Source organism: Neobacillus niacini (assembly GCF_000759675.1).
In the GTDB taxonomy this organism is placed as follows: Bacteria; Bacillota; Bacilli; order Bacillales; family Cytobacillaceae; genus Neobacillus; species Neobacillus niacini_A.
In genome coordinates, this window is the sequence record NZ_BAWM01000004.1 from 173,015 (window position 1) to 230,685 (window position 57,671).

Annotated in this window: 66 protein-coding genes (2 of these 66 running past the window's edge); 18 read left to right on the top strand and 48 right to left on the bottom strand. The window is 36.4% G+C overall.

Features of this window, described 5'->3' with window-relative positions; all coding sequences use genetic code 11:
• The 5 genes from TR08_RS01890 to TR08_RS01910 all read right to left on the bottom strand — a co-directional run.
• On the bottom strand, positions 1 to 344 hold the 5' portion of the coding sequence (locus TR08_RS01890; RefSeq protein ID WP_045515389.1) for a DUF3397 domain-containing protein. The gene continues 49 nt to the left of window position 1, outside the view; 344 of the gene's 393 nt are visible here — the first part of the coding sequence; its start codon is at positions 342 to 344; its stop codon lies off the left edge, out of view.
• Entirely contained in the window at positions 341 to 1,246 is a 906-nt protein-coding gene (locus TR08_RS01895; protein ID WP_045515390.1) for a 2-dehydropantoate 2-reductase, read from the bottom strand. The genes TR08_RS01890 and TR08_RS01895 overlap by 4 nt, the downstream gene beginning before the upstream one ends.
• A gap of 229 nt (positions 1,247 to 1,475) precedes the next feature.
• On the bottom strand, positions 1,476 to 3,017 hold the full coding sequence (locus TR08_RS01900) for an acyl-CoA carboxylase subunit beta (RefSeq protein ID WP_045515391.1): 1,542 nt from the start codon (positions 3,015 to 3,017) through the stop codon (positions 1,476 to 1,478).
• 19 nt (positions 3,018 to 3,036) lie between these two features.
• Positions 3,037 to 3,249: an acetyl-CoA carboxylase biotin carboxyl carrier protein subunit gene (locus tag TR08_RS01905; protein WP_045515392.1), complete on the bottom strand. Its 213-nt coding sequence runs from the start codon at positions 3,247 to 3,249 to the stop codon at positions 3,037 to 3,039.
• A 93-nt stretch (positions 3,250 to 3,342) separates the two neighbouring features.
• A complete protein-coding gene (locus tag TR08_RS01910; RefSeq protein WP_045515393.1) occupies positions 3,343 to 4,674 on the bottom strand; it encodes an acetyl-CoA carboxylase biotin carboxylase subunit in 1,332 nt (443 codons plus the stop codon).
• Positions 4,675 to 4,900: 226 nt separating this feature from the next.
• Between TR08_RS01910 and TR08_RS01915 the strand changes: the two genes are divergently transcribed.
• Positions 4,901 to 5,374 (top strand): N-acetyltransferase, encoded by a 474-nt coding sequence (locus tag TR08_RS01915; RefSeq protein WP_045515394.1) that lies wholly within the window; start codon positions 4,901 to 4,903, stop codon positions 5,372 to 5,374.
• A 34-nt stretch (positions 5,375 to 5,408) separates the two neighbouring features.
• On the opposite strand, the gene TR08_RS01920 is transcribed toward TR08_RS01915, so the two are convergent.
• The 4 genes from TR08_RS01920 to TR08_RS01935 all read right to left on the bottom strand — a co-directional run bounded on the left by TR08_RS01920 (position 5,409) and on the right by TR08_RS01935 (position 7,769).
• Positions 5,409 to 6,032 carry an RsfA family transcriptional regulator gene (locus TR08_RS01920; RefSeq protein ID WP_045515395.1) on the bottom strand — a complete coding sequence of 208 codons (624 nt, stop codon included), beginning with the start codon at positions 6,030 to 6,032 and terminating at the stop codon, positions 5,409 to 5,411.
• 80 nt (positions 6,033 to 6,112) lie between these two features.
• Positions 6,113 to 6,877, bottom strand: coding sequence for an enoyl-CoA hydratase/isomerase family protein (locus TR08_RS01925; protein ID WP_238579053.1), 765 nt, complete (start codon positions 6,875 to 6,877; stop codon positions 6,113 to 6,115).
• A gap of 108 nt (positions 6,878 to 6,985) precedes the next feature.
• A complete protein-coding gene (rpmF, locus tag TR08_RS01930) occupies positions 6,986 to 7,159 on the bottom strand; it encodes a 50S ribosomal protein L32 (RefSeq protein ID WP_045515396.1) in 174 nt (57 codons plus the stop codon).
• Positions 7,160 to 7,241: 82 nt separating this feature from the next.
• Positions 7,242 to 7,769 carry a YceD family protein gene (locus TR08_RS01935; protein ID WP_045515397.1) on the bottom strand — a complete coding sequence of 176 codons (528 nt, stop codon included), beginning with the start codon at positions 7,767 to 7,769 and terminating at the stop codon, positions 7,242 to 7,244.
• A 261-nt stretch (positions 7,770 to 8,030) separates the two neighbouring features.
• Between TR08_RS01935 and TR08_RS01940 the strand changes: the two genes are divergently transcribed.
• Positions 8,031 to 9,248 carry a nucleotidyltransferase gene (locus TR08_RS01940; RefSeq protein ID WP_370576250.1) on the top strand — a complete coding sequence of 406 codons (1,218 nt, stop codon included), beginning with the start codon at positions 8,031 to 8,033 and terminating at the stop codon, positions 9,246 to 9,248.
• A 30-nt stretch (positions 9,249 to 9,278) separates the two neighbouring features.
• Here TR08_RS01940 and TR08_RS01945 read toward each other — a convergent pair whose 3' ends face one another.
• The gene (locus tag TR08_RS01945; RefSeq protein WP_045515398.1) at positions 9,279 to 10,298 is read right to left on the bottom strand and encodes a SepM family pheromone-processing serine protease; all 1,020 of its coding nucleotides are present in this window, start codon (positions 10,296 to 10,298) and stop codon (positions 9,279 to 9,281) included.
• Positions 10,299 to 10,304: 6 nt separating this feature from the next.
• Complete coding sequence (locus TR08_RS01950; protein WP_045515399.1) at positions 10,305 to 11,084, bottom strand: patatin-like phospholipase family protein; 780 nt, start codon at positions 11,082 to 11,084, stop codon at positions 10,305 to 10,307.
• A gap of 211 nt (positions 11,085 to 11,295) precedes the next feature.
• Here TR08_RS01950 and ylbJ point away from each other — a divergent pair, with 211 nt between their 5' ends.
• Complete coding sequence (gene ylbJ, locus TR08_RS01955) at positions 11,296 to 12,522, top strand: sporulation integral membrane protein YlbJ (RefSeq protein ID WP_045515400.1); 1,227 nt, start codon at positions 11,296 to 11,298, stop codon at positions 12,520 to 12,522.
• Positions 12,523 to 12,543: 21 nt separating this feature from the next.
• On the opposite strand, the gene coaD is transcribed toward ylbJ, so the two are convergent.
• Positions 12,544 to 13,026 carry a pantetheine-phosphate adenylyltransferase gene (gene coaD / locus TR08_RS01960; protein WP_045515401.1) on the bottom strand — a complete coding sequence of 161 codons (483 nt, stop codon included), beginning with the start codon at positions 13,024 to 13,026 and terminating at the stop codon, positions 12,544 to 12,546.
• Between the two features lie 13 nt (positions 13,027 to 13,039).
• A complete protein-coding gene (gene rsmD, locus TR08_RS01965) occupies positions 13,040 to 13,600 on the bottom strand; it encodes a 16S rRNA (guanine(966)-N(2))-methyltransferase RsmD (RefSeq protein ID WP_045515402.1) in 561 nt (186 codons plus the stop codon).
• 363 nt (positions 13,601 to 13,963) lie between these two features.
• Between rsmD and TR08_RS01970 the strand changes: the two genes are divergently transcribed.
• Entirely contained in the window at positions 13,964 to 14,353 is a 390-nt protein-coding gene (locus TR08_RS01970; protein WP_045515403.1) for a DUF7147 family protein, read from the top strand.
• Positions 14,354 to 14,389: 36 nt separating this feature from the next.
• Here the strand turns inward: TR08_RS01970 and TR08_RS01975 are convergent, their stop codons facing one another.
• The 5 genes from TR08_RS01975 to TR08_RS02000 form a co-directional block, all read right to left on the bottom strand.
• A complete protein-coding gene (locus TR08_RS01975) occupies positions 14,390 to 14,665 on the bottom strand; it encodes a YlbG family protein (protein WP_045515404.1) in 276 nt (91 codons plus the stop codon).
• Between the two features lie 484 nt (positions 14,666 to 15,149).
• A complete protein-coding gene (locus tag TR08_RS01985; RefSeq protein ID WP_045515406.1) occupies positions 15,150 to 15,593 on the bottom strand; it encodes a YlbF family regulator in 444 nt (147 codons plus the stop codon).
• A gap of 58 nt (positions 15,594 to 15,651) precedes the next feature.
• Complete coding sequence (locus TR08_RS01990; protein WP_152597318.1) at positions 15,652 to 16,038, bottom strand: hypothetical protein; 387 nt, start codon at positions 16,036 to 16,038, stop codon at positions 15,652 to 15,654.
• A gap of 101 nt (positions 16,039 to 16,139) precedes the next feature.
• Positions 16,140 to 16,379: a YlbE-like family protein gene (locus TR08_RS01995; protein WP_045515407.1), complete on the bottom strand. Its 240-nt coding sequence runs from the start codon at positions 16,377 to 16,379 to the stop codon at positions 16,140 to 16,142.
• 17 nt (positions 16,380 to 16,396) lie between these two features.
• The gene (locus TR08_RS02000; protein ID WP_045515408.1) at positions 16,397 to 16,792 is read right to left on the bottom strand and encodes a YlbD family protein; all 396 of its coding nucleotides are present in this window, start codon (positions 16,790 to 16,792) and stop codon (positions 16,397 to 16,399) included.
• Positions 16,793 to 16,934: 142 nt separating this feature from the next.
• Between TR08_RS02000 and TR08_RS02005 the strand changes: the two genes are divergently transcribed.
• Together TR08_RS02005 and TR08_RS02010 are read left to right on the top strand one after the other, a co-directional pair.
• Positions 16,935 to 17,423, top strand: a complete 489-nt coding sequence (locus TR08_RS02005; RefSeq protein WP_045515409.1) for a PaaI family thioesterase — start codon at positions 16,935 to 16,937, stop codon at positions 17,421 to 17,423.
• 24 nt (positions 17,424 to 17,447) lie between these two features.
• Positions 17,448 to 17,816, top strand: a complete 369-nt coding sequence (locus TR08_RS02010) for a hypothetical protein (RefSeq protein ID WP_045515410.1) — start codon at positions 17,448 to 17,450, stop codon at positions 17,814 to 17,816.
• 33 nt (positions 17,817 to 17,849) lie between these two features.
• Here the strand turns inward: TR08_RS02010 and TR08_RS02015 are convergent, their stop codons facing one another.
• Entirely contained in the window at positions 17,850 to 18,881 is a 1,032-nt protein-coding gene (locus TR08_RS02015) for a CAP domain-containing protein (protein ID WP_193747658.1), read from the bottom strand.
• Between the two features lie 204 nt (positions 18,882 to 19,085).
• Positions 19,086 to 19,520: a CBS domain-containing protein gene (locus TR08_RS02020; protein ID WP_045515412.1), complete on the bottom strand. Its 435-nt coding sequence runs from the start codon at positions 19,518 to 19,520 to the stop codon at positions 19,086 to 19,088.
• Between the two features lie 190 nt (positions 19,521 to 19,710).
• Here TR08_RS02020 and TR08_RS02025 point away from each other — a divergent pair, with 190 nt between their 5' ends.
• Complete coding sequence (locus tag TR08_RS02025; protein ID WP_045515413.1) at positions 19,711 to 20,070, top strand: YugN family protein; 360 nt, start codon at positions 19,711 to 19,713, stop codon at positions 20,068 to 20,070.
• A 235-nt stretch (positions 20,071 to 20,305) separates the two neighbouring features.
• Here TR08_RS02025 and TR08_RS02030 read toward each other — a convergent pair whose 3' ends face one another.
• From TR08_RS02030 to cyoE, 8 genes are all read right to left on the bottom strand, one after another.
• Complete coding sequence (locus tag TR08_RS02030) at positions 20,306 to 21,484, bottom strand: GNAT family N-acetyltransferase (protein WP_238579054.1); 1,179 nt, start codon at positions 21,482 to 21,484, stop codon at positions 20,306 to 20,308.
• Positions 21,485 to 21,560: 76 nt separating this feature from the next.
• Entirely contained in the window at positions 21,561 to 22,025 is a 465-nt protein-coding gene (locus TR08_RS02035) for a DUF420 domain-containing protein (protein ID WP_045515414.1), read from the bottom strand.
• A gap of 95 nt (positions 22,026 to 22,120) precedes the next feature.
• Positions 22,121 to 23,026: a cytochrome c oxidase assembly factor CtaG gene (gene ctaG / locus TR08_RS02040; RefSeq protein ID WP_045515415.1), complete on the bottom strand. Its 906-nt coding sequence runs from the start codon at positions 23,024 to 23,026 to the stop codon at positions 22,121 to 22,123.
• Positions 23,027 to 23,153: 127 nt separating this feature from the next.
• Complete coding sequence (ctaF, locus tag TR08_RS02045) at positions 23,154 to 23,489, bottom strand: cytochrome c oxidase subunit IVB (protein ID WP_045515416.1); 336 nt, start codon at positions 23,487 to 23,489, stop codon at positions 23,154 to 23,156.
• A 4-nt stretch (positions 23,490 to 23,493) separates the two neighbouring features.
• Entirely contained in the window at positions 23,494 to 24,123 is a 630-nt protein-coding gene (locus tag TR08_RS02050) for a cytochrome c oxidase subunit 3 (protein WP_045515417.1), read from the bottom strand.
• Positions 24,123 to 25,994 (bottom strand): cytochrome c oxidase subunit I, encoded by a 1,872-nt coding sequence (ctaD, locus tag TR08_RS02055; protein WP_045515418.1) that lies wholly within the window; start codon positions 25,992 to 25,994, stop codon positions 24,123 to 24,125. Before ctaD ends, TR08_RS02050 begins: the two co-directional genes overlap by 1 nt.
• 31 nt (positions 25,995 to 26,025) lie before the next feature.
• The gene (coxB, locus tag TR08_RS02060) at positions 26,026 to 27,084 is read right to left on the bottom strand and encodes a cytochrome c oxidase subunit II (protein WP_045515419.1); all 1,059 of its coding nucleotides are present in this window, start codon (positions 27,082 to 27,084) and stop codon (positions 26,026 to 26,028) included.
• 184 nt (positions 27,085 to 27,268) lie between these two features.
• Positions 27,269 to 28,207, bottom strand: coding sequence for a heme o synthase (gene cyoE, locus TR08_RS02065; RefSeq protein ID WP_045515420.1), 939 nt, complete (start codon positions 28,205 to 28,207; stop codon positions 27,269 to 27,271).
• Between the two features lie 586 nt (positions 28,208 to 28,793).
• On the opposite strand from cyoE, the gene TR08_RS02070 reads away from it, so the two are divergent.
• Positions 28,794 to 29,699, top strand: a complete 906-nt coding sequence (locus TR08_RS02070) for a COX15/CtaA family protein (protein WP_045515421.1) — start codon at positions 28,794 to 28,796, stop codon at positions 29,697 to 29,699.
• 46 nt (positions 29,700 to 29,745) lie between these two features.
• Here TR08_RS02070 and pyc read toward each other — a convergent pair whose 3' ends face one another.
• The 3 genes from pyc to TR08_RS02085 form a co-directional block, all read right to left on the bottom strand.
• A complete protein-coding gene (gene pyc / locus TR08_RS02075) occupies positions 29,746 to 33,186 on the bottom strand; it encodes a pyruvate carboxylase (protein WP_045515422.1) in 3,441 nt (1,146 codons plus the stop codon).
• A 60-nt stretch (positions 33,187 to 33,246) separates the two neighbouring features.
• On the bottom strand, positions 33,247 to 34,452 hold the full coding sequence (locus TR08_RS02080; RefSeq protein ID WP_045515423.1) for an FtsW/RodA/SpoVE family cell cycle protein: 1,206 nt from the start codon (positions 34,450 to 34,452) through the stop codon (positions 33,247 to 33,249).
• A 172-nt stretch (positions 34,453 to 34,624) separates the two neighbouring features.
• Positions 34,625 to 34,906, bottom strand: a complete 282-nt coding sequence (locus TR08_RS02085) for a YlaN family protein (RefSeq protein ID WP_045515525.1) — start codon at positions 34,904 to 34,906, stop codon at positions 34,625 to 34,627.
• A 174-nt stretch (positions 34,907 to 35,080) separates the two neighbouring features.
• Here TR08_RS02085 and TR08_RS02090 point away from each other — a divergent pair, with 174 nt between their 5' ends.
• Positions 35,081 to 35,578, top strand: a complete 498-nt coding sequence (locus TR08_RS02090) for a hypothetical protein (RefSeq protein WP_045515424.1) — start codon at positions 35,081 to 35,083, stop codon at positions 35,576 to 35,578.
• A gap of 62 nt (positions 35,579 to 35,640) precedes the next feature.
• Here TR08_RS02090 and TR08_RS02095 read toward each other — a convergent pair whose 3' ends face one another.
• The gene (locus TR08_RS02095; RefSeq protein WP_045515425.1) at positions 35,641 to 36,969 is read right to left on the bottom strand and encodes a PhoH family protein; all 1,329 of its coding nucleotides are present in this window, start codon (positions 36,967 to 36,969) and stop codon (positions 35,641 to 35,643) included.
• A 201-nt stretch (positions 36,970 to 37,170) separates the two neighbouring features.
• Here TR08_RS02095 and TR08_RS02100 point away from each other — a divergent pair, with 201 nt between their 5' ends.
• Positions 37,171 to 37,758, top strand: a complete 588-nt coding sequence (locus TR08_RS02100; protein ID WP_045515426.1) for a YhcN/YlaJ family sporulation lipoprotein — start codon at positions 37,171 to 37,173, stop codon at positions 37,756 to 37,758.
• Positions 37,759 to 37,776: 18 nt separating this feature from the next.
• On the opposite strand, the gene TR08_RS02105 is transcribed toward TR08_RS02100, so the two are convergent.
• A complete protein-coding gene (locus TR08_RS02105) occupies positions 37,777 to 38,232 on the bottom strand; it encodes a pyridoxamine 5'-phosphate oxidase family protein (protein WP_045515427.1) in 456 nt (151 codons plus the stop codon).
• Between the two features lie 184 nt (positions 38,233 to 38,416).
• Between TR08_RS02105 and TR08_RS30665 the strand changes: the two genes are divergently transcribed.
• On the top strand, positions 38,417 to 38,617 hold the full coding sequence (locus TR08_RS30665) for a YlaI family protein (RefSeq protein WP_081954315.1): 201 nt from the start codon (positions 38,417 to 38,419) through the stop codon (positions 38,615 to 38,617).
• Between the two features lie 33 nt (positions 38,618 to 38,650).
• On the opposite strand, the gene TR08_RS02110 is transcribed toward TR08_RS30665, so the two are convergent.
• Genes TR08_RS02110 through typA form a run of 3 tightly spaced genes read right to left on the bottom strand, consistent with a single transcriptional unit; the run spans position 38,651 to position 41,137 of the window.
• Positions 38,651 to 38,944, bottom strand: coding sequence for a hypothetical protein (locus TR08_RS02110; protein ID WP_045515428.1), 294 nt, complete (start codon positions 38,942 to 38,944; stop codon positions 38,651 to 38,653).
• A 14-nt stretch (positions 38,945 to 38,958) separates the two neighbouring features.
• Positions 38,959 to 39,273 carry a YlaH-like family protein gene (locus tag TR08_RS02115; RefSeq protein WP_045515429.1) on the bottom strand — a complete coding sequence of 105 codons (315 nt, stop codon included), beginning with the start codon at positions 39,271 to 39,273 and terminating at the stop codon, positions 38,959 to 38,961.
• Positions 39,274 to 39,298: 25 nt separating this feature from the next.
• Positions 39,299 to 41,137, bottom strand: coding sequence for a translational GTPase TypA (typA, locus tag TR08_RS02120; RefSeq protein WP_045515430.1), 1,839 nt, complete (start codon positions 41,135 to 41,137; stop codon positions 39,299 to 39,301).
• 178 nt (positions 41,138 to 41,315) lie between these two features.
• Here typA and TR08_RS02125 point away from each other — a divergent pair, with 178 nt between their 5' ends.
• The gene (locus TR08_RS02125) at positions 41,316 to 41,501 is read left to right on the top strand and encodes a YlaF family protein (protein WP_045515431.1); all 186 of its coding nucleotides are present in this window, start codon (positions 41,316 to 41,318) and stop codon (positions 41,499 to 41,501) included.
• 52 nt (positions 41,502 to 41,553) lie between these two features.
• Here the strand turns inward: TR08_RS02125 and TR08_RS02130 are convergent, their stop codons facing one another.
• Positions 41,554 to 42,351: an inositol monophosphatase family protein gene (locus tag TR08_RS02130; protein ID WP_045515432.1), complete on the bottom strand. Its 798-nt coding sequence runs from the start codon at positions 42,349 to 42,351 to the stop codon at positions 41,554 to 41,556.
• Between the two features lie 208 nt (positions 42,352 to 42,559).
• The gene (locus TR08_RS02135) at positions 42,560 to 42,754 is read right to left on the bottom strand and encodes a hypothetical protein (protein ID WP_045515433.1); all 195 of its coding nucleotides are present in this window, start codon (positions 42,752 to 42,754) and stop codon (positions 42,560 to 42,562) included.
• A 179-nt stretch (positions 42,755 to 42,933) separates the two neighbouring features.
• Here TR08_RS02135 and TR08_RS02140 point away from each other — a divergent pair, with 179 nt between their 5' ends.
• On the top strand, positions 42,934 to 43,566 hold the full coding sequence (locus TR08_RS02140) for a YktB family protein (protein WP_045515434.1): 633 nt from the start codon (positions 42,934 to 42,936) through the stop codon (positions 43,564 to 43,566).
• Between the two features lie 35 nt (positions 43,567 to 43,601).
• On the opposite strand, the gene TR08_RS02145 is transcribed toward TR08_RS02140, so the two are convergent.
• Both TR08_RS02145 and TR08_RS02150 read right to left on the bottom strand, forming a co-directional pair.
• Complete coding sequence (locus TR08_RS02145; protein ID WP_045515435.1) at positions 43,602 to 43,874, bottom strand: UPF0223 family protein; 273 nt, start codon at positions 43,872 to 43,874, stop codon at positions 43,602 to 43,604.
• A 45-nt stretch (positions 43,875 to 43,919) separates the two neighbouring features.
• On the bottom strand, positions 43,920 to 44,879 hold the full coding sequence (locus TR08_RS02150) for an NAD(P)H-dependent flavin oxidoreductase (protein ID WP_045515436.1): 960 nt from the start codon (positions 44,877 to 44,879) through the stop codon (positions 43,920 to 43,922).
• Positions 44,880 to 45,083: 204 nt separating this feature from the next.
• Here TR08_RS02150 and TR08_RS02155 point away from each other — a divergent pair, with 204 nt between their 5' ends.
• A complete protein-coding gene (locus TR08_RS02155; RefSeq protein WP_045515437.1) occupies positions 45,084 to 46,556 on the top strand; it encodes an aminotransferase class I/II-fold pyridoxal phosphate-dependent enzyme in 1,473 nt (490 codons plus the stop codon).
• 48 nt (positions 46,557 to 46,604) lie between these two features.
• Here the strand turns inward: TR08_RS02155 and TR08_RS30670 are convergent, their stop codons facing one another.
• Positions 46,605 to 46,727 carry a GapA-binding peptide SR1P gene (locus TR08_RS30670; protein WP_081954316.1) on the bottom strand — a complete coding sequence of 41 codons (123 nt, stop codon included), beginning with the start codon at positions 46,725 to 46,727 and terminating at the stop codon, positions 46,605 to 46,607.
• 167 nt (positions 46,728 to 46,894) lie between these two features.
• Positions 46,895 to 47,194, bottom strand: a complete 300-nt coding sequence (locus tag TR08_RS02160) for a DUF3055 domain-containing protein (protein WP_045515438.1) — start codon at positions 47,192 to 47,194, stop codon at positions 46,895 to 46,897.
• A 155-nt stretch (positions 47,195 to 47,349) separates the two neighbouring features.
• Between TR08_RS02160 and TR08_RS02165 the strand changes: the two genes are divergently transcribed.
• Entirely contained in the window at positions 47,350 to 47,784 is a 435-nt protein-coding gene (locus tag TR08_RS02165) for a DUF1885 family protein (protein WP_193747659.1), read from the top strand.
• Between the two features lie 417 nt (positions 47,785 to 48,201).
• Here TR08_RS02165 and lpdA read toward each other — a convergent pair whose 3' ends face one another.
• From lpdA to TR08_RS02190, 5 genes are all read right to left on the bottom strand, one after another.
• Positions 48,202 to 49,617: a dihydrolipoyl dehydrogenase gene (gene lpdA, locus TR08_RS02170; RefSeq protein ID WP_045515440.1), complete on the bottom strand. Its 1,416-nt coding sequence runs from the start codon at positions 49,615 to 49,617 to the stop codon at positions 48,202 to 48,204.
• 3 nt (positions 49,618 to 49,620) lie between these two features.
• A complete protein-coding gene (locus TR08_RS02175; protein WP_045515527.1) occupies positions 49,621 to 50,943 on the bottom strand; it encodes a dihydrolipoamide acetyltransferase family protein in 1,323 nt (440 codons plus the stop codon).
• A gap of 121 nt (positions 50,944 to 51,064) precedes the next feature.
• Positions 51,065 to 52,042, bottom strand: coding sequence for an alpha-ketoacid dehydrogenase subunit beta (locus TR08_RS02180; protein ID WP_045515441.1), 978 nt, complete (start codon positions 52,040 to 52,042; stop codon positions 51,065 to 51,067).
• A gap of 3 nt (positions 52,043 to 52,045) precedes the next feature.
• Positions 52,046 to 53,161, bottom strand: a complete 1,116-nt coding sequence (gene pdhA / locus TR08_RS02185) for a pyruvate dehydrogenase (acetyl-transferring) E1 component subunit alpha (protein WP_045515442.1) — start codon at positions 53,159 to 53,161, stop codon at positions 52,046 to 52,048.
• A gap of 347 nt (positions 53,162 to 53,508) precedes the next feature.
• A complete protein-coding gene (locus tag TR08_RS02190; RefSeq protein ID WP_045515443.1) occupies positions 53,509 to 54,171 on the bottom strand; it encodes a YkyA family protein in 663 nt (220 codons plus the stop codon).
• Between the two features lie 183 nt (positions 54,172 to 54,354).
• Between TR08_RS02190 and def the strand changes: the two genes are divergently transcribed.
• Positions 54,355 to 54,909, top strand: a complete 555-nt coding sequence (gene def / locus TR08_RS02195) for a peptide deformylase (protein WP_045515444.1) — start codon at positions 54,355 to 54,357, stop codon at positions 54,907 to 54,909.
• 44 nt (positions 54,910 to 54,953) lie between these two features.
• Here the strand turns inward: def and TR08_RS02200 are convergent, their stop codons facing one another.
• Positions 54,954 to 55,724 carry a Cof-type HAD-IIB family hydrolase gene (locus TR08_RS02200; protein ID WP_045515445.1) on the bottom strand — a complete coding sequence of 257 codons (771 nt, stop codon included), beginning with the start codon at positions 55,722 to 55,724 and terminating at the stop codon, positions 54,954 to 54,956.
• Positions 55,725 to 56,254: 530 nt separating this feature from the next.
• Here TR08_RS02200 and TR08_RS02205 point away from each other — a divergent pair.
• Both TR08_RS02205 and rnjA read left to right on the top strand, forming a co-directional pair.
• Positions 56,255 to 56,464 carry a DNA-dependent RNA polymerase subunit epsilon gene (locus TR08_RS02205; protein WP_045515446.1) on the top strand — a complete coding sequence of 70 codons (210 nt, stop codon included), beginning with the start codon at positions 56,255 to 56,257 and terminating at the stop codon, positions 56,462 to 56,464.
• 6 nt (positions 56,465 to 56,470) lie between these two features.
• Positions 56,471 to 57,671, top strand: the 5' portion of a protein-coding gene (gene rnjA / locus TR08_RS02210) for a ribonuclease J1 (protein ID WP_045515447.1). The gene runs 467 nt beyond the window's last position; 1,201 of the gene's 1,668 nt are visible here — the first part of the coding sequence; its start codon is at positions 56,471 to 56,473; its stop codon lies beyond the right edge, outside the window.

Genomic DNA, 57,671 nt, shown 5'->3' on the forward strand with positions numbered 1-57,671 from the left:
AGGGATATATATGCTAAAAAAAAGACAAGAAAATTAAATCTCCAAAAGCCTTTAAAAACCTTAGTAAAGATAATTTCACCCTTTATCTTCCAATGTATTATTACAAAAACCATTGCAATGACAATTAAAATTAGCAGGATTAGCCCAAAAAACGATCTTCCCCAAATGGTCATTAATAAAAAATGAACAGCCAATATAAATAATATAGTCGAGTGGTCCAAAGCTTTATGAAAAGACTTTCGAGTATTTTTTGTAATCAGCTTATTTAATATATAAATAATGAAAAAACCGAAAAGAGGTACGGTTAAGAAAATGGTGATGATTGATGAGATGAATGAATTCAATTAACTCCCCTCCTGACTTGTTCTTTCCCTTTTATTAAATAATAATAACTTTCAATATTTATAGCTGTCTTTTGTTGTATCGCCGCTTCATCTAATAAAAAGCCGAGTATTGCGTCAATTTCTGTCCTTCTACCAGCCTCCAAATCCTTTAGCATAGATGACCGATTTTCGGCTGTTTTTCTACATATCCTAATGATGGTCCTAAACTTTCTAATAGGATTTTCTAGGTTTAATATATAAGAGATTTCAAGAAATAGTTTTTTTACAGCAGCAAAATAGAAAATGTTTGTAATTAGCTCACCATTTTTTACTTGAAGGATTGCCGTTAAAGGATTAATGACTGCATTCGCGACTAATTTATTTACTAACATATTATAATAATCGTCTTTAAGGGTAATGGGGTAATTGATCTTTGCGCAAACACTAGCAAACTCCTTTATGCTTCCATCCTCTCCTTTAAAAAGAGCCACATTGATAGCACCTTTGCCATTGTGAGAAACGGTATATGTATTAACTTTACTGGCCCCATGCTCAACGGATCCAACAAAAATATTAGCCGCAGGAATATTTTCAAGTAATTTTAAATGACCCATCCCATTTTGTAAAAATAATAGATTTTGAGGAATACACTCCAAATTAGTAAAATGATTAATGATGGAATCAAGTTGATATTGTTTTACAGCAATAATGGTTAATTCTTCTATACCAGTCCATTTTGAAACGGGAAATGCCCTAACTCTAACTCTACTTTGAGTAGAGCCCTCTTGTAGGATAATCCCCTTTTGATTAATCTCTTCTGCTTGTTCACTAGTTTTTGTATATAGCGTGATTGAAAAAGCCTTGCTTAAGTATGACGCAAATAATAATCCAATAGAACCAGCACCGATAATGCCAATTTTCATGCCATCCACCCATTTATATTCTATATTTTTTTAATTATTATTTTAGCAGAAGTAACACTAGTTTGTTAGTCTCTCCTTAAAAAGATGGCTTTGTTAAAATTGTCTGTTGATTTCCGCACCAGTCACTTCGCTCCAATCAACAGAGTGCCAAAATCAACAATTAGCTTTAACACAGCCAAAAAGAAAAACCCGTTTAGAATAAAATCGAAACGGGACTTTTATCACTTTTTTACACTGGATATACAGGGTGCTTTCTAACACTAAAATTCAATTCTTTTGTCTCATAAAAATCAAAACGCTGTATCAACACATTTCGGAGTTCAGAAGCTGCAACAATTTCATCGACAATCAGCTCAGAAGCCAATTTGTAAATATCAATATGCTCTTTATACTCCTGTTGCTTTGCTTGTACAAAGGCTATTCTTTCTTTAGGATCTTCAATTTCATTAATTTTGTTGGAGTAAACAGCATTGACCGCCGCTTCTGGACCCATCACCGCAATCTGGGCACTTGGTAATGCTATGCAGCAATCAGGTTCAAAAGCTGGTCCCGCCATCGCATATAAACCTGCACCATATGCTTTCCTGACGATAACGGATATTTTTGGTACGGATGCAGAGCTCATTGCTGCAATTAACTTGGCACCGTGTCGAATGATTCCGGCACGTTCTACTTTTGTACCAATCATAAACCCTGGCACATCAGCAAGGAATAACAATGGGATATGGTAAGCATCACATAACTGAATAAATTTCGCACCTTTATCCGCAGAATCGACAAAAAGAACCCCGCCTTTTGCTTTTGGCTGATTGGCAATGATTCCGATCACACGACCATCGATTCTAGCAAATCCGGTAATTAATTCAGGAGCAAATAATTTTTTTACTTCGTAAAAACTGTCTTTGTCAATTAAACGATCAATTGCTTCATACATATCAAACGGTGCATTTTGGTTTTGCGGGATAATCGCTTCTAATTCGCGCCCCTCCTTTGGAGCAGAACCACTGTACAATTTTGTTTTTTCCTTGAAACTAGAAGGGAAGTAGCTGATATACTTTTTCGCTGATTCAATTGCTTCTTCCTCACTATATGCAAGTACATCACCACAGCCGCTAACCGAACAATGCATCCGAGCGCCGCCCATTTCCTCTAATGTTACTTTTTCACCTATTACCTTTTCAGCCATACGTGGTGAACCTAGATACATGGAAGCATTTTGATCTACCATTATAACGACATCACAAAATGCTGGGATATACGCTCCCCCCGCAGCAGAAGGTCCAAACAAGATACACACCTGTGGAATCATGCCTGAAAGCTTCACTTGGTTATAAAAAATCCTACCCGCACCACGTCGATTAGGAAACATTTCCAACTGATCGGTTATTCTTGCCCCAGCAGAATCTACGAGATAAAACAATGGAACTTTCAGCTTTTCTGCTGTTTCTTGAATTCGGATAATCTTTTCAACTGTTCGTGCTCCCCATGAACCAGCTTTAATCGTAGAATCATTGGCCATTACACAAACGGTCATCCCGTTAACTTTTCCAATTGCCGTTACTACACCATCTGCTGGTAAATCACCTGCTTGAACATTGGCAAATTTCCCATCCTCTTCATATTTTCCATCATCAAATAATAAAGAAAGGCGGTCGCGTACAAATAGTTTATTTTGCTGTTTTAACTTTTCATGATATTTTGGATGCCCACCTGATTCAATAACCTTCCGTTTTTCAAACAATTGCTCATTTAGTGTATTGATAGTTGTCATAATGTCCCCCTTAAAGCACCTATTCTACTATAATCAAAACGTCGCCTTCATTTACAAAATCTCCGATCGATACCTTTAACTCCTTTATCAAGCCATTAATATCGCTTTCAATCGGAATCTCCATTTTCATGGACTCCAGCATTAGTACTTCCTGTCCTGAACTGACATTGTCTCCATTTGCTACAAGAACATTTAAGACGGTCCCGGCCATTGTTGCTGTAATTTCTTTCATTCTATTCTCGCTCCTTATTTCACTATTTTTTGATAAAAGCTATGTTTTGTGAATTCCGCTCCAATCAACATAGTTGCAATACAACAATGAGCTTTATCGCAACTTTGATAAAAAGTTTGTGGTATAGATTCCTTTTACGAATTCATCATTCACTAGAATATTTAAGAAAAGTGGTGCATTTGTTTTAATTCCATCAATTTGGAGATTTTCAAAAAAGCCTTCAGCAGCATTAATAACTTCTTTTCGTGTTTCACCATGAAAAATACATTTTGCGATCATCGGGTCATAATAAGGAGTAACCGTATCCCCCTCTTGAACCCCTGCATCAATCCTTATTCCAGTCGTCTCATTCCAAACAAGCTTGGTGATTTTTCCAGGTGATGGCAGAAAACGAACAGGATCTTCAGCATAGAGACGGAATTCCATCGCATGACCAGAGGATTTTATTTGTGATTGTTGCATAGGTAATGGCTCACCTTGAGCAATCAGAATCTGCCACTCGACTAAATCTACTCCTGTAATCATTTCCGTGACGGGATGTTCAACCTGGAGCCGAGTATTCATTTCTAAGAAAAAAAAGTTCTCTTTTTCATCAACAATGAATTCTATTGTTCCTGCATTTGTATATCCTACTGCTTTGGCTGCTTTTAAAGCTGTTTCATAAATTTTTCTACGGGTTCCTTCTGATAAAAAAGGTGATGGTGATTCTTCAATTACTTTTTGATGCCGTCTTTGAATGGAACAATCCCTTTCGAATAGATGAACGATATTACCTTCATGGTCACCAAAAATCTGAACCTCGACATGCCTAGCTTCCGCAATATATTTTTCGATGAACACCTCATCTGAACCAAAATAGGCGAGTGCCCTTGACTTTGTGGAGGCGAATGATTTGATGAGCGCTTGCTCATTTTCACAGAGCACCATTCCAATTCCACCGCCGCCACTACTTGCTTTCAGCATTACAGGATACTCAATCTGCGCCGATAGGATGCAAGCTTCCTCAATCGATTTTAGACCATAACCACTTCCAGGTACTACAGGGACACCTGCCTGCTCCATTGTTTTGCGTGAGACAATTTTATCTCCCATTAATTTAATTGTCTCGGCGTCGGGACCAATGAATATTATTCCTTCACTTTTAGTAGATTTTGCAAAATCTGCATTTTCTGAGAGGAATCCGTAACCTGGATGTATAGCATCTACCTGTTCACTTTTAGCTATTTCTAAAATTTTATCTGACTGCAAATACGATTTATTAACAGGTGGTTCCCCAACACACACTGCTTTAGAAGCTGCTTTTACATATGGCATTTCTATATCAGCCTTAGAATAAATAGCAACTGTTTCAATTCCCATTTGGTGACAAGTCTTAATAATCCTTAACGCAATTTCCCCTCTATTGGCAATTAGTATTTTTCGCACATGATTTCCCCTTTCATCCCCTCAGCTGTTACACTTCTACAACTTTCTCTATATTTCCTGCAAATCTAGAAAACGCTTTCTGGTGAATATTTAAAGAATTATTTGTATTTTTGTTATATAATAATATTAATTCATTTTGAATAATTTTTTAAGTTCATTTTCATATTATTCAGCAATAAATGAATATATACAATTGATACGATATCATTTCTTAGGGGGCTTATATATGGTGATGAAAGTTGAAAAATTAAAAGTAAATTTTAAAACACTTGAGGAATTTAAAAAATTCAAAGAATATGGAATTCAAGAGCTTTCCATGCTCGAGGATTTAGAAGCGAATATGGTTGAGGATGATAGTGACTCTCCTTTTTACGGAATCTATTTCGGAGACAAACTAGTTGCCCGTATGAGTCTATATCAAATAGACGCTAAGTTTGATCTTTATTTCTATCCACCACAAAATTATTTAGAATTATGGAAACTTGAGGTTTTACCAGAATATCAGAGTAAAGGCTATGGAAAAACACTTGTAGAGTTTGCAAAAAGCTTTGGTCTCCCAATTAAAACGAACCCAAGAGTACAATCAAGAAACTTTTGGGAGCATATGGATTTTAAAAATGTTGAATACGATATGGAGCGCGACAGAGGAGAAAATCCACTAGTCTGGTATCCTGAAGGTGTAGAAGCACAACAAAATTAATAAAGTAAAAAGCGGACATAATGTCCGCTTTTTACTATTTCTTCACTCTTTCGAGGTTTCCGTTTTTATCCATTTGGAATTTTACTTTTTGTTGTCTATCTTCTTCTTGTAGGACAACCATTTTTCGTGCTCTTTCCATAATTTCAATTAAAGAACGATAGTCCTCTTCAATAGCTTTTAAATTTTTTGTTAATCTTTCATTTTCAGCTATAAGCGAATAAGATTTCTTTTCAAGTTCTTTTATTTTTTGAAAAGACTTTTCCTTCGCTTCCTCGATGTTTGTCGCAGCAGCTGCTTTCTTTTGAAGGTTTTCTAGGAAGTGAATAACTGATTGAAATGATATTCCTTCACTGCTAGCTGAAACAGTGGATGACGTTTCTTCAATTTCAAACTCTTTTGTATGCTCTTTTTCTGTCGGAATACTTTGTTTTTTTAATTCTTTCCGCTGCTTTTTAGCGAGTTCGATTCCTGATTTATATTGCTTTCTTACAAATGAGTTCCAGCGGAATCCACAGGCAGCAGATGTTCGAGAAAGCTCTTTTCCAACTTCTTCAAATGCTTGAAGCTGTGTTCCACCTTCTCGAATATGTCTTAACACAACTTCAGCAAGCAATAAATCTTCATCTGGGGACCATGCATCTTGGCGAGTTGGTGACATCAGTAAATCCCTCCTAGTGTTTTTATTCATACATATGCTTCTACTAGAAAAGATAGACTGATAACAGATTGTCTTTATTCTTATTTCTGCGTTTTTTTACTAATAAAATTTTGGACATATTTAAGATGCGAATCACTTTCCCATAGGACACTACAATTCCTTACTTCTTTTTCTATTCTTTCTCTAAGCTTGCTTTCTTCCCACTTTTGAATCCAGATCATTTTATATGATTCTAATACCTCTAAATCAACTACTAAAAGCTTCTCCATATAGGCTTCGCATGCAGTGATGGGTTTATTTGAATAAATATGATCAATAAAGCCCACTTCTCTTAAATACTCCGCAGTTTGAATTTCAGCTTCCATTAAGAGCTTCATGCTACGCACAGTTGGTAGTTTTTCTGCTAAAATGGTCCCGCCGCCCCAACCTGTGGTAATCACTTGTTTACCTTGTACAAATCCAGCGCTTATCCCTTCTCTCGCTAAACGGAAATCACAAGCAGCAGCCAGTTCACAACCGCCGCCGATTGCTGTACCATTCAAAAGGGCAATTGTTGGTTTAGTCATTGTCAGAAGCGAATATAGAATCTGAGACATTTTTGAAAGCATTGCATAAGCTTCTTCCTTTGTTTGAAGGTGGTGAAAAACAGATAAGTCTCCTCCCGAACAAAAAGCTTGGTCCCCTTCTCCAGTTATGACAAGTGCATTAATAGCAGGATCATTTGCCAAAGAAATCGCCTCTGTTAATCCATGCATGACATCATAATTTATTGCATTTCTTTTTTCACTCCTGGTGATCGTAAATAACAAATAACCCATATCTCGTTTCTCAATAGAATATGACAAGCAGTTTCTCCTCCTTTTTGTACTGAATATATGTAGGTGATTAAAATTTCTTGAAAACGACAAAAGCACAAGGGCATACTGCTCCTTGTGCTTTTATCCTAATGGAAATTAGTCGTTAACAACGTCTTTCCCTTTGTAAGTACCGCAAGCTTTACATACGCGGTGAGCAAGTTTCATTTCACCACAGTTTGGGCAACTTACCATACCAGGTACGTTTAATTTAAAATGTGTACGACGTTTTCTTTTTACAGTTTTAGAAGTCCTTCTAAAAGGTACAGCCATTCTTCCCACCTCCTTAAAGAGTATTAAGAAAGTAATGAAGGCCAGGAATGCTGGTTCTTCACTTTGCTTCTTGTTTTGCTGATTATGATTCGGAAGAAGAATTGTTTTTGTCAAAAAACTTTGCAAGACCTGCTAGTCTTGGATCAATCTTTTTGGATTGATCTTCATCATTCAGAACTTCCCAGTCTTTACCGGATTGGGGTGCAGCATCTTCATGATTGACATCTTCACAGAACACTTGCATTGGAACTTCTAGTAAAAGGATTTCTCTAATGACTGGCATTAAATCAATTACTTCCCCTTTTACTTGATATACTTCCTCTTCAGTTTCATAAACTGAACCTTGTAAGAGGAAAGTTTCAGTTGTTTCGACATTAATCGGAAGTTTTACATCCACTAAAGTACGAGAACAAGGCAGGATTAAATGCCCTACTATTTTCAAATGAAATGTCACTTTCGTTGAGTCAATATCACCCCGACCAGTAATATGCATCGGAGAAACTACACGAATCGATGGATCCGTTTCTTTAATATCATCAACTCGAATGGTATCATCAATCAGAAAATCCTTGTTTCGATATTTTTGTAATTGGCTTAATGTCCATTTCAATTGAATCACCCCAAGGCAACAAAGGTAATTATAGCCTTCGATTAAATTTTTGTCAATGTTTTTTCTTTACACCTAAAAAGGTGATTTTCATTTTAATATTTTTTCACTAAAAACGTCTTCATGTTAGTTTACCCAGTTAAATCAGATTACAATCCTAGCTAATCATTATCGTAAACCATTATCTAATTATGGTAACTTTTGCTATAATACGATTACTGTAAAAATTACCATGATATAAAAAAACAAATAAGGAGATCTTTAATGATGAAAGCAGTTGGTGTAATTGTTGAATACAATCCTTTTCATAATGGGCATGCCTATCATCTACAAGCAGCAAAGGAAACAGCTCATGCTGATATTGCTGTAGCTGTTATGAGTGGGAATTTCCTTCAACGCGGTGAGCCTGCTCTTATTTCTAAATGGTATCGGACAAAAATGGCTCTTCTAAATGGCGTTGATATCGTCTTGGAACTTCCTTATCGATTTGCAACGCAAAAGGCAGAAACTTTCGCAAATGGTGCGATCTCGATTCTAGATGCAATTGGCTGCCATTCACTTTGCTTTGGCAGTGAAAGCGGGGATATTTCATCCTTCTTGCAGACCGTTGACTATTTGGATAGGCATAAAGATCGTTTTGATGAAAATATTAAGATGAATATCAAATCAGGTGTTAGTTACCCTAAAGCATTATCGTTGTCTTTTCAATCCTTGTCAAGCCCTGAAAATCTATTAAGTCTAGAAAAACCAAATAATATCCTTGGTTTTCATTATGTAAAAGCTTTAAACCGGCAAAATAGTTCAATCATTCCTCTGACAGTAAAAAGAAAAAATGCTGATTACCATGATGAACACTTTGCCACTGAGACAATCGCTAGTGCCACAAGCATAAGAAAAGCACTGTTCTCTGCAAAAGAAAAAAATAGCTCGATTGAACAATATGTTCCAGACGCTTCTAGTACACTTCTTAAAGAGTATCTAGCTGTATATGGTAATTTTCATGAATGGGAAAACTATTGGAGTTATTTACGCTATCGCTTATTGCATAACAGTCCTGAAGAGCTAAGAGAAATTTACGAGGTTGAAGAAGGAATTGAGCACCGATTAATTGCTGCGGCACTTGATTCCTCTAACTTCAAGGAATTTATGCAAAAGATAAAAACAAAACGATATACTTGGACTAGGCTTCAAAGGATATGTGTTCACATCTTAACCAATACAAAAAAAGCGGAAATGAAAAGCACACCAGAAAAGGCTGCCTATTTGCGCCTATTAGGTATGACAAAGAATGGTAAAGAGTATTTAAATAAATATAAATCCCAATTTAGTCTTCCACTCATTTCAAAACTTTCGGCATATAAAGGAAACGATATCTTTTTAGATATAAAGGCTTCCCGGGTTTATTCCTTTGGTTTAGAAAATCAAATTATGGACAACTTGTTACGTCAGGAATATAAACAACCACCTATTTATATAGAATAAGAAGATGGAGCCATGAAGGCACCATCTTCTTTATTTCATCGGTAATTTCTGCAAATAATTAATGGCATCATCAATGAAATCCACCGGAACAATCTTCATTTTTGAATCAATCTCGCGTGCTGTCTTTACAGCTAGATTGTAATTGGAATCTTTGCTCCCTTTTTCATTCGGGGCAAAAAAGATTTCTGCCCCCGCCTTGTCAGCAGCAACGATTTTTTGATCAATTCCCCCAATGGGTCCAACTCCTCCTTTTGAGTCGATCGTCCCTGTTCCTGCGATTTTGTAGCCTTTGGTATAGTCTTCTTCCATTAATTGATCATAGATTTCTAGTGAAAACATCAAGCCGGCAGAAGGTCCACCGATTTCATCCGTTTTAACCGTAACTTTTGGATCTACTATAATTTCCTTATCATCAACTAAAGAAATTCCGATACCAATTTTCTTTGGATCCTCTTTGAAGGGCTGAACCGTTACTTCGACTATTTTTGTTTTATCTTCCCTTTTTATCGTTAATACAACTTGATCGCCAGCATTTTTCTTGCCAACAAATTCAATAAAGTTTTCGGAAGATGCAAATTTCTGACCATCGACCTCAATGATACGATCGCCAGGAACTAGTTTTCCCTCTGCGGGCATATCTGGAACTACTTGGACAACGTATACCCCTTTGTATTCGTAATCAACTTGATAACCGGCTTTTTTATAAGCTACCTCAATTGCATTCAGCTTTGATCCCGCCATCATATGAAGCTGTCTAGCGTTATATTCATCTTGCGTTTCAGTTTCGTGTAAAATGGCCTCCAAAGGGTAGAGTTCAACATAATCAAAGAGCTTAGCCTCTACGTAAGAATAGATATTTGCTCTTCCCATCCTCACAGTTGTCAGCATAAAGCTTCCCTTTCCCTCAATGCCATCCTCAACTTGAATGATGGGAGCTAATTCTTTTGCTATACCTGGCTTTGAAACATAATAAGGTAATGAAAAAAATACGCCTGCAATCATCATCAATGCTATAACAATCGAAGAACCTAAAAATATTTTTCTTCTCATAGCATTTTACACCTTCCATCCGTCTATTACATTTTTTATTTGTTCTATTTGTTTTTTTGCTTCTTCTTCTCCAAGCGTGATGATTTCTTCAATGTTTGTAAATGCACGAGAGCTATAAACTTCAACAGGCGGTCGAATCATGATATCAGATTCGATTTCACGATTATTGATGATCTCTGTTTGCATTATATCAATACTTTGCATAATTACATCATAAATCGAAGTGATTTCTGCATTACGCTTTACTCTAGATACGTCAACGGCAATCACGATATCAGCTCCCATTTCTTTTGCAACGGATACTGGCACCCTATCTGACACCCCGCCATCAACTAAGATTCTCCCATTATATTTTTCAGGTACAAATATCCCAGGTATAGATATACTTGCTCTTACAGCCTCCGCCACCGGACCTTGTTTAAAAACAACTTTTTCACCTGTAAGTAAGTCGGTTGTTACGATTCCTAATGGAATGGATAAATCTTCGATATTTTTGCCATGAGTAAAAACTTTTATGAAATCCTTCACTCTTTTCCCGGCAATAAAGCCCATTTTCGGGACGGTAAAATCCAAAAAATATTTCCGTTTAAATGCAGTTGATAATTTATATAAACGGTCTATTTCAATACCTGCCCCATAAAAGCTCCCCACAAGTGCCCCCATACTGCTGCCGGCAATTATATGAATAGGAATCCCTGCTTCCTTCAAAACCTTAATGACCCCTAAATGGGCAAATCCCCGTGCCCCGCCAGAACCAAGCGCCAATCCTATTTTAGGACGCTCCATCTCGTTCCCTCCGTTTCATAAGCTTTACAAGCATTATGACTATACATTTGCTAGGAGAAATCTCGTTCAATCTTATGGTCTAATTTAGCTTTCTATGAGTATATTTGTGTTATATGGGGACAAGTCGAGACTATAAATCAGATGAATAATCCTTATTTTAACATTATTTATTTATACAGTATAACAAAACCCTAGGGAAGGAGGATATTCATTGTTTCGTTCAAAAATAAAAACCATTTTTTTATCTTTATCTGCCATCATTTTAGCAGGTTCCATGATATCCTATCCTAAGGAATCCTTTGAAGCCTCCATCCGTGGGCTTAATATGTGGTGGGAAATTGTTTTTCCATCCTTGTTACCGTTTTTTATCGTATCAGAAATGTTAATTGGTTTTGGGGTAGTCAAGTTTATTGGTGTGATATTAGAGCCACTCATGCGACCTCTATTTAGAGTTCCTGGTGTAGGCGGGTTTGTTTGGGCAATGGGTATGGCATCTGGATTTCCCGCTGGTGCAAAGTTGACTACAAGACTACGCCAGGAAGGTCAGTTGACACAAATCGAAGCAGAAAGGCTTGTTTCCTTCACAAACTCCTCAAACCCATTATTTATCTTCGGCGCCGTTGCAGTTGGTTTTTTCCATAACCCGCATTTAGGCGTCATTTTAGCATTGGCCCATTATTTAGGGAATATTTGTGTGGGTCTTATGATGCGGTTTTATGGCAGAGAAACTCCTGATAAAGAGAAGGACAAGCAAGGTGAATTTATACTAAAATCTGCTTTTTCAGCACTACATCAAACAAGAATAAACGACAAACGCCCCATCGGCAAACTTCTTGGCGATGCCGTAAATTCTTCGATTCAAACATTGCTAATGGTAGGTGGATTCATTATTTTATTTTCAGTAATTAACAAGCTTCTTTTTCATCTACATATCACTGCTACGCTTGCAAAAGGCTTTGATCTTGCCCTTTCATCACTTTCATTTCCTGATATGCTTAGCATTCCATTCATTTCAGGATTATTTGAAATTACAATGGGGAGTGATTTAACAAGTCGGGTTCAGGATGCTACTTTACTCCAGCAAGTGATTATTACAAGCTTTATCTTAGCTTTTAGCGGTTTTAGTGTTCAAGCACAGGTAGCAAGTATTTTAGCCCAGACTGATATTCGTTTTAAACCGTTCTTTTTTGCAAGAATTGCGCAAGGTATATTCGCTAGTCTTTTTGCTTTTATTTTGTGGAAACCAATCTATGTCCGATATTATCAAACTGAACAGCCATCTAATGCTATCCCTGTTGTTTTTTTTGAGGAAGGTACATTGCTGCATACTTTATTCCATAAATTAATAGAACTTGGTCCAATAATCACCATCTTTTCACTGGCAACATATGTTTTGCTTTTATATTTTCAATTAATAAGTAAATCAAAAAAGCCTTAGGTTTCCCCAAGGCTTTTTAAGTTATCTATTAAATTTTTTATCCAGCGCATTTTTTACAACAGGTGGGACAAGTTCTGAAATATTGCCATTGTACTTTGATACTTCCTTAACAATACTAGAGCTTAAGAATGAATATTGACTGTTTGTCATGATAAAGAAAGTTTCAATTTCATCATTTAGAACTCTGTTCATAGAGGTTATTTGCATTTCATATTCAAAGTCTGAGACGGCACGTAAGCCACGAATAATAGCATTCGCATTAACAGCTTTAGCATATTCCACAAGGAGCCCAGAATGTTCATCCACCTTTACATTTGGAAGATCTTTGGTTACTTCTTTTATTAGATTCATCCGCTCCTTTACAGTAAATAGCGGATTTTTTGATGAATTATTCATTACGCTCACATAGACCATATCAAATACCTTTGCGCCTCTTCTTATGATATCTAAATGCCCATACGTGATTGGATCAAAACTCCCCGGACAAACGGCAATACTAGCCACAAAAGACTCCCCCTTATTCCTCTCTAAATCGCGAATAAATTGTTATCGCAATGATTCCATACTTTTCATACTTATATTGTGTAAACTCCCCTACACTTTCAGGCAATTCAACATCATGACTGTGTTCGCAGATAATGTACCCGCCATTTGTTAATAGCGTGCGTTCCGATATTTTTTGCATTAAACTGATTAACTGCTGCATTTTATATGGCGGGTCTAAAAATATGTAATCAAAACGAATTTCCCTTTTTATTAGGGCTTTTAAAGCTCTGTCGGCATCATTTCGATAAACTTCTGCCTTATCCTCCATCTTACATGCTTTGATATTCTCATGGATCGTTTGAATTGCCTTTGCATCTCTGTCGACAAAAATGACTTTACCTAAACCTCTGCTTAATGCTTCCAATCCTAATCCACCACTGCCAGCGAAAAGGTCCAGCCCTAATCCACCATCAAAATATGGTCCAATCATATTAAATAAGGCTTCTTTTACTTTATCAGTTGTTGGTCTCGTTGTATTTCCTGGCACTGCTTTTAATGCTCTTCCTTTGCAAACACCTGAAACGACTCTCAATAGTTATCACCACAATTTTTCCAGTATTCTATTTTTATCATTATCCTATCACAATTGAATAAACTAGCCAACTTGTCGGATTATTTTGCGAAAAATTATTTTAGATACGTATAAGCTTGATAGTTGTGGAGATAATGTAACTAACAACATCAATTCGAGGATGTTGTTGCCAACCGCGGAGAAGACTTACGTTTCCCCATAAGTTCTTCCTCCGGTTTCTCCTCTCCCTTTGCCTTCTATCCTTTATGAGGATGTAGAAGGACCCTGCAGATTTATGTCTGCAGGGTTTTTTCTTTGATTAAAGATTTATATCCAAAAATATGATAAAGTTGGAATGAATTCTTAAACAAAGGGGAGTTATCTTTGATACAACGCTTTATTGAACTAGGTGAGGGTTATTCGGATATATATGAGTTACTTGAACTGGCAAAGGCTAATCAGCACCGTCTTCTTCATATGATGGCATTTCATACGGTAAAGAACGAGAAACAAGTGACATCATTAGCAGTAGTTTTACAGCTCACAGACCCTGGAAAATTCCAAGCCCTTTATATCTGCCGTGAAGGTATCCCTAATCCAAACTTTATTCCGAATAAAAGGTATGATTTGTTTCAACAGACAGCAGAGGAACTTGGAAAGCAAATTATTCAACTATCGGTCAAACCTTCCACTATTTTCCATGAAAAAGAATTATATTATCAACATTTAATCGCAATTTTAAGGCTAAATCACTATATTAAACCGTTGCATTAAAAAAGCTTCAGCGCCGGACGCTGAAGCTTTTTATTTCTATATACCCATTTTATAATCATATTCTTTTGCTTTATCTGGTGCAGCATTTTCAAATTCCATCTTCAGGAAAGGCTTATATGACGGTTCTACTTTCTTAACAAATGAAAAGGAATTAATTTTTTCCATTATCACTTCAAGTTCATCTTGATTACAATAAAGTACAACATATTTTAATTTTTTTGAAACGTAATGAACATTTCCAAAACGTCTTAACATTTTTGCTTGCTTTAAGGAATATAGCCAAATAACCAATCCTTGCCGTTGAACGAACATACTTATTTTCCCCTTCAATAAACCATCATTTTAATAAGTCTAGCATATTAAAACACTCTTTTTCAATTCAAACTTTACTGATGATTCCAAAAGTAAACCAAAACACCAAAGGATAATGGTGATTCATATGGATTTAGAGCCAATTTGGCAGCTATTTATTAAACAACTTACCTTGAATAAATGTATTACTAAGGTACATTGGAAAAAAATAACTGGCATTCCGTTTTTATTTATTAGCATAACCCCTGAAATATCTCAGCGTACTCTCGAGGAGATTATTAACAAGTGTTCTGTTATAGCCATGAAAGGTCATCGCTTACACAGCGAAACAATATTTGTCCGACATGATGACATGCTTTATGTTTTTCGTCACCGGTTTTATGTACCACAAGAAAAAATGTTTTGCTGTGGGAACCTATGTGTTGATTGTACACGGTTAAAAGGATAAGAAAAATCGGCTTAATATTTCTTTAAGCCGATTACTTTAAGCGGAGCAACTGCAGCTTCCACCACCGCCACAGCCTGAGCCGTGGGAACCTGTATCGAAAAATGGATTTCCTGATGGAACTTTTATATGTTGAGAAACTGCACCGCCGACAAATTTACTAATTTCATCTAGCAGACCTTGCAGGTCATTTTCAGCTAATTTGAACTCAGCTACATGTGGATCTAAGTCCATTTCCCGTTTATATTCGCGAATTTGGCTCATTACCCTTTTATAGTCTGGATGGTATTTACCAAAACGCTGCACCTCTTCATAAAGCTCTTTAAGGTTTACAAAACGGTTAATCTTTTCTTGTGTTTCCTTATTATTTTGCATTTTATATAAACAAATTTGATATTCTTCTACAATATCCGATTGTAATACCATTTGTGCTAATTGCTCAGCATATTCTAATAGCTCCACTCTTTCTGATGTAGCAAGCATGGACACCCACCTCCATTCACATTTTAACATGAATGTATGCAGAAAGTGAAATAAACTCTCACTTAGGGATATTTACCAAGAATTCCTTCGTTACTCCGTACGGTACGTTTTTTAAGTCTACAACCTCAAGCTTAATCATATGTTCCCCAGCGGGCAGCCCCTTAATAATAAAAGCGGCTGAGTTTACTTCTTTGGTTCTTTTCCCATCCAACCAAATAACCAGCTTCCCTGCTTTCAGTCCTTTTTCATTTGATTCCCGAAAGCTAATTCCAGATAATATACACTCTACAAACACATCATTGCCTTTGGTTTTGGATTGAACATATAAAGAGGGAGCCTTTTCTGATTGCTCACTATTCACCGGTAAAACTGTTGACTTCTGGAAGCCAGAAAGGATACCCACTAAGAATATAGACAAGATTGTTAATTCCATGTGCTTTTTCAAATCCATCACTCCTTTTAACTGTATTGTTCGCCTCCTTTATTTTTTTTACTCTATACTCTGTTCTACAACAAAAAAAAGACCACAAGCTAAGTGGTCCTTCGTCAATTTTGGTCTTTCATTGACTGTAGCATGTAAAACATCATGGAAGCCATTTGTACATTATTTGTAAATTTCTCTACCTGGTGTGGAATCGTTTTTTTATAGTAGTGAAGCGACTCGATTTCTAATCTTTGCAAATCATAGGGGTTCCTAGAGAGTTTACGATACCAAAGTGGCTGTTCCCTTATAAATTTCTTTAATTCTTTTTGGCTATTTAAGTATTCTAGTACATCTCTTCTCATGAAAACTTTCCCTTCTGTTAGTCTTTACGAAATGAAAAAGGATGTTTGTGTTCGATTCTTGGTGCTGCATGTTTAGGCTGACTACCTTGAAATTGAGATATAACCCCTTGAATAGCGCCCAACGCTTGACTTAAGTTATTTATATAATGCTGAATTTGATCCGGATCCATTTTTTGCACGGTCCCTAGGATTGTTGACATCCAATCTCCTTTTTTTTCATCTGTTTTTTCAGCACTAGGACTAGTTTTAACCCCATTTGTTTCCCAACGATTATCTTCTTCTCCAAGTAGATACCAATCCTCATATAACTCCTGCCAAGTTGAATTTCCATTCCGTACTTCCTTAATTAATGCCGGGTTATTTTTCACAAACTCTTTAAATTTAATCACGGAAGGATGTAAACTTTTTGACATACTGCTTCACCCCTGCCTAAATCCAATGTGCCTATTATACGATATGTTCTAAATTAAAAATTGTGAAAAACCTACTTGCTGTAAAAATTGGATTTATAATGGTAAGATGTCTTCAGAACTAGAAACGAGAGAGGGATTACAAATGAAAGACGCACTACAACAATTATTGAACAATTGTATTGAAAAAGGTTCAGAAGAGGATTTAAGTGCTCTTGCTTATTTATTAGAAGGATTTGAAAAGAAAATCGATAAAAAGTACGTGCAATATATTGATGGGCTGCTTCATATGGAGAGAAAAATAGATAAGGAAAAGAAGACCTGTGAAATCATAGTACCGTTAAATGCTATTTGGAATAATTCATTAGATATTGTACATGGCGGGATCACTGCTACTCTTCTTGATACAGCAATGGGGACAGCAATAAATGGCATCCTTCCTGAAGGTTATGGAGCAGTAACCAATCAATTGAATATTCATTACATAGCTCCAGGGTTAGGGGATACCCTCCGCTGTAAAGCTGCAATCATTCATCATGGAAGCAAGACGGTTGTGATTTCAGGAGAAGCTTTCCGTACAGATGGAAAAAAAATAGCCCATGCAACAGGTACATTTTTTATCATTCAAAAATAGGGCACATGAGGAGAAGGTACAAAAATGGTAACCGCGGTTGTTATACCGATAATTTGTCTTTACTTCTTTTGGATTACTAGAAAAGAAATGAAACTAAATGATATTAAATGGCTAGCTACTGCTGAAGTCAAAAAAGAAGCCGTCCTAACGGGTGAAATTAAAAGTATTAGCCAAGAGAAACAACGTTTTTATTATCATCGGTATATACTTGTACATGAACTAATGCTGCAAACAGAATCGAAATTAATAAAAGTTAAAAAAATTAGCCCAATTAAAAACAATATTGAGATAGATACCTTTTCGCCTGGCGAGGTAATACGGATATATGGATGCTGGGAAGGCAATCATTTTCACTTTAGCGAATACCAAATGGTTCATATGGACAAAAAATAAAAAGGTGACTATTTGTCACCTTTAATTTTATCGCTATTCTTCGGATTTCTGTATAAAGTTTTGTGTATAGTATTTTTGAAATACCCCCACCCCTAAGTGTGTGAAATCCTCATTTAATAATGACTCTCGATGACCTTTACTATTTAACCATCCTTCTGCCACTGCAGGTCCATCGGTATAATTAGCCGCAATATTCTCGCCTGCAGACTTATAGGCCACATTTGCTGCTTCTAGTCTATCTGAAAGACTGCCAAATTTCTTAGAAGTATGGGAAAAGTCATTGCTATCTGACATATCCTTACTATGACCAAAGGCTACTTCCGAGGTCTCTTCATCCCATATAAGTTTCTTTACATTATGCCTTAGTCGCATAATGTTGGTTATATCAAGTATTTGCTTCTCTGTCCCTGCTTCAATCAATCTCCACTTGTCTTCAGTTGGTTCTTCAAGCTCAATTAATTCCCCGGTATATCCTAGTTCGTAAGGCCGTTGTTTGATTAAAGTTACATCATTCAAAAAGCGGACACTTGATAAACTTCCAGTAAATTTATCAATATTTAATTGGACAAAAACATCACCCAATTTAATTAATGGACGAATATTTAAATCTGTATCATTTAATTCAAAACGATAAGAGTTACCCTTATATTCAATATCTATATTGGTATCAATGAACTGCGTATTAAAGATTTCTTCAATTGGCTGTCCAATTTTAAAGGGTGAAACGTCCACATTTTCCCCGATTGCAAATACTGTCACTACTTTGTTATTTTCTACCCCAACCTGTACATATCGAGCGTAGTCAGTATTATATATATACCATTGATAACCATATAATGATTCATCAATTCTTTGAGGTTCACCTAATTTATCTTTTAAATAAGCGAGATCTTGACCAATTAGTAAGCCCATACCACTTGTTGGCCGTTCAGCAGATGGTTTCTCTTGAATACTTTTTTCTTGATTTTGATATAATGATTCATTCATTTCTAACGTATGTTCATCAGTTATTAAAACTTCATTACCGTCTTTTTCATTTATACTTCCATAAAAACCAATTGTCACGAAAATAGACGCTAGGATGAGGATTCTGAAGAGAGTACGCAGATGTATTCACCCTCTCTTTTACTTTTTCTTTCATTTTATGTTTTGCTTTTGTTAATTATATCACCATTATCTTTGTTGGTAATAGTGAATATTAAAATCATCAGAAAAATAAAATATATAAAAAAACAGATACACCATTTGATGTATCTGTTTTTTCATTCATTAATGTTGGACACCATTATAATTTTGCTCTGAAATTTCAGTAAGTGCCTCTTTTGCTTGATCATCTGTCATTTTTCTTATTGCGAAATCACCTAGGGTAACAATTCCAATTAATTTATCCCCTTCCACTACTGGAAGTCGTCGGATTTGATGCCCAGCCATTAAGTTAGCTGCTTCGTTAGTTGACGCATCAGCAGAAATTGTAATAAGTTTGTCGCTCATTATATCCTCTACTTTTGTGGATCCCGGATGTTTTTCAGCTACTCCTCTTACAACAATATCGCGGTCGGTAATCATACCAACAAGCTTATCCTTATCGACAATAGGAATTGCGCCAACATTTAATTCTTTCATTTTTACTGCAACTTCAAAAACATTATCCAACAAAGTACAACACTCTACTTGATCTGTCATAATATCACGAATCTTTTCCAATTCTTCGCCCCCAATAGCAGATAAAATATTATTTAACATTTACTTATCTTTACCAATAAGGAATGATTTATTCGATGATGTATTCATTGCAAGTTTAAACATTTTCAACTATTATTAAATTGAATTAAATTGCTATCCTGTCATAAAAATAACAATAGGGGTAAGGCATTGTTTCTAGGAGGGACTATTTATGAAATTCGAGAATACCGGCTTTGAAAAAATGAAAGCTGATTTAAACCGTTTAGATGATGTAATGCTTGATTACGGTTTAGTTCGTGAAGGTCAGTGGGATTACGAGCGTGTTACATATGATCGTAAGTTTGAATTAAAAGAAGGGGTATTTTACTTACGTGTCCGCGGCTATGCAGTAGAAGGAGATGTTGATACCAATAAGGCTGTCATCCAGTTAATGACACCTCTATTAGGGAAACATTATTATCCTCATGGAGTAGAATATGGTGAAGGAGAAAACTTCCCAACTTCCCTTGTAAACCAATGTAAGAAAATTCTTGATGACGTTAAATCAGAGGTCGAAAAATTTGCTTTGTAAACAAACTGGCGCATGAATACAATTCATGCGCCGTTTTTATTTTTTTGCTCTGTTAAACTTGGCTGTTGATTTCCGCTCCAGGCACTTCGCTTTCCGCGGGCGTGACGGGGAGCCGCCTCGGCGCTTAAGCGCCTGTGGGGTCTTCCCAGCCTCGTACTCCCGCAGGAGTCTCGTGCCTTCCGCTCCAATCAACAAAGTCGTAAAATTCAATATTATCCCTTAACATAACCTATTTTTAAAAGAAATCATAAAAATATGGCTTGTTCATTGGAATTAGTTCTTCTAAAACAGCAATTTCTGCTTCATGACCCTTTATCCAGCCTAGTTCGAATAATTCAGAGGGCCGTTTGTAACCAAATACAATCGCAGTTAATGAATTAATATCTAATCTAACTCCTCTTTGAGGAGGCTGGGTACAATTGCTTCCAGTCTTTTCTTTATAGACCTTTACTTCTCCATTACTAATTAAATAACTTCCATTGTTCCACGTGGCATAGTCATCTTCAAGGTGCAGAAATACTTTTTTTGTACTAGCATTAAATTGATATCTTTGTAAACATTGCTCTGCATCGACTATTCTTCCCATAAAATATGGAGTAACTTCCATCTTTAATTTTGGCTGCTGAACAATAAATGGTAAGCCCTCATGGTTAGAAGTAAGAATGCTAACACTTTCAACCATAGAATCATGCTGACAAATAAAATTCCATAAACCAATCCTTGCCCCATGATTTAGCGGTACGAGCTCCTGAACGTCCATTTTTCGCTCTTTTACCTCATATACTATATATCCCATTGCCTCATTATTTTCATTATAATAAACGGCTATTTGCCCATCATCATAGATATTATTTTTCCACCACATAGTATCACGGACCAGCATACCCATATATTTTTTACTAAACTCCGCATAAACGGATTCAATATCAGGATGATGACTTTCCTTTGTAAACCTTTTAATAGCTCCTGGCTGATTAAGTAAGAATTTAAGATCCTTTTTCTCAATCAGAATCTTTTTATTTTCTGTAAAAACCTCCCAGCCAAATTTACGATAAAAGCCAATATCAAAAGGATGTAATAATGAGACGATTTGTGACTCCTCTTTCATCCGTTTTAATGCATCAATGATTAACCTCTTAACATAACCGTTTCTTCGATACTCTGGGTAGGCTGCAACTCCTGCTATACCACCCATTTTCCATTCATGTCCATTCATAAATATATGATGTGGAATAATATGCAGTTTGGCAGCCAGAATATTTTCATCCCAAACTCCTATTACTTTGTGTTGCTTTAACATCTCCATTCTTGCAGGAACATTTTCTTCAGGAATTTTATATTGAAAAGCATACATTGATAGATTCATTGATTCTAAATAATCTTTTTCATTAAGTTCCTTTATTTCCAATTCCATCACTCCCCTTCTAAAATATTTCTATCAAAGAACTAAAATTCCTTAAAAAAAAAAAAAGTGTCTATTGAAGACACCTTTAAAATCCTAGGATTGCTTTAATAACCGAGGTAGTTTCTCCTCCGTGATAAAAAACATAAAGTAATAAGTAAACCGCTACACCTGTGATAGCAGTGAAGAACCAAATAACACTTGTAATGGGTCCAATCTTCCTATGCTTGGTTAGATTATTTTTATAACCAGTATACAGCGTAACAATCCCGAAAACGGCACCTGTAGTTGCTAAAATGATATGGAAAACTAAAAACAGAGTGTAATATATTTTTAGATTCTCCGGACCTCCAAAGGCTGTGTTTCCTATAAATATAGTTCTAGAAGCATAGATGATAAAGAAAATAAGTGCAAAGATTGCAGCAGTGAACATAGTCTTTTTATGTGCTTCTATTCTTCTTTGTTTAATTTGCCACCAGCCTATTGCAACCGTAATGGCACTTAAAACAATAAAGGTCGTACTTATCGTTGGTAAAATCGGTAGGGAATTCATGGAATTAGCCTCACTTTTTATTTATTCTACAATAATTTTAGTTTAGTTCTCCCATTTTTTCAATAAAAAGAAAATCTCCCAGTACTATGGGAGATTTATTCAATCAGAGAAGGCTTTAGAGTCTGCTTCATTTCTTTTTCAGATTCTGCTTGATCTTTTCGGTACCATTCAAAGAAAACATGTCCTAAGATAACTCCATATACAATTTCCTGGATGATTTTCATTAATACTCCACCAAGCTGTTGATCATGTAATAACGACATCGAACTAAATAATTCTGGACCACTTATGCTTAAACCAGCAAATGTTGCCGGACCAACACAAAGACTCATTACTTGAGCCCAAACTTCTGGGTCAGAATAGGTAGCGTATATTGACGCAGGAGCAAAAATAATTAATGCGCATGCAGGGGTAATTAATATTCCGTCTGCAAAAATATAACCAACCTTTTTTAATCCACTTAACCTTTGATGCTCTGGTACAGGGTTAATGAGCGGCCACCACATGAATATCGCAACGATAAACAATAGAATGGAATATCCAGCATGTAACCAGAAGCTTTGCATGACTCGGTCAAAAATCATTGGCACATGGTAAAAAGAAAACAATCCGTTAAAAATGATTAAAGAAATGAGTGGTTTTGTAAAAAACTTAAATAGTGAATGAAACAAGTTTATCTTGAAAAGCTTTCTCCAGATCCAGACAGGGATACCAAATATAAAGATTGGTGGTATCACAAGAACTAAAAGCGCCATTGAAATCATATGGACGTAAAACATTAAATGAGCCATTAAATCCAGCGGAGAGCCCTTAATTGCATAAATTAGTGAAATCGAGAGTAAAAATAACCCAGCCTGTTTTTTAGTTAAAGGCTCACTATCTACAAACCTGCTGCGGAATGTAATTGTAATTAAAAAATATACAGCTGTAACTGCAAGTAAACATAGTAGAAAGTACGGGCTCCAAAGTGCCTTAAAGCCAAAAATATCTAATGTAAGCACCGCATATCACCTCTAAATAGTAGTTAAATCATAGTTCTATTATATACGTAAGCAAATTAAAGAAGCAAAGAAATGAATTAATTCCCTATAAAAAGAAAATCGGCATAAAGCCGATTTTCTAAAAAAATTACCACCAAATAATTGTTGAGAAAGCTAACACAGTCACTAGTCCAACAAGTAATCCTGAATAAAGAAACATTGATGGTGCTTCATGACCTTTATGGCTCATATGCATGAAATAGTAAAGCTGAAATATTACTTGTACGACAGCCAAGAGGAGAATAAACGGAACGATAAACCAAGCCGAAAATCCTTTAATGGCTACTGCTGCAAAAGCAATTAATGTTAAGAAAATCATCAAGGCGAAGGAAACGACTTGATGTCTCATTTCTTCAGCGCTTTTTTTTCGACGATATTCAATGTCAACTCTTGGGTTCCCTGAATTTAATTGTGAATTTGCCATCAGTTTATCCCACCATTCCCATTAAATAAACTACTGTAAAAATGAATACCCAAACTACGTCAATAAAATGCCAATACAAACTAGCAACGTAAAATTTAGGGGCATTATATAAATCCAAGCCGCGTTTGGTATTGCGGATGATTAACGTTGTAATCCACAATAGTCCAAATGCAACGTGAGCTCCATGGAACCCTACTAATGTGTAGAATGCAGATCCAAATGCACTGCTTCTAAACGTATGATGATACTCATGCACATAGTGATTGAATTCATAAATCTCTAATCCAAGGAAGGCAAGCCCTAATAATAGAGTTAGGACTAACCAAAGATTCATTTTTTTCGCATTAAAGTTTTTCATGTGATACATAGCATATACGCTTGTTAAAGAGCTTGTTAATAACAGCATTGTAGCTACAAATGTCAATGGCAAGTCATATAAATCTTTCGCTAATGTATGCGTTGAATCAGGTACTTTGTCCTTCAAAGCTAAGTAGGTAGCAAAGAGAGAGGCAAAAAGCACCGTCTCTCCACCTAGGAAGAACCAAAAGCCTAAAAATTTATTCTTTGCTTCAAGGGTTGACTTTTCAGGCTCAGCAGGCCATGTTTCATACGTTAATTTATCTTCTGCGTGCATTATGCCTTAACCCCCTTATCCTCGTCATCAATCAATTCTTCTTTATGAATATGGAAACCATGGTCATCCTTAACAGAACGTAAGAACATAGCTCCAAAGGTAATCAATAAACCAATGATAAGGACTGGAACAGACCATGCTTTATCATCCATATTAAACAATGCACCGAACGCAGCTACAAACAACCCAAATGCGATCACAAATGGCAGGATGGATGAATTAGGCATGTGAATATCTCCTAGTGGTTCAGCAGGAGTCATTCCTTTTTTTCCATCCATCTTTTCTAACCAGTAAGCATCCAATCCACGTACAAGCGGAAGCTGTTTAAAGTTATAGAATGGCGGTGGTGAAGGAAGTGACCACTCGAGTGTTCTTCCATCTCCCCATGGATCATTTCCAACTTTAACATTTTTAACTGAGGTCATGATTATGTTATACAGCAAAACGATAACCGCTAAAGACATAAATGCAGCCCCAATAGAGCTAATTAGGTTTGAAGTTTCAAATCCTTGACCTGGTAAATATGTGAATACACGACGCGGCATTCCCCAAAGACCAAGAAAATGCTGAATAAAGAATGTCATATGGAAACCGATGAAAAACAACCAGAAGGTAATCTTACCTAATGTTTCACTTAACATCGTTCCAAACATTTTCGGCCAATATAGGTGTGTACCAGCAAAGATTGCAAAGACAACTCCGCCAACAATTACGTAGTGGAAGTGTGCTACAACGAAATAAGTATCATGGTACTGATAGTCCGCTGCTGCTGCTGCAAGCATTACTCCAGTTACCCCACCAGCAAGAAACGAAGGAATAAATGCCAAGGCCCAATGCATTGGAGTAGTAAATTTAACACTGCCTCCCCAAATGGTTAATAGCCAGTTGAAAATTTTAATACCAGTTGGAACACCAATTGCCATTGTTGCAACAGCGAAAATCGCATTGGCAACAGGGCCTAAACCTGTTGTAAACATATGGTGTGCCCAAACCATGAAGCCCAAGAAGCCAATTAATACAGTCGCAAAAACCATTGAAGAATATCCAAATAAACGTTTTCTTGAAAAAATCGGGAATATTTCCGAGAAAATCCCAAAAGCAGGAAGTATCAAAATGTAAACTTCTGGATGTCCGAATATCCAGAATAAGTGCTCCCAAATAACTGTATTTCCACCCATGGTGGTAACAAAGAAATTAGACCCGAACATACGGTCAAACATCATTAAGACTAAACCAACTGTTAAAGGTGGGAAAGCAAATAAAATAAGTGCAGAAGTGACAAATGTTGTCCATGTAAACAATGGCATTCTCATATAAGTCATTCCAGGTGCACGCATGTTAATAATCGTTACTAGGAAGTTAATACCACCTATTAGTGTACCTAGACCGGATATCTGTAGTCCCAATACGTAGAAATCAACCCCATGACCTTTGGAGGCCATTGCCAGGGATGCATATGATGTCCATCCTGCGTCAGGTGCTCCGTCAAAAAACCATGAAAGGTTTAGAAATACTCCTCCGAAGAAGAATAACCAAAATCCTAAAGCGTTGACAAATGGAAACGCCACGTCACGGGCACCAATTTGTAATGGCATTACCGCATTCATAAAAGCAAAAACAAGCGGCATTGCTGCAAGGAATATCATCGTTGTTCCATGCATGGTAATAATTTCATTGAATAATCCTGCACTTACAAAATCATTGTTAGGTACTGCAAGCTGGATACGGATAAATACAGCCTCAAGTCCGCCAACTACAAAGAATAATCCACCTGCAATAAGATATAGGATTGCGATCTTTTTATGGTCAACAGTCGTAAGATAGTCCCATATAGTCGCACCGAAACCCTTTTTTTGTGCGTAGGTACTCACAATTTTACCTCCCTTTCTACCAATTCCCCTATTATTCCTGAACTTTTAATCCCATTAAATAAGCAGTTAAAGCATTAAGCTGATCTTCAGTTAATGGATCATATTTATCAGTCATTAAATTTCCTGGCTTGTATTTTTCAGGTGTGCGCAACCAATTTTTTAATTCATCTTCATTATGGTCTAAGACACCAGCTATACGTGAGCGTTCTCCGAAGTTTGTCAAGTTAGGTGCAAACCTTGCTTCTGGAGGTGTTGTATTTGATGGAGTTACAGCATGACAGCTGATACAGCTTTGATTAAAGATATCTTGACCTTGCTGAGCCAAATCTGTTTCAGCTTTTGCAGGTTCTTTAACCTCTTTCATATCGGCGACCCAGTTATCAAAGTCATCACGGCTCAATGTTTTAACTTTAAAGTCCATTAATGCATGTGATGGTCCACAAAGCTCAGCACACTTCCCGTAAAATAAATCTCCAGCTTCTTCTGCCTTCTTGCTGTCAAATTCTAACCAAAATTTATTAACATTCTCGGTATTCGTATCAAGCTTTCCGCCTACCGCTGGAACCCAGAAGGAGTGTTTAACATCAGAAGATATTAAATTAAAATATACCTTTTCATCGGTCGGAACAACTAAATCTTGACCAGTAACAATGCCTTGACCAGGATATTCAAATTCCCACCAATATAAATTGGAACGAACATTGATGACAAGCGCATCTGAACCTTTTTTATCCATTGGTGAAACATCTGCTAATTTAAATGTAGCAGAAACCGTTGGAACCGCTAAAAGCAATAGTAATAAAATTGGTATAACTGTCCAAATAATTTCTAGTTTGTGACTTCCTTCAACCTGTTTTGGTATCTTTTCATCTTTTCGTCTAAATTTAAATAAGACGATAAAAAAGATTACCATTACAACTACAATAACCCCTACCATAATCAATGTACTAAGTTTCATCAGATCATATTGAATCTCTGCAACTTCACCAGCAGGCCTTAACGTCGATAGGAACGGTTCGCCACATCCTGAAAGGATAAGCGAAAGAATCGCAAATATCGAGAGCAAACGCCATTTTGCAAGCCTTTTCATAGCTAAATCAAACCCCTCTTTCGCTAAATAATTTCTTTAAATATCTGTGATCAAAAATGTATGTAGTATTATTCCTTCTTAATTGTAAAAAGAAACACGGAGGCAAAAAAGTTATTAATGCCTCCAATATTTTTTTATTACTAGGAATACTTATATTCCCCTTATTTAAGAAAGAACATTCTAGCTAAACCAATGTAACAATGACCATTGCGACAAAAATAATGGTTAAATATTGCAATGAGTACACAAACATTAACTTTGCCCACTTAATATCATCTTTGATCTTATATCCATAAATCCCTAATACAAGCCAACCGATATTTAATACCGTTGCCAAAATTAGAAATGGGATTCCTAATGAAGTAAGTAATATAGGTGTTGGCAGTAGTGCTGCTACCCATATTAAGATGTGTTTCTTTGTTGTTTTAAAGCCCTTCACCACTGGAAGCATTGGGATACCAGCAGCTCTATATTCCTCTACCCTTCTCATTGCAAGAGCGTAGAAATGAGGAGGCTGCCAAATAAACATAATTATAAACAATGACCATGCCATCATATCAAGATTTCCATCTACTGCAGCCCATCCAATTAATGGGGGTACTGCCCCAGAAATACTGCCTATGATGGTATTTGATACCAATTGTCTCTTTGACCATAGAGAATACAGGACAACATAACTAAAAACCCCAAGCAGTCCAATCACTGTTGCAGTTATGGTAGTAAACAATAGAAAAATTGTACCCAGAGCTATTAAGAAAATCCCCAATCCAAGTACTTTTGAAGGAACTATTTTCCCTGTAACTGTAGGTCTTGCTTTTGTTCTTTCCATTAAATGGTCGATATCTCGATCAATATAATTATTTATACTGCATGAACCAGCAATAATAAGGGAGGAACCAAGAATGGTATATAAAACTATATCTAAGTTATTTAGAAAACTTTGACCACTAAAATGCAGAGCAAGCCATAAACCTGTAAATGTCGTAATAAGATTTGAATTTACAATCCCAATCTTTATAAGTGCCATAAAATCTTTCCACATTGTGGCTTTTTCCATATGTGAATTAAGACCGGTTGAGCCATTTTCTATCGTTGCTTCACCGTATGCCTTTGAATTTGGCATCTTTCCCCCTCCTAAATATGTTGTAATTATTATTATAAACCCGATAGATAACTTTACCAAATTATAATGGTTATTTAAAAGCTATTATTATTTTATAATATTGTTATTTAAGGAACACTTTCTCTGTATATTAAATCACACTTTTGTCTATTTTTGTGAATTTTTTTCGAATAATTTATGTCTAAATTGTGTCAGTCAGTATTTAATAAACATTATACTATATTTTAGAATCTTTAGATAATAAAACACACTCTAATTTAAGCAAAATCCAAATAATTTCTTTATGTTATAGGCAACAAAAGGAAATTTAAATGTTGTTTTATATAAGATTAATTTAACCCATTTTATATTACTAACAGACCTTTATCTATTTAGCAATAGTTTTCACTATAATAATAGTAAAAACTCAAAGTTATCCATAAACTTATTTTTTTTAAAAGTTATGCAAAAATTTCAGTTTTAATTCTGTTCTTTTTCCTATGTTTTCGTTATGATAAGTAAGTACTTTTATCGCTTCATATTCAAATCATTATACTTACAAAATATCGAAAGAATTTATTAAACTTTTATTTAAGAAGGTGATTTTTTGCAACGTTCTTTAAAGTGGTTAGCTGTTGCAACTACTATTGGAATGATATTAGTTTTACTTGGGGGAGCCCTTGTAACCAAAACGGAGTCCGGTATGGGGTGCGGAAGATCATGGCCTTTATGTAATGGGGAGTTCGTACCAAGTGATATAACTCCCGAATTAGTCATTGAACTTGCCCACAGACTCGTGTCTGGCTCAGTTGGTTTTCTAGTACTCATTTTATCTATTTGGTCTTGGAAAGTAATCGGGCACATTAGGGAAACCAAATTCCTATCTTTTCTTTCTTTTTTCTTTTTACTGTTACAAGGATTGATTGGAGCAGCTGCAGTAATTTGGGAACAGTCTGACTTTATCCTCGCCCTGCACTTTGGTATATCACTAATTTCCTTTGCCGCTGTATTTTTGCTTACTTTATTAATCTTTGAAATCGATAAAAAGTTTGATGCTGATAAACTCATTATCGATAGGAGAATGGGCTTTCATATTATCTCTATTTCCATTTATAGCTACTTTGTTATTTATACAGGTGCTCTAGTACGTCATACTGAATCAAGCTTGGTTTGCCGTGATTGGCCATTATGTATCAATGATAGCCCAGCGCTGCCAAGTAATCTTTATGAGTGGGTACAGATGGGACACCGTGCAGCAGCTGCTGGTATCTTCATATGGATAGGTTATGTAACTTACTTAGCTATTAAAAAGTATCGTCAGCAAAGAATTATCTATTGGGGTTGGATCAGTGCATTTACTTTAGTATCCCTCCAAGTATTATCGGGAGCACTCGTTATTTTTACCCGATTAAATCTTTACATCGCATTAATGCATGCATTATTTATTACCTGTTTATTTGGTGTTCTAAGTTATTTCCTGCTTTTACTCTCAAGGTCACGAAAGAATCATTAGATATAAAAAAGTTGCCAAGAATTAAATCTTGGCAACTTTTTTTCGATCATTTTTCAAGTTCAAGCAATAAATCTCCGGTTTGAATAGCGTCCTCATTTTTCACGTAAATATCCTTTACTACTCCTGAATATGGAGCTTGGACTGTTGTTTCCATTTTCATAGCTTCCGTGATCAGAAGATGGTCTCCTCGTTCTACTCTTTCCCCTTTTTCCACTAATACTTTGACAACAGTACCAGGCATGGTTGCTGAAATATGCGTTTCATTTTTAGGGTCTGCTTTTAATCTAGATAATACCGCTGCTTTGATACTTTCATCTTTGATATTTACCTCACGTGGCTGCCCATTTAGTTCAAAATAAACAATACGAGTGCCATCCGCCTGCGGCTGACCAATTGAAACAAGTTTTACAATTAGTGTTTTTCCTGTTTCAATTTCCACTTCAATTTCTTCCCCAAGCCGTAGTCCATAAAGGAAAGTAGGGGTATCTAAGAAGGATATATTTCCATATTGGTCAACCGTATTCAAATACTCTTTGTAAACCTTCGGATAGAGTGCATAGGAAATCAAATCAATATCCGAAACGTTTCGGCCAATTTCCTTACCTAACTCTGCCTTTAATTCTGTAAAATTAACATCAGGCAGTAACTCACCAGGACGAACCTCCAAAGGTTTTTTACCTTTTAAAATAACACGCTGCAGTTTCTCTGGGAATCCTTGATGAGGCTGGCCGAGATACCCTTGGAACAATTCAACTACGGAATCTGGAAAGTCTAGAGAGTCTCCACTATAAAGGACATCACTTTCTGATAAATTATTTTGCACCATAAAAAGCGCCATATCACCTACAACTTTAGATGATGGTGTTACCTTTACTATATCCCCAAACATGTGATTGACCCTAGTGTACATTTGCTTGACCTCATCCCACTGATCGCCAAGCCCAACACCCTTAGCTTGCTGTTGGAGATTACTGTATTGTCCACCCGGCATCTCATGCTGGTACACCTCTGAATGTGGTGCAACCATTCCACTTTCAAAATCGTGATAATATTTTCGGACATCCTCCCAATAATAGGAAAGCTGTTCAAGGGAATTAATATTTACATTCGGTTTCCTATCTTTACCTTCTAATGCATAATAAAGAGAATTTGCGCTTGGTTGTGATGTAAGCCCCGCCATCGCACTTAATGCTGTATCCACAATATCTACTCCGCCGTCAATGGCACGAGCATACGTGAAGATACCATTCCCGCTTGTATCATGGGTATGAAGATGAATTGGAATATCAATTGTTTCTTTTAATTCAGATATAAGTCGATAGGCTGCTTCTGGTTTTAGCAAGCCAGCCATATCCTTAATCCCTAAAATATGTGCCCCTTGATTCTCTAGTTCTTTTGCAAGCACCTTATAATAGTTCAAATCATATTTCACTCTTGTTTGATCAAGAATATCGCCAGTATAACAAATAGCTGCTTCTGCAATCTTCCCACTGTCTCGAACTGCTTCAATGGCAATTTCCATTCCTGGTACCCAGTTTAAACTGTCAAAAACTCTGAATACATCAATTCCTTCCTCCGAAGACTTTCTTACAAATTCACGAATAAGATTGTCAGGATAATTTTTATATCCCACTGCGTTGGAACCACGGATTAACATTTGAAACAGAACATTCGGAATTTTATTGCGAAGCATCTGCAATCTTTCCCATGGATCTTCTTTTAAGAATCGATAGGCAACATCAAAGGTTGCTCCTCCCCACATTTCAAAGGAAAACAGGTTAGGCATAAGCTTTGCAGCGGGTTCGGCAATATGCAAAATGTCGGTGGTTCTTACCCTTGTTGCCAATAAGGACTGATGTGCATCTCTAAATGTAGTGTCCGTTAATAATACCTTTTTTTGACTCTTTATCCACTGAACAAGTCCTTCTGCTCCATTTTGGTCCAGAATCTGTTTCGTTCCGTCTTGGTAGTCAAAATCATAGCTTAATTTAGGCACTCGCGGTTTAGAAAACACGGGTCTTTTCTTTTTTTCAACACCCGGGAAACCATTCACAGTAACGGTTCCAATATACGAAAGCATTTTGGTTCCACGGTCCTTACTAACTGGAAATACGAATAACTCTGGTGTTGAATCAATAAATGATGTATCATATTCCCCTCTTCTGAACTTCTCGTGTCTTACTACATTCTCAAGAAAAGGAATATTGGTTTTAATCCCCCGAATTCTGAACTCCCTTAGATTCCGAACCATTTTTGAGGCGGCTTGTTCAAAGGTTAATGCCCATGTAGAAAGCTTCACAAGCAAAGAATCATAATAAGGTGTGATGACTGCACCTTGAAAACCATTTCCTGCATCAAGACGAACACCAAAGCCTCCTCCAGAGCGGTAAGCCATAATTTTTCCTGTATCAGGCATAAAATTATTTAGTGGGTCCTCTGTTGTGACACGGGACTGAATGGCAAAACCGTTAATCCGAATCTCATCTTGTGGAGGAATTCCCACAATTGGGCTGTGTAAATCTTGTCCTTCAGCAATTAATATTTGGGTATGTACAATATCAATTCCTGTTACCATTTCTGTTACGGTATGTTCAACCTGAATCCTTGGATTTACTTCTATGAAATAAAAGTCCTGATCTGAAACAAGAAATTCAACCGTCCCTGCATTTAAGTAAGCTACATTTTTCATTAACTTAACGGCTGCAGAACATATTTTCTCTCTTAATGAATCGGATATAGATACGCTTGGGGCTACTTCTACTACCTTTTGATGACGACGCTGTACGGAACAATCCCTGTCATACAAATGGACAATATCACCATTTTTATCCCCGAATATTTGAACTTCTATGTGTTTTGGTTTCTCGATTAATTTCTCTAGGTAAACTTCGTCACTGCCAAAAGCTGCTTTTGCTTCTGATTTAGCTCGGTCAAATGATTCTTGCATTTCCTCTAGATTTCTAACAATACGCATTCCACGTCCGCCACCGCCAAGGGCCGCTTTAATAATAATTGGAAAACCATGATGGAAGGTAAAGTCCCGAACTTCTTCGATATTTCTGACTGGTCCATCGCTGCCGGGAATTACAGGTATCCCCGCCAATTCTGCTTGTTTTCTTGCTTTGACCTTATCACCGAACATATCAAGGTGATTTGATGTTGGTCCTATAAAAATAATTCCTTCTTCTTCACAACGTTTTGCAAAATGGATATTTTCCGATAAGAAGCCATAGCCCGGATGAATGGCATTTGCACCGCTAAACTTTGCAATTTCAATGATTCCTTCAATGTCTAAATAAGCATCAATTGGTTTCTTTCCTTCACCAACTAAATAAGCCTCATCAGCTTTATAGCGATGATACGCACCTGTATCTTCCCTAGAATAAATCGCAACTGTTTTGATGTTTAATTCAGTACATGCCCGAAAAACCCTAATGGCAATTTCTCCTCTGTTTGCAACTAACACTTTATTGATTTGTCTCGTCAATTGAAGCACCTCTTTCTCTCTCTTTTTGTATAAAAGCGCAGGGACGCAATTTTCCCTGCGCTATGTTCGAAATTGATATACATTTCCATCTTGGTGATTTCTATTCTTTTCTTTTTCTTGTGGCTTTTGTTTATATTTATTTTCATATTTAACAAACATTGAGACATTTACTAGAATACCCGATGCTATTGCTAACTGCAAAAGTGAAGATCCCCCATAGCTCACAAATGGTAATGGGACACCTGTCAGTGGCATAATTCCTGAAACACCTGCCAGATTGATAAACGACTGGATTCCAATCATACTCGATATTCCAATAGCCAATAAACTGCCAAATGGATCCTTACACCTGATTCCAAGATAAATTCCCCTTAAAACAATATAACCTAGAGTAATGATTACAAAGCTGACTCCCCATACTCCTAATTCTTCTGCAATGACTGCCATAATAAAATCTGTGTGGGATTCAGGTAAATATCCTAGCTTTTGGACACTTTTTCCTAATCCTAATCCATTTACACCGCCTGACCCAATCGCTATATATGAATTTGCTAGGTGGAACCCAGAATCAAGTTCATCCTCAAACGGATTACTTAAGACTTCAAATCGTTCCAAACGTTTTTCAGAAAAAATTTCGTCCTGCAAAACTAAAAAGACAGGTGAAATGAGAATCATACCTAGCAATACTAATTTGGTAATATTTTTGAAATTCATTCCAGAGGAGAGAATGATAGTTCCAGCAATTAAACCAATAATAAGTGCTGTTCCAAAATCTGGTTGAAAAGCAATTAAACCAAGCACGATTACTAGGTAGGCTAATGGCGGGAGTACACCATGATTGAACTTGTTAATGTATGCCTGCTTCTTCGCATAAACAGCAGACAAATAAATAATAACCGATATTTTGACAAACTCTGCTGGCTGAATACTAATAAAACCAAAATCATACCAACTTTGAGCATTTCCTCTAACTTGTCCAAATGCAAAAAGACCTAAAAGACCCAAGATAGATAGACCAACCATTGGCAGTAAAAATCTGGTATCTTTCATAATTTTATAAGGAAATAATGCAATAAATATAAAGATTAAACCCGAAGCGATTAGATAAATCTTTTGTTTTTGATAGAAATAATCACTCTCTACTCCATATCGTTGGACTGCCGAAGCCATACTGGCACTATAAACCATCACTAAACCAAATAAAGACAAAAGTACGATTGCAATGATTAATGAATAATCATAGGATTTCAATATTTTTTTAAACATGTGATAACTTCCTCGTTTTTAATATTTTCGTTATTGCTATTATAATAGAAAATGAAACGAATGGGTTGAGGAAAAGTTACATTACTTCAATATTTCGATTAGGAATATTCTGAAAATAGAAATGGTTAATAAAAAACTCAAACAACACATCATCATTGTTTGAGTTTTTTAGCTATTTTCTAATGGATGCATCATGAAGCGCAGATAATTCTCTTTCTAATTTATCTAGTATCTCTTTGCCATCCTTAACATCAATTAAGCCTAATCTGACCGCAAACTCTATCTCTCTAGATAAACCAAACATTTGCGTATCCAATACCTCTTCATAAAGAGGGCATTGAGGCATCGTGAGATTTTCCATTTGCACCTTAATAAGCTTTAATATTTTTTCAGCGTCTGCCTGTAACAAGGCATAGGCTTTTTCCTGATGATTCACAATCATTTCAGACGCCAACATTGATCCCCCCATTCAGAGCGATAACCCAACTTATCTATAAATTTTACCTTTTACCAGAGAAAAATGCAAGAACAATAACTGTCAGGGTTCTTTTGTTCCATCATATTACATATATGACATTCACTCTATTTCACGTTATACTTTAATAGAAATGAACTGGAGGAATGAAAGATGGAAAACATAATTGTACTATCCGGCAAAGTTAACTATTCAATTACTCTCGATCCCACTGTTTGGATTTTTGATGATCGAAAGATTGATTTGACTACTTACTTTTCTACCACTTCTGCACATCCTAACGAACTTGAGGAATATACTAAATCGGTTTCTAAACATTGGGATCGTGAAATAATGGAGGGTGCTGTCTATCCGCCAACCTTAAAAACAGAGAAGAAATATGAGAAAGAAAAGGTATTAACAGGAAGTTTTGGTATCCCGTTTCAGCCTTTTTTAAAAAATGCCGAGCCAGTTGAAAATGCTGCGGCTTTAGTCATAAAAACAGCAACTTCAGAACATGAGGTATCTCTCGATAAGGCAAAGGACCTAATTTTAGGTTTTTCAGAAGTGGGGAAACCACTTTCAGAAGATGGACCTGTCCATGTTTATTTTGGAGATGGATCTAACCAACAACACCCCATAAAAAATGTAAGAGAATTTATTATTAAATAATAAACAACGGGTGCCAATTTGGTACCCGTTTCTCCGTTTATATCATATTTTTCTTTAGCAAGTTAAAGCAAGTCTGCTGCCAGTCTTGCTAATCCGGAACGCTCTCCTTTCAATAATTTAACATGTCCGGAAATAACTTGGTCTTTAAAACGTTCGACCACATAGGTTAAACCATTATTGTAGGCGTCAAGATATGGATGATCTATTTGTTCAGGGTCACCCATTAAGACAATTTTACTGCCCTCACCCACACGTGTTAAGATTGTTTTCACTTCATGTTTAGTTAAATTTTGAGCTTCATCAATGATAATAAATTGCTTCGGCAGACTTCTTCCACGTATATAGGTTAAAGCCTCTACCTCTATTGAACCCATTCCTGCAAGAATGGCGTCCAATTCTCCAGGTTTCTTAGTATTAAAAAGATATTCAAGGTTATCAAAAATTGGCTGCATCCAAGGTCTAAGTTTTTCTTGTTTTTCTCCAGGTAAATATCCTAAATCCTTACCAACTGGGACAATAGGTCTGGCAACTAACAGCTTTTTAAATTCTCTAAAGTCCTCTGTCTGCATTAACCCGGATGCTAAAGCCAGCAAGGTTTTTCCTGTCCCTGCTTTTCCTATTAAGGTTACAAGCGGTATATCTTTACGAAGCAGTAACTCGATTGCCATTGTTTGCTGTACATTCCTTGGGTGAATCCCCCATACATGTTCTTGATTTATGACAAGTTTCTTTACTTTTTGCCTTGATTTATCCACCATCCCCAATGCGGATGCAGATCCTCCTAACGCATCTTTCATAATTAAGAATTGATTCGGATAAAATGAATATCTTCCTATTTCTGATAAAAGTAACTCACCTTTTTCATAAAAAGTTCCCAGCAATTCTACAGGTAAAAAAACTTCTAAAAAACCTGTGTAAATATGGTCGATCTCGACCACTCTGTCACTTAAAAAATCCTCTGCAGTTAACCCAATAGCGTCTGCCTTTACCCTGACTAATGTATCTTTACTTACTAAGATTACTGGTTTTCCATTTTCTTTTTGTTGTTCTTCTGTTGATAAATTTTTTGCTACTGCAAGAATTCGATTGTCATTAGTTTTTTCCACAAAAATTTCCTGTAGTTCATGAAAAGCACGATGATTAAGTTCAATTCTAATGGTTCCGCCATTTTCAAGCGGGATTTTTTCATGAAGCTTACCTGCTGCTCTCAATTCATCAATTAATCTTGATACATGTCGGGCATTTCTCCCTATTTCATCCATGTATCTTTTCTTTGAGTCCACTTCTTCAAGGACAACTGCAGGAATGACTACTTCATTATCTTCGAATGAGAATATGGAATACGGGTCTTGTAATAAGACGTTTGTATCTAACACGTATATTTTACTCAAAGCGACGCCTCCACTTTTTCTAGTTGTTGGCTTGTTAATGGTGCATACAAACCGATTGCTAGATAGGACTTTGGTAAAATATATGTTTGTTCGAATAAAGATAGAAGGATTTCCGCACAATAAATGTAAGTTGATTCTAACAAAACTCGAGTGTTCTTTATGAATCATTTATACAACTCTTTGTGGAGGTGGATAATTTAAATGAAAAAGGTTTTGATGTTTACTACCTTATTATTGATCTTAGCTGCTTGTAACAACAACACCAACAATGCTCAAAATAATGAGAAGCAATCATTAGTTAACGTAAAGAACAGCTATATCGAAGAGGTAGACCGGAAAACGGGTCAGGAAATTTCCAAACGATTAGTTGAACTTGCCACGAGTATACCAAATGTTCACGACGCAACGGCTGTTGTGATCGGCAGGTATGCCATAGTAGGTATTGACGTAAATTCCAAGATTGAACGATCACAAGTTGGGACAATAAAGTATTCAGTAGCCGAAAGCCTAAAGAAAGACCCTTATGGTGCACGTGCAATCGTTATCGCTGATGCAGACACCAATCAGCGATTGAAAGAAATTTCAGCCGATATCCAAAAAGGCAGACCAATACAAGGTATAATGGAAGAACTAGCCGATGTTGCAGGCAGATTAATGCCTGAAATCCCTGGAGATATGATAGATCCTAATCCTAAAAACGCTCCTGAGGAACCAAAGAAAAAGCTGCCTGATGATCAAAAAAGAAGTTTAGAAAAAGATCAAGAAGAGCAATCCAATCATTATAAATAAAAAAGCTTAGTCGTTAGACTAAGCTTTTTTCATTGCTTCCATTACCTGCTTATCTAGTCTGGCAGCCGCATTTTTGTCATACGTTTTGTCATACTGTGGCTCTGTGACAATTTTTGAACCATAGAACATAACGTCTCTAACCTCGTGAATCCTTATTTCGATCAATGCCAGCTTTAAAGGAACGTCCTGCATCCGCTCTTCTTTCAAGGAAGCTTCACCTTGTATGGAATATGTAGATTCATTAGCAATTAAATTGATAACAACTTTATTATTTTGTGTGATATTTTGAATAATTCTAGATTTATTATCTACAGCAAAATAGATTGTTTCTTCATCTTTTGCTAAAATCCATGATATGGCGCTAACATTTGGACCACCTGTTTCATAATCTACTGTTGCTAATGTTACAAACCTTTCTTTCTGCAACTCATCAAATAACGGCTTAATGAGTCTTGGTTCTACTTGATTCGGCATACTTACATCCCCTTCATTCAATTCCTTACAGCTTTATGCCATAAAAACAGACAATCTCATAGTACTATTATCTGTTTTATTCAGCAACTTAATCCCAATTGATTTACCTATCGCCATCTTTGCATGATATACTATAGTATAAACAATATAAAAAGCAAGACTAGAATTGACCCCGAGGTGCTTTATGAGAGTAAAATGCGTAATCTGCGACAAAATTGAATCGATAGAAGATGAATCATTTATAGCAAAACGTCTTCGAAATCGTCCTATCCATACATATATGTGTCAAGACTGTAGTAGTAGAATCTCTGAAAAAACAAAAGCAAGAATTGATACAGGTAACTTTAGATTTTATCGTGCACAGTCAGAGAAGGATGATTGGTAAAAAAAATTCATGCCGAATTCGGCATGAATTTTTTTATTCTTCAATTGGAAAGTTACAATACTTATCTGGCTCTTGGTTAATTTGGTTGAGCATAACCTCGATGAGTTCACGTGGAAATCGAGTCTTCTTCGTTTCACCTTCATGAATAAAAGAAACATAATACATCACTTCATCAGTTGTCACTTCAATGTTTGTTAAATGATGTTCATCCTTAATAATCCCATCAAAAAGGTCTAACGTTTCTCTTGCTGCCGTATCTTCAGGACGAGCGTCGCATACAACCTTTATCGAAAGCCAATTATAAAGTGCATCCTGTACCGATCTCATGTTTATATCCCCCGTTACTTTGCCTCAACTTGCTGTTTTTTCGACTGGTGCAGGCGAATTTTGTAAATGATTAAAATTAATGCTGCAACAACAAGACCCTCTGTTATTGGTAAAAAGATTCCTAGTATAGTTAGAATCGTACATCCTGCAGCTAAAAAGATATAAATCATTATAGATTTTCCGATTGGCAGCTTCTGAGCAAAGCCAAGTTTATAAACCAAAATTGAGAGAGCTACAATTGTAAAATAAAGCAGCCACATTCCCAATTTTGGTTGTTCAGTTACGTTATAGAGGGCTGGAAAAAAAGAAAGCCGGTCCGCTACATTCACGCCTATTACCTCCCCCGAAGAGAAATTAACTTAATTCTGCGACCTTTTTCTTTTTGGCCATTCTTTCACGTTCATTTTTATCTAGAATCTTTTTACGTAAACGAATGGATTCTGGTGTAACTTCACAGTATTCATCATCGTTTAGGTATTCTAATGACTCTTCAAGAGTCATTATTCTTGGTTTCTTAATAACCGATGTTTGATCCTTGTTTGCAGAACGAATATTTGTTGCTTGTTTCACTTTTGTGATATTAACAGTAATATCATTTTCACGCGTGTGTTCGCCAACAATCATACCTTCGTATATTTCAGTACCAGGTTCAACGAAAATTGTTCCACGGTCCTCAACATTCATAATACCATAAGTAGAAGCTTTTCCTGATTCCATTGATACTAGCACACCTTGACGTCTTCCTCCCACTTGACCTTGAAGCATTGGCTGGTAGCTGTCAAATGTGTGATTTATTATTCCATAACCACGTGTCATTGTTAAGAATTCTGTCGTGTAGCCAATTAGTCCACGTGCTGGAACATTAAAGATTAAGCGGACTTGACCTGATCCGTTATTAATCATATCAATCATTTCGCCTTTACGGGCACCAATTGATTCCATTACAGAACCTGTATGCTCTTCTGGTACATCAATTTGTACTCTTTCAATCGGCTCACTACGAACACCATCAATTAATTTTACAATAACTTCAGGCTTAGAGACTTGAAGCTCATAGCCTTCACGACGCATATTTTCGATTAAAATCGATAAATGAAGCTCACCACGACCAGAAACAATCCAAGCATCCGGAGAATCTGTATTTTCAACACGTAAGCTTACATCTGTTTGCAGCTGAGCGAGTAGTCTTTCTTCAATCTTTCTAGAAGTTAAGTACTTACCTTCTCTACCTGCAAATGGGCTGTTATTAACAACAAAAGTCATCTGTAATGTTGGTTCATCAATTCTAAGAATTGGTAATGCTTCTTGGTGCTCAACCGGACAAACGGTTTCGCCCACGTTAATATCTTCCATACCAGAAACAGCAATTAAGTCTCCCGCTACTGCTTCTTGAATTTCCTGACGTTTTAGTCCAAAGAAACCAAAGATTTTCGTTACACGAAATTGTTTAACAGAACCATCTATTTTCATTAATGAAACCTGCTGTCCCACATGCATGGTGCCGCGGAAAACGCGCCCAATTCCAATTCTTCCAACATAGTCATTATAGTCAAGAAGAGCAACTTGGAATTGTAATGGCTCATCACGATTGTCAATTGGTGCTGGTATGTTCTCCACAATGGAATCATACAAACATTGCATGTTTTCATCTTGCTTTTCATGATCCAGGCTGGCAGTTCCGTTTATTGCAGATGCAAAAATGAACGGGAACTCAAGTTGATCTTCATTAGCACCTAGTTCAATAAATAAATCAATAACCTCATCGATTACTTCTAAAGGACGGGCAAAATCACGGTCAATTTTATTAACGACAACAATCGGGGTTAAATTCTGTTCTAATGCCTTTTTTAATACAAAGCGAGTTTGTGGCATGGTTCCTTCATAGGCATCAACAACTAGTAAAACTCCATCAACCATTTTCATGATACGCTCAACCTCGCCGCCAAAATCAGCATGTCCAGGTGTATCTAAAATATTGATTCGTTTATCCATATATTGAATCGCTGTGTTCTTAGCGAGAATCGTAATTCCACGTTCCCTTTCAATATCGTTGGAATCCATTGCACGTTCCTCAACGTGCTCATTTGTACGAAATGTTCCTGACTGCTTTAATAATTGGTCAACCAAAGTCGTTTTCCCGTGGTCAACGTGTGCGATAATTGCTATATTGCGAATATCTTCTCTTAATTTCAAGTGCTTCACTCCTACTTCTATTTAAAAAAATTTTAAGCTATTTATAGTTTCCCATTAACAACTAAAGTATTATACCACATTAATGGTGGAAAACTAAAAGCATTTTCTGTAGAATAAAACTATATTATTTATCATAAGGAATATTTTTTATTTAGGTGACAAAGGAGACTAGCTATAAATGAAGCAAATTAAATGGATTTTTGTATTTTACGCTATACTTGCAACCGTAAGTATTATGGCAATTGGTGTGGCAATTGGTGAAGAAAGTATTTTAGGAATCATTGGCAGCATCATGGCATTAGTACTAGTGATGGGCTTCGGTTTTAAAACAAAAGCCAAATTTAGAGCTAATGGAGAATTATAGGAAAAGCTGCAGCGCCACAGCTAGACAAAAAGAAGCCTATTTAGGCTTCTTTTTACCATTTTCCTTCTTTTAAATAATCATTTATGATTGTTGGGTGTAATCCTGGTTTTGCGACGAGCAGTGAATCTTTTGAAAGGAAATCAAGCTTTTTCCCTCTTATATTGGTTACAATACCACCTAATTCTTCAATAATAACAGCACCTGCAGCCACATCCCAAGGGGATAGTCTCATCGAAATATAGGCATCCACTCTTCCAGTTGCCACAAACACCATTTCAAGTGCAGCAGTACCATATGATCTTGTACCTCTTGCCTCTCTGACCAGTGGTATTAGCAGGTTATGGTCAATACGATGATTTTCCATTACCCAACTTGCATTTAATGCTATGATTGATTCTTTGACTGTCACTTTATTTAATGGTGGCAGCTGTGTTTCATTCATAAAGGCTCCTTTACCACTAATAGTATGATATAATTCACCGTGAGCAACATCATAAATAATCCCAATTTTACCAATACCATTTTCATAAACACCTAAGGATATGGCAAAATTTCTCTGTTGATGAATAAAGTTCATTGTCCCATCAATCGGGTCAATAATCCATACAACTCCATCAAGATTACTTACTTCATCCCCAAACCCTTCTTCACCCAATATCCTCTGGTTTGGGAAAGTTTTTCTGATTTTATCTATAAAAAATTGTTCTATTTCTTGATCTATATTTGTTACTAAATCATTGGGATTTGATTTGGTTTGGATATTTAAGGTTTTAGTAAAAGAATCTCTAATCTTATCCCCAGCTTCCATTACCCATTGCTTAGCGAGTAGATCAATGTACTCCCAGTCCATGTTATCCCTCCAATTTTTTCAATCCTTATATGTAACATATCCTAAGCTTAATCAAATTTAGGTAAGCCTTCAACTTTTAACCACCCTTATTTTAATCGGGCAAAACAATAAACGAACTCTCTACTTCCCTACACAGAGTTCGTTTTATAATATCGATATGAAATTCTTTATTTTCATTCTAAATGGTATCCCCTTTGAAAACAAATTATCAAAGAGCTTTAAGTTTTAGTAACTCTTGGCGGATTTTTTCTAATTTTTGTTTGCATTCCTTCATTTTTTTCTCATTTTTTTCTTCAATGGCCTCAAACAATGTTGCCAGCTCATAATCCATTTCTAATCTCAAATATGCCATTCTTTCCTTCTCGCCAACTTTTTTTAGTGAAGTATTCATCAATTGTTTCATTGTAGCTTTCTCCTTTCAACTGTTATTTAATTTTTCAGACTATTTTTAGTAATATAATATGAGCCACCATGTAAGGTTGCAACTAATATGTGCATTAACCTATATAAGCACTTCGTTTCTAGAATTTTCGCTAGTATGCTACAATAAATGACAAATGTCTGCATATGGAGGATTTTAAAATGGACTTTAGAGGCTTTAATAATGAAGATTTCGATGTTTTTCAAATAGATGGATTAGAGACAAGAATGGAAGCATTAAAAGAAAGGATTCGTCCTAAATTAGAAAGCCTTGGGCTCCATTTTGCACCCACTTTAACTACATTAACGGGTGATGAACAATTTGTTCATGTTGCCAAACATGCTAGAAGGACGATCAATCCTCCCAAAGATACATGGGTTGCATTTGCAAATAATCCCCGCGGTTACAAAATGCTTCCCCATTTTCAAATTGGATTGTGGCAAACCCATTTATTTATTTGGTTTGCTGTTATCTATGAAGCACCTCAAAAACAGGAATTTGCGGCGAGATTAACAAAAAAAATTAACAAAATTTATAAAGAGACTCCTAAAGACTTTGTTTGGTCATTAGACCATACAAAACCTGAATCAGTACCACATGGACAACTATCAAAAGAAGATTTACGCGGCATGTTTGAACGTCTGGAAAAGGTAAAAAAAGCAGAAATCTTATGCGGATATGAAATTAAACGAGATGAAGTTCTTAATTTAAACAATGAAGACTTTCTACAGCAAGTTGAAAATGTCTTCAATAAAGTTGCACCTTTGTATAAGATTGCTCTTAATATCAAATAAAAAAACTCCGGAACCTTGTTCGGAGTTTTCTCTGTTTATTTCATCGTTATTTTTTCACCTGGGGAGGCATTTTTGGCTTTTTTTATTGTCCTATAGGAAGAATAGCCACTAATGTCTTCGAATTCACCACAGAGCGTTTTTTCTTCAGCTTTACTAGGGACTATTTCCTTAAATCTCCGATAAATAGTCATTAGTTCGTCACGGTCTATTCCTTTTTCATTTGCTCTTTCGATCGCCTCGTAAAATTTAATTACGTCAACAATTTCATCTGTTGTCCAATGGTAATCAATCGGGTATTGATACTCCAAGTTGTTTTCACCTGCTTACTTTATTTACATATATGTATAATACCTTTATTTTGCCCATTTTTCACGAATTTGTTCTGCCTCCGTTATCATTCGATTAAATAATTCTGCTACCGATGGTATATCTTTAATAAGACCCATCACTTGTCCTGCCCAGGCAAAACCTTCATCTTCTACTCCATCATATATATATCGTTTGTTTGCCTGCCCGCTAACATAATTTTTCAAGTGTTCGTAATTGCCGTATTCTTTCTCAATTTCTAGAATTTTATTCGTCCAAGTATTTGAAATGGCACGTGCTGGTGCCCCAATAGTGCGTTTGATAACAACAGTATTAGCTTCTGAGCCCTCTACAAGTCTTTTCTTATAAAGGTCATTTGCATGTACACATTCCTTGGTAGCAATAAATCTTGTTCCCATTTCAATTCCTTCTGCTCCCAAGCTAAGAGCTGCCATTAGACCTCTGCCATCTCCAATACCACCTGATGCAATTACAGGGATAGAAACTGCATCAACCACTTGAGGGATTAATACAATCGTTCCAATATCATCCCTGCCGAGGTGTCCGCCTCCTTCCTGCCCTACTACCATTACTGCATCAGCACCCAATTCTTCAGCCTTTTCAGCCTGCCTTCTAGCCGCTACAAGAACTAATTTTTTTATCGATGTTCCTTTTAACTGTTCAAATATCGGTGCAGGATTTCCACCGGTCATGGATACAACTGCGACGTCTTCATCAATAGCTACTTGAAGCATCTCTTCAAAAGGTCTATTATGCTGTCCAATTGCGTAATTTACACCGAATGGCTTCTTCGTCAGCTGCTTTACTTTTCTGATTTCCTTCCGAAGCTGCTCCGGATTATCGAGAGACATAGCCGTAATTTGCCCTAGCCCGCCTGAATTAGAAACAGCTGCAGCCAATTCAGAATAGGCTAGATGGGCTAATCCTCCCTGAATAATGGGATATTGAATATTAAGAATTTCAGTAATTCGCGTCTGCCAATTCAAAGAAAACCCTCCTAATTATTGTTACCTTCTTATTTCGCTATTAAAGGTTAATTTCCCTGTTTTATTGAGCAAACTAACCTAACATGATAAAAAGTGATTTACCCAGGATACAAATTTCTATGCAAGCAATTGTATTAGTGCTATAATTCATTTGTTTTGTATTGAAATTAAAGCATTTTGTTTATAAAGAGGTGTGGAAATAAATTGTCACAAAATCAAACACCGTTATTTAGCGGTTTATTAGAACATGCAAAAAAAAATCCAGTCCAATTTCATATCCCAGGTCATAAAAAAGGCGTTGGAATCGATCCTGATTTTCGAAATTTTATCGGTGATAATGCCTTATCGATCGACTTAATCAATATCGGCCCACTCGATGACCTTCATCAGCCAAAAGGAATAATTAAACAAGCTCAAGATTTGGCAGCTGAAGCTTTCGGTGCAGATAGAACCTTTTTTTCTGTCCAAGGAACAAGCGGTGCAATTATTGCCATGATTATGGCTGTTTGCGGACCTGAGGATAAAATCATCGTCCCAAGAAATGTTCATAAATCAATTATGTCTGCCATAGTCTTCTCCGGGGCAATCCCTGTTTTTATTCATCCAGAAATTGATGAGGATCTAGGTATATCCCATGGAATCACGACTGATTCAGTTGAAAAAGCACTAAATCAGCATCCTGATGCGAAAGCAATCCTAGTGATTAACCCAACGTATTTTGGGATATCCGCAGATTTAAAAAGAATAGTTGAAATTGCGCACTCCCATAATGTTCCGGTCCTAGTAGATGAAGCACATGGAGTTCATATTCATTTTCACGATGAATTACCTCTATCTGCTATGCAAGCGGGTGCTGATATGGCTGCAACGAGCGTCCATAAACTTGGAGGATCAATGACACAAAGCTCTATATTAAACGTTAAAGAGGGCCTTGTTTCTGCCAAGCACGTTCAAACAATACTAAGTATGCTGACGACGACTTCAACTTCCTATTTATTACTTGCCTCCCTAGATGTTGCTAGAAAACAATTAGCCACTAAAGGAAAAGATTTAATTGATAAAACAATTGATCTTGCACAATCAATTAGAAAAAGAATTAATGAAATAGATCATCTACATTGTGTTGGGGAAGAAATTTTAGGTTCCAAAGCAACCTTTGATTATGATCCAACCAAATTAATTATCTCAGTAAAAGAATTAGGATTAACAGGGTATGAGGTCGAAAAGTGGTTAAGGGAAAAACATAATATTGAAGTAGAAATGTCTGACCTATATAACATACTTTGTATCATTACAATTGGCGATACAGATTTTGAAGGCGATATTTTGGTTAATGCATTAAAAGAGCTTGCCGAGGAACGAGAACATCGTAAAGAAAAGTTCGAACCTATTCAAGTTCTTCTTCCTGATATTCCTATTCTTGCATTAACTCCTAGAGACGCTTTTTATGCAGATACGGAAGTTATTCCATTTGAACAATCAGAAGGAAGAATCATTGCCGAATTTATTATGGTCTATCCACCGGGAATTCCAATTTTCATTCCCGGTGAAATCATTACAAAAGAAAACCTGCACTATGTTCGTGAAAACCTCGAAGCTGGTTTGCCTGTCCAAGGGCCAGAGGATGACGAGATTAAAACCATCCGTGTAATTAAAGAGTATAAGGCAATAAAATAAAAATACAGGATTCCGTTAAGGAATCCTGTTTCTATTTAAAGTAAAGTTTTATCGTTCTTCTTCGGAATGGTGATCATCGCAACAATTACATCTAGAATAGAGAACTGTTACTTTTTCATCTTCGAAATGATCAATTGTTGAGTTGCAAGCTTGGCAAACGATTGTGCCCATCTTTTCAATCCCCTTTTCATTATGAAATGTGCATTACATTGAAAACGTTTTATTGTTGTTAATTTAATAATAATATAACACATTGGATTTATCAAGCCTAAATTGTATGTCACATTTAATTATTTTCCACACAAAAAAGGCCTATTAATAGGCCATTTTTTGTCCAATTATTCATATTGGGTAACAAATGGGATTTGTGGGAGGGTTTCTTTGAAGAACTCAGCTAAATCTGCAGCTTGTTGTTTATCTGGAATCCGGAATACATTTTGAAGGTATTCAATATCTTCAATTTCTTTAGGATCGAGGAGAGTGGAACGGCCAGTTTGCATGCAGACAACAAGGGGTTTACCAAAAAACATGTTGGTGTAAATAATCCCAAAATCATAGCGGGTATGTTCTGTAGTAAATCCAATAAACCTTACTTTTACGTTTTCGTGCTCATCATAGATCTTGTCAAATAATTCCATATTAACCCTCCTTTTTAAAACAATATTTAGAATATTATTATAATTTATTTTTATTAAAATAACAAATGACATTTATGTGTCTAATTGTTGTCATCATGGTTTTTACAATGCTAGAATATAAGGGATATCAAATGGAACTAATAGGGGGGATGATGATGGCTGAAAACGCTTTTATTAAACTTGTGCCTTCATCTGCACAACAAACAATTACTGTAGATGAAGTAAAGGAACTCTTATATTATTATAAAAATATTACTGGTAAAACAGGAAATCAAGTCGATTGGGAATATGGTGAGTCTGCCTTTCCTTACGAAATTAAAGACAAAACGGAAGGAAAAGGAAAATGGTTTTTTTTGCAATCAACTAATGACCGTTATTACGCAATCTTATTCGGTGTCGATCAAGAGTTGGTTCGTGATGAAGACGGTACTGAAAGAATTCAAACATACATACAAGTTACTCTTCCAGAACAGTCCACTTTCGGCGATAAAGGCAAGGCAAATGAATTTTGCAAATTCCTAGCAAAAAAATTAAAAGGAGAATTGCACCTTTTTAACGAACGTGTCATGTATTATTATCCAAGAAAATAAGTTCATTTCACTCCCATTTAGGGAGTTTTTTAATGGGTTATTAGTGCAAGTGTATAATGAATCGAAGTATATATCATGAGGCTTAGAGATGTTATAAAAAGAGTTTTGGCATTCGATTGGGTTACTCTGTTACAAAGTACGAAGGCTAAATAAAAAAATACAAAAAACATAATGACCTTGTATAATAATTGATCGTGCTTTGACAGCCATTCTATTAGAGTAAACCCACTCCAAATAATTAATTGCAATATCATAACCATGTAAATCCGCAAATTATATCACCACTCAAGATCTTTTCTTTTAATTTAAAGATAGTAGTGTTTTAAATATATGATAAAAAGGCTAGATATATTTAAAATTCGATAAAAAAATAAGAAAGTCCTTTCCATTCTAAAACGGAAAGGACTTTCTTATTAACTATTTTAATACATGAATTGGAGTACCAAGTGCTACCTCAGCAGCTTCCATTGTAATTTCACCTAATGTTGGATGAGCATGAATCGTCATCGCTAAATCTTCGACTGTCATTCCTGCTTCAAGCGCCAACCCTAACTCAGCAATCATATCTGAAGCACTTGCACCTGCAATTTGCGCACCGATCAAGACACCATCTTCTTTACGTGAAACTAATTTAACAAAACCTTCTCCACTGTCTAGTGATAGAGCACGCCCATTTGCTGCAAAAGGGAATTTTGCTGCATTAACTTCAATTCCTTCTTCTTTTGCTTGCGCTTCAGTATAACCTACGCTAGCTAATTCTGGGTCTGAGAATACAACTGCAGGGATCCCTAAGTAGTCAATTACAGCATTATGACCTGCAATCGCCTCTGCAGCAATTTTCCCTTCATAAGAAGCTTTGTGAGCTAATTGAGGACCTGCAACAACATCACCAATTGCATAAATATTAGAGACACTGGTTCTGCATTGATTGTCAATATCGATTATTCCACGATCTGTAACTTTCACACCGATTTGTTCAAGTCCCATTTCATCGGTATTTGGACGACGTCCAACCATTACAAAAACATAGTCTGCTTCAAGTTTCTTTTCTTCACCTTTTGACTCGAACGTAACAACTACACCATTTTCGGTTTCTTCTACACCTTTAGCCATAGCCTTTGTATAGAATTCAGCACCTTTTTTCTTCATGGTTTTCTTAACAAGTGCAGCCATTTGCTTCTCAAATACACCAAGACCCAATATCTCATCTGCACCTTCAAGGATCGTTACTTGTGTACCAAAATTCGCGTAGGCACCACCAAGCTCTATTCCGATTACACCGCCGCCGATGACAACGATTTTTTCAGGAACTTCTTGTAGATTAAGCGCACCTGTTGAATTAAGTACTCGTTTTGAGTATTTAAAAGTTGGCAGCTCTATTGGACGAGAACCTGATGCAATAATCGCATTTTTGAAGTTATACGTTTGTGCAGAATTTTCGCCAATTACTCGTAATGAATTACCGTCCACAAAGTATGCTTCTCCACGAACAATTTCTACCTTATTCCCTTTTAGTAAACCTTCTACGCCACCAGTTAACTTTTTCACGATTCCAGCTTTCCATTCTTGAACCTTTGAAAAATCAACCTTTACATTCTCAGCTGTAATTCCGAATGAATCAGAGTGTGTTGCTACTTCGTAACGGTGTCCAGCAGCAATTACCGCTTTTGAGGGAATACAACCTACATTTAAACATACTCCGCCGATATATTCCTTTTCTACAATCGTAACCTTTTGACCTAACTGGGCTGCACGAATAGCAGCCACGTATCCGCCAGGACCAGCACCTATGACTATAGTATCTGTATCAATTGCAAAATCTCCTACTACCATTTGTTACGCCTCCATTAACAATAGTTCTGGATCGTTCAATAATCTCTTAATGTGATTTAATGCATTTTGAGCAGTCGCTCCATCAATCATTCTGTGGTCAAAGCTTAGTGACAATGCTAATACTGGAGCCGCCACAATTTCACCATTACGTACAATTGGTTTTTCTGCAATACGACCTACCCCAAGGATAGCTACTTCAGGGTGGTTAATGACTGGTGTAAACCATTGACCGCCAGCAGAACCAATATTAGAAATCGTACAAGAAGCACCTTTCATTTCGTTTGGAGCAAGTTTCCCATCACGTGCTTTTCCAGCTAATTCATTGATTTCATTTGAAATTGAGAATACAGATTTGCGATCAGCATCTTTAACAACTGGTACCAATAAGCCTTTTTCAGTATCAGCGGCAATTCCAATATTATAGTAATGCTTATGAATAATTTCACTTGTTGCGTCATCAAGTGATGTATTTAACGCAGGGAATTCACGTAAAGCACTAGTTAATGCTTTTACGATGTATGGTAAGAATGTTAACTTAATACCCTTAGCCGCCGCAACTTCTTTGAATTTTTTACGATGTGCAACAAGTTTTGTAACATCGATTTCATCCATAAGAGTTACGTGTGGTGCAGTATGTTTTGAATTTACCATTGCTTTTGCAATTGCTTTTCGAATACCGCTCATTTTCTCACGAGTTTCAGGATATTCACCTTGTGGAATTGGTGCAGCTTTTGGTGCTGGTGCTGCCTCAGCCTGAACAGCTGCTGGTGTTGCAGTTTCTGCCGCTGGTGTTGCAGCTGCAGGTGCTCCGCCGCTTAAGAATGCGTCAATATCAGCTTTCACAATGCGTCCGTTTTTACCAGAACCAGGAACTTGGGTAATTTCCACACCTTTATCACGAGCGTATTTACGAACAGAAGGCATTGCAATAATTTTACGATTAGGGTCTACTTCTGCCTGTGGAGTAGTAGTTCCAATACCACTTGCAGCTGGGGCAGGCGGTGGTGTTGCTGGAGCCTCTTGAGCAGCAGCTGGGGCAGCAGGTGCTTCTTGCTTAGGTGCTTCTTCAGTATGCTCGTCACCTTTAAATTGCAAGTTTTCATATCCAGGTGCATCAAATGTTACTAGTACCTGACCAACTGTTGCTACAGTTCCTTCAGCAACTAACACTTCAAGGACAGTACCTTCAACTGGGGAAGGAATTTCAACTACTGCTTTATCATTTTGTATTTCACAAAGTACATCATCTTCCTGGACTTTATCGCCTGGCTTTATGAACCATTTAACAATCTCGCCTTCATGAATACCTTCACCAATGTCAGGCATTTTAAATTGGAATGTGGTTGCGGTTGCGCTCACTGGGATTCACCCTCCTATTTTTGTAAATATTTCTACCGATCAATTAAAAGATATAAGCGGGAAACAGAATCCTATTTCCCAGCTTACATTAGAATGTTAATACTTTTTTCGCTGTTTCAATAACGTCTTTATAGTTTGGAAGCCAAGCTGCTTCTGCTTGTGGGAATGGATAAATAGTATCTGGTGCTGCTACACGCAGTACAGGTGCATCTAAGCTTAAAATCGCACGGTCGTTAATTTCAGCTACTACATTTGCAGCAATCCCAGCTTGTTTTTGTGCTTCTTGAACAACAATTGCACGGCCAGTTTTTTCAACAGAAGCAATAATGGTTTCAATATCAATTGGACTAACCGTACGTAAGTCGATTACTTCAGCGGAGAATCCTTCCTTCGCCAACTCTTCGGCAGCCTTTAATGACTCATGAACCATCGCACCATAAGTAACAATTGAAATATCAGTACCTTCACGTTTTACATCTGCTTTTCCAAGTGGAATTGTATATTCACCTTCAGGAACTTCTTGACGGAATGAACGGTATAATTTCATATGCTCAAGGAAAATAACTGGATCATTATCACGAATTGATGAGATAAGAAGACCTTTCGCATCATATGGTGTAGACGGAATAACTACTTTTACTCCTGGTTGCTGGGCCATTAGGCCTTCTAAACTGTCTGCGTGCATATCTGGTGTATGTACGCCTCCACCAAATGGTGAACGGAATGTGATAGGAGCACTGAATTTTCCACCTGTACGGAAACGCAGGCGTGCTGCCTGTCCAGAAATGGAATCCATTACTTCATACACGAACCCAAAAAATTGGATTTCTGGAACTGGGCGGAAGCCTTGTAAGGCTAAACCTACCGCTAAACCGCCGATTCCTGATTCAGCTAATGGTGTATCAAATACACGATCCTCGCCAAATTCATTTTGCAATCCTTCAGTTGCACGGAAAACACCACCGTTTACACCAACATCTTCACCAAAAACCAATACGTTCGGATCATTTTTTAATTCCACACGCATTGCATCTGTAATTGCTTGAATCATTGTCATTTGAGCCATGACTTACTTCGACTCCTTTGCTGAATAAATTTCATATTGCTCTTTTAAGCTGTCAGGCATGTCTGTATAGGTAATATTCATTAGGTCCGTTACCTTTTGCTTAGGAGCAGCATCTGCTTGTTTAAGTGCGTCTTTAATTTCTTCTTTCGCTTGTTCGATTACTTCGTTTTCTTTTTCCTCATTCCATAGGCCTTTCTTTTCAAGGAATTTACGGAAACGAACTAGCGGGTCTTTCTTTTCCCATTCATTATCTAATTCAGCGGTACGATAACGTGTTGGATCATCACCGGCCATAGTATGTGGACCATATCGGTATGTTAAAGTTTCAATAAATGTAGGTCCTTCTCCGTTTATCGCACGCTCACGTGCATCACGAACTGCAGCATACACTGCTAATGGATCCATACCGTCTACTTGGATACCAGCAATACCTGCAGCAACTGCTTTTTGAGCAAGTGTTTTAGCTGCTGTTTGCTTCTCAACAGGAGTTGAGATCGCAAAGCGGTTATTTTGAGCAATAAAGATTGCTGGAGCATTGTATGCACCTGCAAAGTTCATCCCTTCATAGAAATCACCTTGAGATGTTCCGCCATCACCTGTATATGTAAGGGCGACAGCTTTAATTCCACGTTTTTTAAACCCTAACGCAACACCTGCTGTTTGAACGTACTGCGCTCCAATAATAATTTGAGGAATCGCGACATTAACTCCATCAGGAATCTGTCCGCCTGCTAAATGACCTCGAGACCATAAAAATGCTTGGTATAAAGGCAGACCATGCCATACGATTGGTGGAACATCACGATAGCCAGGCAAAATAAAGTCTTCTTTTTCAAGAGCAAATTGTGAAGCTAATTGAGAAGCTTCCTGCCCTGCAGTTGGCGCATAGAATCCAAGACGTCCTTGGCGATTCAAAGAAATAGAACGCTGGTCAAGGATACGAGTATAAACCATTCGGCGCATTAATTCCTGAAGCTGTTCATCGCTTAAGTCAGGCATTGCAGCTTCATTAACAACTTCGCCTTCTTCATTTAAAATTTGAAGCGTTGTAAATTGATCTTCTACAGCTTTGAGTACCTTTTTAGCATCAAGCTGAGCATTCTGAGTTTTAGATGCCATTCGTCACATCTTCCTTTCTCTCATTACAATAATGTAAAAAATAAATTCACTCATATTAGATTACCCAAAAATCATTAACAACATAAAAGATTAAAATAACTTTAATCCATTGTTGTCTGTACTATTATTTTCAAAAAAATAAATGGTACAATAATTAAGTCCATATTGAGTGTACATCATCTAATTTCACTCGTCAAATACTATGTTTCATAATTTTTCAACACAGGCGTAATAATAACTCAATAATAATTTTAACTTCTGTATCACCTACTGTTTAACCCTGTTATATTGAAATGTTTTTACATTTTTATCATAAAAAAATCGGCCGCTTCAGCCGATTTTTTCGTTCACTTTTCCAGATTAAGCCCTGCTTCTTTATAAAATTCAAGCTTTTTCTCATTGTATTGTGCAGTTAATTCATTGAATTCTTCATTAGCGTCATACACCTTTTGGTAGGTAGTATTTAATCTCGTTACATGAGCTTCTAGCTTGTCATACGAGATACTCTCATTTTTTAACATTAGATATAAATCTTTATCACTATCTAATGCACTTGAATATTCCTTTGCAAGCTGTTTATGTACTTTATATCTATTTCTCATTATTTCAAATAAATCATCAGCTTTTCTTTTTTGCGCAGAATCCTTTATTTCATTCTTTATTTCTTCTGCCTTCTTAAATTCTGTTTTTGAATCGTTGATACTGTCAATTTCTTTTTGTAAATGGTCTCTTCTCTTATCAATTATTGAAAGTGCATCGTCAGAAAGCTTGACAATTTCTTCATGCTGCTTCATACCAAGAGCCATTATTTGATTATATATTTCCTTTTCTTCTTTTTCTAATGCAACCAGCGGCTCTTGCTGCTCCTCAAATTCTTTTTCTGCTTTCACTACTTTTTCTAAGACTTGATACAATCTTTCAGCTGACTTCTCTTTGCTAACGCAGCCAGTTAATAGGAAACCCACTGCTAAAACTGATACCAATATGTTAGTAATTCTAAAAATAGACAAGTCCCCCCCCCTTACTGATTACAATTCTTACTATATCTGTCCTTCTTATTTTTGACAATATCTCCTAGAAATTATCTAATTACACCAGGGATAAGGCTATTCTTACAATTAACTTTTCTGGAATAGTCTGATAGACTAATGAATATTAATATCTTTAGATTATAAACAGGAGTGAATGGAATCATGTTAATGATGGATGATATCATAAGGGACGGCCATCCTACACTTAGAAAAGTAGCTGCTGAAGTATCCATGCCGCCATCGGAGGAAGAAAAAGAAATACTTAAAAGTCTTTTAGAATATGTTAAAACGAGTCAAAACCCTGAGCTTTCTTTACAATATGGATTACGACCAGGAATCGGTTTGGCTGCACCACAGATCAATGTCTCAAAGCGGATGATAGCTGTACATCTATATGATGATAAAGGTAACTTATACAGCTACGGATTGTATAATCCCAAAATTGTCAGCCATTCTGTTGAAAAAGCTTACTTGGTTTCAGGTGAAGGTTGTCTGTCAGTGGATGAAGACATTCCCGGATATGTGGAAAGGTTTGCTCGAATTACCGTAAAGGGAATTACACTTGAAGGTGAAGAGGTTAAACTCCGTTTAAAAGGTCTTCCTGCAATTTGCTTTCAACATGAAATTGACCATTTAAATGGAATTATGTTTTATGATCAAATCAATAAACAAGATCCTTTTAAACCGATTGAGGGTGCAATCGCTATAGAGAGATAAGAAAAAAGCGCAAGTGGCTACTATCCTCTTGCGCTTTTTTCTATTTATATGAGTTTTAATTCTTTCAATCCATTCCAGATTCCATTTTCAGTAACATCAGTAGTAACTAAATTTGCAAGTGCCTTTGCCTCAGGAACACCATTCCCCATTGCAACACCAGTTCCAACCGCTTTAAGCATTTCCAAATCATTCAAACCATCACCAAATGCATAAACATCCTTCAAATCAAACCCTAACCTGTCAATCATTTTCTTTATACCTTCAGCTTTAGATCCACCTTTAGGTAGGACATCGACTGAATAGGGATGCCATCTAATAAAATCAAATTCAGGGAAATTCTCAAAATAGAACTTCTCTTCATCCTCCTTACAGAAAAGTAAAGATTGATAAATCTCATTATGGACATAGAAAGATTTGTTCTCTTCAGGATGTGGAAATAACAAGCTTCCCATACTTGTTTCAATAAAGGGATGGTAATGTGTAGTGGCCTTCATTGTTAATTCGTTCATAAAAATCAATGGATGTTCGTGGGCATTTGTATCCTGTAGAAATCTTTCTAACTCAGTTTGTTTTAGTGGATTCTTATAAATCGCTTCATTTTCAAACACAACATATTGGCCATTGAAACTAACGTAGGAATCAATATCTAGTTCTTTTATTAAACTTGTAAACATAAAAGGCGCTCTTCCGGTTGCAATTGCTACGAACACACCATTCTCCTTTAAGGTTTGGATCGCTTTTTTAGTACTGCTTGGGAGTTTTTTCTCATGGTCGAGCAAGGTTCCGTCTATATCAAAAAAAACAATTTTCTTCATGTAATTTTGACTCCTCTTTACTGTTAATAATAGAATAAAGCTTACATTAATTTCTCTAATAAACACTAATCATAACAAGAATAATTGTCAATTTATTAAACTTTCATAATTATTCCATGTTTATCCATGAAAGAAATCTTGTTTATACCATATAATATTAGTATCAAAATGATTGAATAAAAAAAAATCTACAATAATATATCATGGCTTGCTTTACATTGGACAAGGATCGTTTAAAATAGGAAGTAAGGAGATGATCCACTATGTTAAAGAAGCTAAGAAAGAAGCTCTTAAAACAGTGGAAAGATTTACTACGAAAAAAATCAATTGCCTAACAACAACTTTTTTCGAGCCCTTCAAACTTGCGAAGGGCTCCTTCCTTATTGTAAATTGATTATCAGTGTATTATTTACATATTTTTTCTATAGATCCAAGTGCTTTCTTTTTAGGCGAAAAGTGAATTTAAATGAAAAAAATGTAATTATTTTATATAATAGAAAAAGTCATGATCGATTAAGGAGCGATTTATTATGGTATTTAAAGTTTATTTTCAAGAAAACATTAAAGAAGTCCCAGTTAGAGAGAACACAATGGTTCTCTATGTAGAAGGCGAATCTGTAAGGGATGTTCGAAAAAAAGTTGCGGATCGAGGATATAACGTTGAATTTGTACAAGTGGTAACAGGAGCGTATTTAGAATATGAACAACAAAATGAAGATTATAAAGTATTGGAGATTTGATAATTTATGAAATTTGTAAAAAATGATCAAACTGCTGTTTTCGCTTTAGGCGGTTTGGGCGAGATAGGAAAAAACACATATGCAGTACAATTCCAGGATGAAATAATTTTAATTGATGCTGGGATTAAATTCCCTGAGGACGAGCTATTAGGAATTGATTATGTCATCCCGGATTACACTTATTTAGTAAAAAATGAAGACAAAATTAAAGGGTTGTTTATTACACACGGACACGAGGACCATATTGGCGGTATCCCATATTTGCTTCGAGAAGTAAATATTCCAATCTATGGTGGAAAACTCGCCCTCGGACTAATAAAAAATAAACTTGAAGAGCATGGACTATTAAGGAATGCAAAACTAATTCCCATTCAAGAAGATGATGTGATTAAATTCCGTAAGACCTCTGTTAGTTTTTTCCGAACTACACACAGTATTCCAGATTCATACGGTATAGTAGTAAAGACCCCACCAGGGCAAATCGTTCATACAGGCGACTTCAAATTTGACTTCACACCTGTAGGTGAACCCGCTAATTTAACCAAAATGGCAGAAATCGGAAAAGAAGGAGTACTATGTTTATTATCAGATAGTACAAATAGTGAAATTCCAGAATTTACAATGTCTGAGCGTCTTGTCGGTGAAAGTATTGATGATATCTTCCGAAAGGTCTCCGGTCGTATTATATTCGCAACCTTTGCATCTAATATTTATAGACTGCAACAAGTGGTTGAAGCTGCAGTTGCCAATGGAAGAAAAGTGGCTGTTTTTGGTCGCAGCATGGAATCGGCCATTACGATTGGTCAAGAACTCGGCTATATTAATGCCCCGAAAGAAACTTTTATCGAAGCAAATCAAATCAATCGACTACCTGCAGATAAAGTAACGATTTTATGTACTGGAAGTCAGGGTGAAGCCATGGCTGCTTTATCTAGGATTGCTAATGGTACGCATAGGCAGATTCAAATTATTCCAGGGGATACCGTAGTATTCTCGTCTTCACCAATACCTGGAAACACAATTAGTGTTAACAGGACGATCAATATGTTGTTCCGTGCAGGTGCTGAAGTCATCCATGGAAAACTTAGTAACATTCACACTTCTGGACATGGCGGCCAAGAAGAACAAAAACTAATGCTTCGTTTAATTAAACCAAAATTCTTTATGCCTATCCACGGAGAATATAGAATGCAAAGAATGCATTCCA

Excerpts from the sequence above, each read along its gene's own strand:
- TR08_RS02010 (WP_045515410.1), top strand. The coding sequence starts at position 17,448 with ATGGTAACCGCGGTTGTTATACCGATAATTTGTCTTTACTTCTTTTGG.
- TR08_RS02110 (WP_045515428.1), bottom strand. The coding sequence starts at position 38,944 with ATGAGATCGGTACAGGATGCACTTTATAATTGGCTTTCGATAAAGGTT.
- TR08_RS02205 (WP_045515446.1), top strand. The coding sequence starts at position 56,255 with ATGGTATTTAAAGTTTATTTTCAAGAAAACATTAAAGAAGTCCCAGTT.
- TR08_RS30670 (WP_081954316.1), bottom strand. The coding sequence starts at position 46,727 with ATGGGCACAATCGTTTGCCAAGCTTGCAACTCAACAATTGATCATTTC.
- TR08_RS02165 (WP_193747659.1), top strand. The coding sequence starts at position 47,350 with ATGGCTGAAAACGCTTTTATTAAACTTGTGCCTTCATCTGCACAACAA.
- ctaF (WP_045515416.1), bottom strand. The coding sequence starts at position 23,489 with ATGGCAAATTCACAATTAAATTCAGGGAACCCAAGAGTTGACATTGAA.
- TR08_RS02025 (WP_045515413.1), top strand. The coding sequence starts at position 19,711 with ATGAAATTCGAGAATACCGGCTTTGAAAAAATGAAAGCTGATTTAAAC.
- lpdA (WP_045515440.1), bottom strand. The coding sequence starts at position 49,617 with ATGGTAGTAGGAGATTTTGCAATTGATACAGATACTATAGTCATAGGT.
- TR08_RS01915 (WP_045515394.1), top strand. The coding sequence starts at position 4,901 with ATGGTGATGAAAGTTGAAAAATTAAAAGTAAATTTTAAAACACTTGAG.
- TR08_RS01945 (WP_045515398.1), bottom strand. The coding sequence starts at position 10,298 with ATGAGAAGAAAAATATTTTTAGGTTCTTCGATTGTTATAGCATTGATG.
- TR08_RS02000 (WP_045515408.1), bottom strand. The coding sequence starts at position 16,792 with ATGTCAAAAAGTTTACATCCTTCCGTGATTAAATTTAAAGAGTTTGTG.
- TR08_RS02200 (WP_045515445.1), bottom strand. The coding sequence starts at position 55,724 with ATGAAGAAAATTGTTTTTTTTGATATAGACGGAACCTTGCTCGACCAT.
- def (WP_045515444.1), top strand. The coding sequence starts at position 54,355 with ATGTTAATGATGGATGATATCATAAGGGACGGCCATCCTACACTTAGA.
- TR08_RS02180 (WP_045515441.1), bottom strand. The coding sequence starts at position 52,042 with ATGGCTCAAATGACAATGATTCAAGCAATTACAGATGCAATGCGTGTG.
- TR08_RS01940 (WP_370576250.1), top strand. The coding sequence starts at position 8,031 with ATGATGAAAGCAGTTGGTGTAATTGTTGAATACAATCCTTTTCATAAT.
- coxB (WP_045515419.1), bottom strand. The coding sequence starts at position 27,084 with ATGAAAAGGCTTGCAAAATGGCGTTTGCTCTCGATATTTGCGATTCTT.
- TR08_RS02005 (WP_045515409.1), top strand. The coding sequence starts at position 16,935 with ATGAAAGACGCACTACAACAATTATTGAACAATTGTATTGAAAAAGGT.
- TR08_RS02175 (WP_045515527.1), bottom strand. The coding sequence starts at position 50,943 with ATGCCTGACATTGGTGAAGGTATTCATGAAGGCGAGATTGTTAAATGG.
- TR08_RS02090 (WP_045515424.1), top strand. The coding sequence starts at position 35,081 with ATGGAAAACATAATTGTACTATCCGGCAAAGTTAACTATTCAATTACT.
- TR08_RS02160 (WP_045515438.1), bottom strand. The coding sequence starts at position 47,194 with ATGGAATTATTTGACAAGATCTATGATGAGCACGAAAACGTAAAAGTA.
- pdhA (WP_045515442.1), bottom strand. The coding sequence starts at position 53,161 with ATGGCATCTAAAACTCAGAATGCTCAGCTTGATGCTAAAAAGGTACTC.
- TR08_RS02105 (WP_045515427.1), bottom strand. The coding sequence starts at position 38,232 with ATGCCGAATCAAGTAGAACCAAGACTCATTAAGCCGTTATTTGATGAG.
- TR08_RS02050 (WP_045515417.1), bottom strand. The coding sequence starts at position 24,123 with ATGCACGCAGAAGATAAATTAACGTATGAAACATGGCCTGCTGAGCCT.
- TR08_RS01985 (WP_045515406.1), bottom strand. The coding sequence starts at position 15,593 with ATGCTTGCTACATCAGAAAGAGTGGAGCTATTAGAATATGCTGAGCAA.
- TR08_RS02035 (WP_045515414.1), bottom strand. The coding sequence starts at position 22,025 with ATGAATTCCCTACCGATTTTACCAACGATAAGTACGACCTTTATTGTT.
- TR08_RS30665 (WP_081954315.1), top strand. The coding sequence starts at position 38,417 with ATGAGAGTAAAATGCGTAATCTGCGACAAAATTGAATCGATAGAAGAT.
- TR08_RS02135 (WP_045515433.1), bottom strand. The coding sequence starts at position 42,754 with ATGAAACAATTGATGAATACTTCACTAAAAAAAGTTGGCGAGAAGGAA.
- TR08_RS01905 (WP_045515392.1), bottom strand. The coding sequence starts at position 3,249 with ATGAAAGAAATTACAGCAACAATGGCCGGGACCGTCTTAAATGTTCTT.
- TR08_RS02100 (WP_045515426.1), top strand. The coding sequence starts at position 37,171 with ATGAAAAAGGTTTTGATGTTTACTACCTTATTATTGATCTTAGCTGCT.
- TR08_RS02030 (WP_238579054.1), bottom strand. The coding sequence starts at position 21,484 with ATGGAATTGGAAATAAAGGAACTTAATGAAAAAGATTATTTAGAATCA.
- TR08_RS01895 (WP_045515390.1), bottom strand. The coding sequence starts at position 1,246 with ATGAAAATTGGCATTATCGGTGCTGGTTCTATTGGATTATTATTTGCG.
- TR08_RS01975 (WP_045515404.1), bottom strand. The coding sequence starts at position 14,665 with ATGTTCGTTCAACGGCAAGGATTGGTTATTTGGCTATATTCCTTAAAG.
- TR08_RS02125 (WP_045515431.1), top strand. The coding sequence starts at position 41,316 with ATGAAGCAAATTAAATGGATTTTTGTATTTTACGCTATACTTGCAACC.
- cyoE (WP_045515420.1), bottom strand. The coding sequence starts at position 28,207 with ATGCCAAATTCAAAGGCATACGGTGAAGCAACGATAGAAAATGGCTCA.
- rpmF (WP_045515396.1), bottom strand. The coding sequence starts at position 7,159 with ATGGCTGTACCTTTTAGAAGGACTTCTAAAACTGTAAAAAGAAAACGT.
- TR08_RS01920 (WP_045515395.1), bottom strand. The coding sequence starts at position 6,032 with ATGTCACCAACTCGCCAAGATGCATGGTCCCCAGATGAAGATTTATTG.
- TR08_RS02130 (WP_045515432.1), bottom strand. The coding sequence starts at position 42,351 with ATGGACTGGGAGTACATTGATCTACTCGCTAAGCAATGGGTAATGGAA.
- TR08_RS01950 (WP_045515399.1), bottom strand. The coding sequence starts at position 11,084 with ATGGAGCGTCCTAAAATAGGATTGGCGCTTGGTTCTGGCGGGGCACGG.
- TR08_RS02080 (WP_045515423.1), bottom strand. The coding sequence starts at position 34,452 with ATGTTTAAAAAAATATTGAAATCCTATGATTATTCATTAATCATTGCA.
- TR08_RS02140 (WP_045515434.1), top strand. The coding sequence starts at position 42,934 with ATGGACTTTAGAGGCTTTAATAATGAAGATTTCGATGTTTTTCAAATA.
- TR08_RS01995 (WP_045515407.1), bottom strand. The coding sequence starts at position 16,379 with ATGAGAAGAGATGTACTAGAATACTTAAATAGCCAAAAAGAATTAAAG.
- TR08_RS01900 (WP_045515391.1), bottom strand. The coding sequence starts at position 3,017 with ATGACAACTATCAATACACTAAATGAGCAATTGTTTGAAAAACGGAAG.